This window comes from Microcoleus sp. B3-D7, from assembly GCF_036705305.1.
Taxonomy (GTDB): Bacteria; Cyanobacteriota; Cyanobacteriia; order Cyanobacteriales; family Microcoleaceae; genus Microcoleus.
Window position 1 is genome coordinate 1 of the sequence record NZ_JAUBUE010000051.1, and the last position, 44,756, is coordinate 44,756.

General features: G+C 47.3%; 38 protein-coding genes. 16 read left to right on the forward strand and 22 right to left on the reverse strand.

The window, feature by feature from the left end:
• A partial coding sequence (locus tag QUB25_RS24975; protein ID WP_333187295.1) for a transposase occupies positions 1-748 on the forward strand: 748 nt, incomplete at its 5' end.
• Positions 749-1,058: 310 nt separating this feature from the next.
• Here QUB25_RS24975 and QUB25_RS24980 read toward each other — a convergent pair.
• Positions 1,059-3,014, reverse strand: a complete 1,956-nt coding sequence (locus tag QUB25_RS24980; protein WP_333187298.1) for a CHASE2 domain-containing protein — start codon at positions 3,012-3,014, stop codon at positions 1,059-1,061.
• Positions 3,014-3,685: a response regulator transcription factor gene (locus QUB25_RS24985; protein WP_333043098.1), complete on the reverse strand. Its 672-nt coding sequence runs from the start codon at positions 3,683-3,685 to the stop codon at positions 3,014-3,016. Before QUB25_RS24985 ends, QUB25_RS24980 begins: the two co-directional genes overlap by 1 nt.
• A 299-nt stretch (positions 3,686-3,984) precedes the next feature.
• On the opposite strand from QUB25_RS24985, the gene QUB25_RS24990 reads away from it, so the two are divergent.
• The gene (locus QUB25_RS24990) at positions 3,985-4,803 is read left to right on the forward strand and encodes a methyltransferase domain-containing protein (protein ID WP_333187301.1); all 819 of its coding nucleotides are present in this window, start codon (positions 3,985-3,987) and stop codon (positions 4,801-4,803) included.
• A 597-nt stretch (positions 4,804-5,400) separates the two neighbouring features.
• Here QUB25_RS24990 and QUB25_RS24995 read toward each other — a convergent pair.
• The 6 genes from QUB25_RS24995 to QUB25_RS25020 form a co-directional block, all read right to left on the reverse strand.
• Positions 5,401-6,000, reverse strand: a complete 600-nt coding sequence (locus tag QUB25_RS24995; protein WP_333187304.1) for a Uma2 family endonuclease — start codon at positions 5,998-6,000, stop codon at positions 5,401-5,403.
• A gap of 79 nt (positions 6,001-6,079) precedes the next feature.
• On the reverse strand, positions 6,080-8,320 hold the full coding sequence (locus QUB25_RS25000) for a phosphoketolase (protein WP_333187306.1): 2,241 nt from the start codon (positions 8,318-8,320) through the stop codon (positions 6,080-6,082).
• Between the two features lie 210 nt (positions 8,321-8,530).
• Positions 8,531-9,754: a COP23 domain-containing protein gene (locus QUB25_RS25005; protein WP_333187309.1), complete on the reverse strand. Its 1,224-nt coding sequence runs from the start codon at positions 9,752-9,754 to the stop codon at positions 8,531-8,533.
• Positions 9,751-9,963 carry a hypothetical protein gene (locus QUB25_RS25010; protein WP_333187312.1) on the reverse strand — a complete coding sequence of 71 codons (213 nt, stop codon included), beginning with the start codon at positions 9,961-9,963 and terminating at the stop codon, positions 9,751-9,753. The genes QUB25_RS25005 and QUB25_RS25010 overlap by 4 nt, the downstream gene beginning before the upstream one ends.
• Before the next feature lie 27 nt (positions 9,964-9,990).
• The gene (locus QUB25_RS25015; RefSeq protein ID WP_333187314.1) at positions 9,991-10,242 is read right to left on the reverse strand and encodes a hypothetical protein; all 252 of its coding nucleotides are present in this window, start codon (positions 10,240-10,242) and stop codon (positions 9,991-9,993) included.
• A 133-nt stretch (positions 10,243-10,375) separates the two neighbouring features.
• Entirely contained in the window at positions 10,376-10,984 is a 609-nt protein-coding gene (locus QUB25_RS25020; protein ID WP_333060545.1) for a COP23 domain-containing protein, read from the reverse strand.
• 680 nt (positions 10,985-11,664) lie between these two features.
• Here QUB25_RS25020 and QUB25_RS25025 point away from each other — a divergent pair.
• Positions 11,665-12,270, forward strand: coding sequence for a hypothetical protein (locus QUB25_RS25025; protein WP_333187317.1), 606 nt, complete (start codon positions 11,665-11,667; stop codon positions 12,268-12,270).
• A gap of 138 nt (positions 12,271-12,408) precedes the next feature.
• Positions 12,409-13,785 (forward strand): cytochrome P450, encoded by a 1,377-nt coding sequence (locus QUB25_RS25030; protein ID WP_333187319.1) that lies wholly within the window; start codon positions 12,409-12,411, stop codon positions 13,783-13,785.
• Positions 13,786-14,323: 538 nt separating this feature from the next.
• On the opposite strand, the gene QUB25_RS25035 is transcribed toward QUB25_RS25030, so the two are convergent.
• Entirely contained in the window at positions 14,324-14,611 is a 288-nt protein-coding gene (locus QUB25_RS25035; RefSeq protein ID WP_333041628.1) for a hypothetical protein, read from the reverse strand.
• Between the two features lie 494 nt (positions 14,612-15,105).
• Between QUB25_RS25035 and QUB25_RS25040 the strand changes: the two genes are divergently transcribed.
• The 3 genes from QUB25_RS25040 to QUB25_RS25050 all read left to right on the forward strand — a co-directional run bounded on the left by QUB25_RS25040 (position 15,106) and on the right by QUB25_RS25050 (position 17,568).
• Complete coding sequence (locus QUB25_RS25040; RefSeq protein ID WP_172188039.1) at positions 15,106-15,366, forward strand: MoaD/ThiS family protein; 261 nt, start codon at positions 15,106-15,108, stop codon at positions 15,364-15,366.
• Positions 15,367-15,855: 489 nt separating this feature from the next.
• The gene (thrC, locus tag QUB25_RS25045) at positions 15,856-17,154 is read left to right on the forward strand and encodes a threonine synthase (RefSeq protein ID WP_333187323.1); all 1,299 of its coding nucleotides are present in this window, start codon (positions 15,856-15,858) and stop codon (positions 17,152-17,154) included.
• A 138-nt stretch (positions 17,155-17,292) separates the two neighbouring features.
• Entirely contained in the window at positions 17,293-17,568 is a 276-nt protein-coding gene (locus QUB25_RS25050) for a MoaD/ThiS family protein (protein WP_006632924.1), read from the forward strand.
• Between the two features lie 226 nt (positions 17,569-17,794).
• On the opposite strand, the gene QUB25_RS25055 is transcribed toward QUB25_RS25050, so the two are convergent.
• The 3 genes from QUB25_RS25055 to QUB25_RS25065 all read right to left on the reverse strand — a co-directional run bounded on the left by QUB25_RS25055 (position 17,795) and on the right by QUB25_RS25065 (position 22,041).
• Positions 17,795-19,699 (reverse strand): ribonuclease J, encoded by a 1,905-nt coding sequence (locus QUB25_RS25055; RefSeq protein WP_333187326.1) that lies wholly within the window; start codon positions 19,697-19,699, stop codon positions 17,795-17,797.
• 267 nt (positions 19,700-19,966) lie between these two features.
• Positions 19,967-20,890, reverse strand: a complete 924-nt coding sequence (dapA, locus tag QUB25_RS25060; protein ID WP_333187328.1) for a 4-hydroxy-tetrahydrodipicolinate synthase — start codon at positions 20,888-20,890, stop codon at positions 19,967-19,969.
• Between the two features lie 107 nt (positions 20,891-20,997).
• Positions 20,998-22,041 carry an aspartate-semialdehyde dehydrogenase gene (locus QUB25_RS25065; protein ID WP_333060538.1) on the reverse strand — a complete coding sequence of 348 codons (1,044 nt, stop codon included), beginning with the start codon at positions 22,039-22,041 and terminating at the stop codon, positions 20,998-21,000.
• 118 nt (positions 22,042-22,159) lie between these two features.
• On the opposite strand from QUB25_RS25065, the gene QUB25_RS25070 reads away from it, so the two are divergent.
• The 4 genes from QUB25_RS25070 to clpX all read left to right on the forward strand — a co-directional run bounded on the left by QUB25_RS25070 (position 22,160) and on the right by clpX (position 26,409).
• Positions 22,160-22,345 carry a hypothetical protein gene (locus QUB25_RS25070; RefSeq protein ID WP_333060537.1) on the forward strand — a complete coding sequence of 62 codons (186 nt, stop codon included), beginning with the start codon at positions 22,160-22,162 and terminating at the stop codon, positions 22,343-22,345.
• A 257-nt stretch (positions 22,346-22,602) separates the two neighbouring features.
• Positions 22,603-24,018: a trigger factor gene (gene tig / locus QUB25_RS25075; protein WP_333060536.1), complete on the forward strand. Its 1,416-nt coding sequence runs from the start codon at positions 22,603-22,605 to the stop codon at positions 24,016-24,018.
• Between the two features lie 348 nt (positions 24,019-24,366).
• Positions 24,367-25,056, forward strand: a complete 690-nt coding sequence (gene clpP, locus QUB25_RS25080; RefSeq protein ID WP_015179195.1) for an ATP-dependent Clp endopeptidase proteolytic subunit ClpP — start codon at positions 24,367-24,369, stop codon at positions 25,054-25,056.
• A gap of 9 nt (positions 25,057-25,065) precedes the next feature.
• Positions 25,066-26,409: an ATP-dependent protease ATP-binding subunit ClpX gene (gene clpX, locus QUB25_RS25085; RefSeq protein ID WP_333060535.1), complete on the forward strand. Its 1,344-nt coding sequence runs from the start codon at positions 25,066-25,068 to the stop codon at positions 26,407-26,409.
• A 138-nt stretch (positions 26,410-26,547) separates the two neighbouring features.
• Here the strand turns inward: clpX and QUB25_RS25090 are convergent, their stop codons facing one another.
• The gene (locus QUB25_RS25090; RefSeq protein WP_333060534.1) at positions 26,548-28,605 is read right to left on the reverse strand and encodes a DNA polymerase III subunit gamma/tau; all 2,058 of its coding nucleotides are present in this window, start codon (positions 28,603-28,605) and stop codon (positions 26,548-26,550) included.
• Entirely contained in the window at positions 28,602-28,913 is a 312-nt protein-coding gene (locus QUB25_RS25095) for a hypothetical protein (RefSeq protein WP_333187333.1), read from the reverse strand. Before QUB25_RS25095 ends, QUB25_RS25090 begins: the two co-directional genes overlap by 4 nt.
• A 229-nt stretch (positions 28,914-29,142) precedes the next feature.
• Between QUB25_RS25095 and QUB25_RS25100 the strand changes: the two genes are divergently transcribed.
• A complete protein-coding gene (locus QUB25_RS25100; RefSeq protein ID WP_333060533.1) occupies positions 29,143-30,054 on the forward strand; it encodes a hypothetical protein in 912 nt (303 codons plus the stop codon).
• A gap of 17 nt (positions 30,055-30,071) precedes the next feature.
• Here the strand turns inward: QUB25_RS25100 and QUB25_RS25105 are convergent, their stop codons facing one another.
• The 4 genes from QUB25_RS25105 to QUB25_RS25120 form a co-directional block, all read right to left on the reverse strand.
• Positions 30,072-30,794, reverse strand: coding sequence for a DevA family ABC transporter ATP-binding protein (locus tag QUB25_RS25105; RefSeq protein ID WP_333187336.1), 723 nt, complete (start codon positions 30,792-30,794; stop codon positions 30,072-30,074).
• A 91-nt stretch (positions 30,795-30,885) separates the two neighbouring features.
• Positions 30,886-32,046, reverse strand: coding sequence for an ABC transporter permease DevC (gene devC, locus QUB25_RS25110; protein WP_333187339.1), 1,161 nt, complete (start codon positions 32,044-32,046; stop codon positions 30,886-30,888).
• 140 nt (positions 32,047-32,186) lie between these two features.
• The gene (locus tag QUB25_RS25115) at positions 32,187-33,830 is read right to left on the reverse strand and encodes an HlyD family efflux transporter periplasmic adaptor subunit (protein ID WP_333187342.1); all 1,644 of its coding nucleotides are present in this window, start codon (positions 33,828-33,830) and stop codon (positions 32,187-32,189) included.
• Positions 33,831-33,901: 71 nt separating this feature from the next.
• Positions 33,902-34,639 (reverse strand): phycocyanobilin:ferredoxin oxidoreductase, encoded by a 738-nt coding sequence (locus tag QUB25_RS25120; protein ID WP_333187344.1) that lies wholly within the window; start codon positions 34,637-34,639, stop codon positions 33,902-33,904.
• Positions 34,640-34,767: 128 nt separating this feature from the next.
• Between QUB25_RS25120 and tatA the strand changes: the two genes are divergently transcribed.
• Positions 34,768-34,959, forward strand: coding sequence for a twin-arginine translocase TatA/TatE family subunit (gene tatA, locus QUB25_RS25125; RefSeq protein WP_006632937.1), 192 nt, complete (start codon positions 34,768-34,770; stop codon positions 34,957-34,959).
• Between the two features lie 61 nt (positions 34,960-35,020).
• Here tatA and panB read toward each other — a convergent pair whose 3' ends face one another.
• The 4 genes from panB to QUB25_RS25145 all read right to left on the reverse strand — a co-directional run bounded on the left by panB (position 35,021) and on the right by QUB25_RS25145 (position 41,426).
• The gene (gene panB, locus QUB25_RS25130; protein ID WP_333187346.1) at positions 35,021-35,797 is read right to left on the reverse strand and encodes a 3-methyl-2-oxobutanoate hydroxymethyltransferase; all 777 of its coding nucleotides are present in this window, start codon (positions 35,795-35,797) and stop codon (positions 35,021-35,023) included.
• A 284-nt stretch (positions 35,798-36,081) separates the two neighbouring features.
• Positions 36,082-37,881, reverse strand: coding sequence for a tetratricopeptide repeat protein (locus QUB25_RS25135; protein WP_333187349.1), 1,800 nt, complete (start codon positions 37,879-37,881; stop codon positions 36,082-36,084).
• Positions 37,882-38,141: 260 nt separating this feature from the next.
• Positions 38,142-39,431 (reverse strand): ATP-binding protein, encoded by a 1,290-nt coding sequence (locus QUB25_RS25140; RefSeq protein ID WP_333187352.1) that lies wholly within the window; start codon positions 39,429-39,431, stop codon positions 38,142-38,144.
• Positions 39,432-39,668: 237 nt separating this feature from the next.
• Complete coding sequence (locus QUB25_RS25145) at positions 39,669-41,426, reverse strand: serine/threonine-protein kinase (protein ID WP_333187354.1); 1,758 nt, start codon at positions 41,424-41,426, stop codon at positions 39,669-39,671.
• Between the two features lie 629 nt (positions 41,427-42,055).
• On the opposite strand from QUB25_RS25145, the gene QUB25_RS25150 reads away from it, so the two are divergent.
• The 3 genes from QUB25_RS25150 to QUB25_RS25160 all read left to right on the forward strand — a co-directional run bounded on the left by QUB25_RS25150 (position 42,056) and on the right by QUB25_RS25160 (position 44,414).
• The gene (locus QUB25_RS25150) at positions 42,056-43,486 is read left to right on the forward strand and encodes a form I ribulose bisphosphate carboxylase large subunit (protein WP_190660564.1); all 1,431 of its coding nucleotides are present in this window, start codon (positions 42,056-42,058) and stop codon (positions 43,484-43,486) included.
• A 136-nt stretch (positions 43,487-43,622) separates the two neighbouring features.
• The gene (gene rcbX / locus QUB25_RS25155; RefSeq protein ID WP_333054738.1) at positions 43,623-44,033 is read left to right on the forward strand and encodes a RuBisCO chaperone RbcX; all 411 of its coding nucleotides are present in this window, start codon (positions 43,623-43,625) and stop codon (positions 44,031-44,033) included.
• Between the two features lie 45 nt (positions 44,034-44,078).
• Entirely contained in the window at positions 44,079-44,414 is a 336-nt protein-coding gene (locus tag QUB25_RS25160; RefSeq protein WP_333041670.1) for a ribulose bisphosphate carboxylase small subunit, read from the forward strand.
• The last annotated feature ends 342 nt before the right edge of the window (positions 44,415-44,756 follow it).

Genomic DNA, 44,756 nt, shown 5'->3' on the forward strand with positions numbered 1-44,756 from the left:
GCTCTACCATAGGACTGGCAATGCTTTTGGGGTGTGTCACTCCTTATACTACCACGAGAGTGACAAAAGAGGGTTAAAACAAGAGTTACAACTCTATGATATCTATCAAGGACAAATTGCTAACTGCGATGTCGAGATCGATCGATATTTAGCCAGCTTTGCCGAACGAGAACACAATCCCCCACCAGCTCCTCCCAAACGCGGTAACAGAAAGCCCAGAGGTCATGAGCCCAATTTTAACTTACGCAACCATTTGTATCGGATTAGTGGAGTAGATTTTACCCAAATTCCTGGTTTTGATGCCCTCACAGTACAAACCCTGCTCTCGGAAGTCGGATTAGATGCTACTCGTTTTCCCACCGTTAAACACTTTTGTTCCTGGTTAGGGTTGTGTCCAGGTTCGAGGATTACCGGCGGTAAAGTCAAAAGTTCTCATACTCGTTCAGTCGTGAATCGAGCAGCCAATGCCTTCCGTTTGGCTGCTCAATCTTTATCTCGCTCTCAATCAGCTTTAGGAGCTTTTTATCGTCGGCTGCGCGCTAGATTGGGGGGCCCTGGGGCTAATACCGCCGCTGCCCATAAGCTAGCCCGCATCTTTTATCATCTTTGGAGTACAAAAACCGCTTATGCCGATGCAGGTGCTGACTATTACGAACAGAAATATCGACAACGGATTGTCTCTAAGCTGGAGAAAACTGCGGAGTCTTTTGGGTTTGAGCTAGTTGCTAAAACTCCGCAGTTAGATTGAGTTTCTTAGGAGGACTTTCGCTCTGAGACAGGGAATTCATTCCCTGGCGGACTGCCGGGTGGGCGGGAGGACTGGGTGGACTGACAGCTTAAGTTGACACGCTTTGGGCATTGCCCTATCCAGAGTTGCCGTGTTGTCGATCGTTATATCTGAGCTCTTGGACCATTCTCAAGAACGGGCAAGATGCCCGTTCCACAAAGAGTGAATTTCTTGTGGAACGGGCATCCTGCCCGTTCATAAATGCCTTATTGAAAATGGTGCAATATCTCATCTCAATTAGCTCCGATTTGACAAGGGTGAACCCAACCAATCACCAGAACCACCGCCGTTTTGCTGGCCAGGTTAACTCGCAGACTGTCCCCTTCGGTTGATTCGGGTAGCGCCGAAATGCTCCGCCTAACTGTTTGGCTAAGTTCTTTGCAAGCTGGGTTCCTAATCCTGAAGGTTGAAGTTTAGGGTTTGGATCTTCGGTTATTTCCCTGTCTCGATCGATTTCAGCCAAGCTAAGCGTTTCTGACGGAGACTGTTTCCCCCTACCATTATCCGCCACCCGAATCACCTGCAGATCGCCTTCTTGAGTGCAAATTACAGTCAAGCGAGTGGCTTCGATCGCGTGTTTGCCGACATTGCAGAGCGCTTCTTCCAGAAAGCGGCAGAGTGCTCGCTTGTGTTCCAACCGCAGATGCGAGGTGTTCAAGGGATCGAACTGCACTATTTTGAATTTGATCGTTTTGAGGTAGGGCAATTCTTGTTCGAGCGTGTTGGAATAGACTTTGTAGAGCAATTCATGCAATGGAGCCTGCAGGGCCAATTCGATCGCACTCCCCATGCGGAGATGCGGTTCATCCGCGATCGCGTCTCGTTGCACAGAGCCGTAAACTGCCCGCAATTCTTGATTCAAGCGTTGCAACTCCGGTAGAAATAACGGCGGTGCGGCTTGTTCTTGAGCACTTCTCAAAATTCCAACCAATGTTTGTAACGGGCCGCTATGAATTGCATTAAAGGTCTGCTCGATCGCAAACTGACGTTCCTCCAACCGCAGTCGGAGTTCCTGTTCGTGGCGATAAAATAACGCTGCCATCAAGCCAGCCCCATTCAACACCAGCACCAACAACACAGGCACGATCGGCACCCACCATCCCAAAAGAATCAGCCAGTAACAGAGCGCGATCGAGCTGGCACTGGCGACTAACAGCCCCAACAAAATTTTCCAGGGCGATCGCAAAAACCGCCCCAAACTTATCCCCAAAAGTCCCCATCCCACAATCCAGAGATATTCCCATGCGTCTGCCCAAACCCGAAGCAACGATCGGCGATCGAGCACCGCACTAACGATCTGGCTAGTGGCGTGCGCCTGGATTTCGACTCCGTAAATCCGTCCCGGATTGATGCCCACGATCGCACCTGAACTTGCCAAATCCTTCGCGCTAAAAGACATCATCCCAATCAGCACAATCCTGCCTCGAATCCAATCCGGGTTGACCTGTCCCGATTTGATTTGCGAGAGAGAAAGCACGCGAAACGGCATTGTCCCGCTGCGAACATTGAGTAAAATCTGGTTGCCGCCAGCATCCGCCCCCACATATCCGCCAGAGTTTGACTGCACTCTGGTTAATTCAATGCTGCCAAAGCGCTTCGCGTCTGGGTCGCGTATTCCATTACCAAACTCAATTCCTCGGGCTGCTAAATAGCGTTCTGCCAGCCGGATCGCCAACGAAAAACGGTATTCCTGCTGGGAGTTGTGAGCGCCCAACAAACTTCGGCGCTGGTAGCCATCCGCATCGAGAACGGCATCTGCAAAGCCAACCTGTTCCGATGGCAGCGCGGGCGGAGGTGCCACGGTAAAGCCACTGCGATCGGGCAGCGCAATCTCCACTCCGATCGTATTCTTGCTGCTGCGAAACACCGATGTTAGTTCAGCATTACCCGGCTCAACCGGAATATCGCGTACAATATCCAGCCCGATCGCGATCGGTTGATACGTCTGCAAAGATTTGATAAGTTCGGCAATTTCACGATCGGGAATCGGATAAGTTCTGGCGCGTTGAATATCTGCCTCGGTGATGCCCACGATCGCAATCCGGTCATCCATTGGCTCAGGGGGACGCAGCAGCAGAAATCGATCGAACGTCACCAACTCCAAAAACTGAAGCGAACCGGTCAATCGAGCCATCATCACAGCGACAATCACCATCACCCCTGGAAGCGCTCCTCGTCCCCAAGTCGTGAGGCCCGCTTTCACTGCTTGCCATCGATCGCGCTTCACTAATCAATCAATCCTTGTTCCCTAGCTCGCACTTCCGTTTGAATCCGCAGATTCTTATCATCATCAGGATACACCTCTAGCACATCTCGAATCTTAGTCCAGTAATGCTGCACTGTGCGTTCAGAAACATTCATCCGTTTGGCGATCGCAGTATCCTGTAAGCTCTCTTGAAAAGCAAATTGCAACACCTGCATCCAGGCGGGTTTGAGTTGCAGCCCGTTGCGGATCTCTCTGGGTGTATAAATCCGCTCGTGCAGCGCCCAATCAACCATTGCCAGCAAGTCTTTCATCGGCTGGCTCTTATCGACAACTGTGAAGCCTCCCATGTGATTGTCGATCGACGGTTTCAGCCAAACTAAAGTCCGAACATGGGCACTCTGCACCACAATATTCAGACTCGGATACTGCTCCATCAACGTTTTGAGGAGTTGAAGCCCTGAATTCGCTTGAGCTGTTTCGCCGCTCGTCTCTGGCATCACCAGATCCACAATCACCAAATCCGGGGTCGTCTGCGCTATTTGCTGAAGGGCTGCCTGAGCAGTCGGAGCCGTCAGAATGTCTGCCTCTGGATATTCTTGCTTCAGAATGTTAAGCGTGCCACCTAACACCATCGCATGGTCATCCACAACTAAAAATGTTCGTTTCTCCGGTTGAGGTAAAGTCTGGGGCATAATTTATTCGTTGCCACACAACATCGTCAGTTTAGGTAATCCGTCCACCCATTTTAGATTGGGAGTTTACGATTTTCGATTTGTGACCTAGTTGAAACTAGGGGTTTTAAACCGCTGAAATTCTCATTCAAAATCCCAAATCTAAAATTGTCTCTGTCATCTTCTTACAATAGAGGAATTACCTGGCTCCCGTCCTGCATCTGTCCGCCAACTGGCGTTGTGGATGTCCGCAACGAGAATTGCGCTAAAGCGCAGTTCTATTATAATCTAGGTGTCGCAGCAGGAAAAAGGATGATTTTATGGTAGCAGAAGGTTCGTATCAAGCCAGCACGTACAATCTGGAACTTGACGCAGAAATCCAGCGGCTAAAAGGTCAAGTTCTTCTCAGTTGGGAAAAGGATGCGCGCAATTTAACTTGGTTCGGTTTAGCTGACGGGATGAATGTTTTGGAAGCGGGTAGCGGGCCGGGATTTTTCACTGAAAAACTGTTAGAATTGCTGCCAAACAGTGCCGTAACAGCGGTAGAACTTGACCCGGTACTGCACGAAAAAGCAGTAGCATATTTGCAGGACAAAGGGGGCGATCGAGTAAATCGCATTCAAGCATCGGTGGCGGATACTGGTTTGGATGATAACACGTTTGACTTTGCGATCGCCCGTTTGCTGTTCGTTCACCTCCCAGAGCCCGTCGCAGCAGCTAGAGAAATATTCCGCATCTTGAAGCCAGGGGGAAAACTGGTGATTATTGATAGCGACGCGGATTTGTTTTGGCTGACAAATCCACCTTGGTCAGTCGAGATTGTCAGGGAGAAATTCAAGCAGGTAATGGCATCGCGGGGCGGTAATTTATGCGTCGGGCGTAATCTGTGTCGCATTCTCAAAGAAGCTGGGTTTGGTAGCGTTGATTTAGAAGCGGTTGTCAGCCACAGCGATTTAATTGGAATTGAAGCGTTTGAACCTTTGCTGGACTCCGGGCCCATTTTGCAAATGGTCAAACAAGGGTTGATTTCCGAGTCGGAAATAGAAAGCTATCTGGTTTCGCGGGATGAGTTTGTAGCTGCAGGCGATCGCTCGATGATGAGTTTTTGGTTGATGGCGTGCGGGGAAAAAAACGAATAAAATTAAGACAATTTTTTTTACCAAACATTGATGTTCTGCCGCCGCAAAACCTCTATCACGCTCGCTAAATGTTGACCTAACAAAGCCAACTTATCTTACAGTAAAACACGAAAAATTTCCGAATAAATTCTCCCCTCACAATTAGGTTAAAGCTGCACGTATAACTCTAGAATCGTATCATATCAAATCCGGTAGCATCGTGGGGCTTCAAATCTAGTCAACAGTCAAAAATCACGAACGGTGCAACCGGATTTGAGATAGTTCATCTGCGTTTATCTGTGTTTATCTGCCCTCATCTGCGGTTTTCAAAAGAGAATTTCTTAACCGCAGATGACAAGGGATTGACGCTAATTCACGCAGAAGTCGAGAAGAGAAATAGGAATAATTCCGATTCTAAAAGATTTCATATAAAAGCTATAAATTTTCATATTTTTGAGCTTAGTAACTTTACACCTACCAGTCTAACAAATCCTTGGAGCCGATCGCGCAAAGGTTTTTTGTGAGAGCCAATGGTTGTCTGTAACATTTTAGCTTAACCAATTAAGCCGTTAGCGAAGCCCTTCTAGACGATCGCACTTTTCACCAACTCCTCAGCATTCAACCCACTTGCCTAACCCCATTAAGAAACTCTGTCCTTGCTTCAATCCTTGAAGGAATTAAAACGCAACGCACCAGCAATTCTAAATCTAATTCCGGCAGCAACTCACTTCTTGAAACTTGCTCATAATTATCCTCCCGCAACCCATACACAGCCAACTGATTATTTTCCCAAAACCAGACTTCAGGAATGCGAAGTCGCAGATACTTAGCGAGTTTATTTGTACTCCCGCTAGTAATGGTTACTTCGACTGCGAGATCGGGATGCTCTTTTCTTGAACCTATATAATAAGACTCGTCTGGTTCAAATGATACATCTCTTCCCCGGTTTCTGCGAGTTGCACTTCCTACAGGAATATATTCAATTCCCATTTCACAAAAGTAGAGTTGTAGCAAAAAATTAAGAATACAACTGATTGTCTCATGTGCTTCACCCAGTGTCGTAAACTCGATCCACCCATCAAGATAAGTTATCCGCAAACCCGAAGAGTCTGCCATCAAAGATTCGATCGCCTCCAATTGCTCCCAACTATAATAACCAGGGAGAATCAATCGCTGTTCGGCAAGCGTACTTATTTCTTCTAAAATTTTTCCTGTCATAGGTATTACCATCCTATTTTAAATATTACTAGCCCCTACCCAGTACAAACCAGGCAGGGGCATTCACTCACATTCTAACTTAATGAACTAGCTCGATCGCCCTTTTAGTCAACGCCTCAGCAGTCAATCCATTAAACGCCATTAATTGACCAGCACTAGCAGTAGTTTCCCCCCGCTTCCAAGCGAAAGTATCCCGCTTGCAATTGCTGCGGAGCATCACTGGTTCCAACATCCCAGAAGCACCGCCTGTCACGCCAATCAAGGCATCTCCGCCAAACAATTCAGCAAATTTCTCATCGCTCAAAAAGCCGCCGTCAGCTTCCGAACAAGTATCCCAAGCAACATCGCTAGCACGATACAAACGCCGGGGATTCACAATAGAAACAATCCGCACTCCAATCCCTTCTGTTTCCAAAAATGCCGCCGCTTCAAACACTGGCATTAACGTCATGTCGCCGACAACTGCAAACACAACTTTTTTGCTCCCCCCTTGATTCTGGGAAGCTTGCGGGGAATCGACTTCGTGCAGCACTATTGCACCGTCTTGCAAAGCTTGGCGAGTCTGTTCAAAAGTAGTGCGAATTGGCAGCGGCGACTTGCTTGCAGTAATCACAACTCCCTTATTTTTAGCAGTCAAAGCCCACTCATAACAAGCTTGAATGCTGTTAGCATCCGGTGGAAACAAAGGAAACACATTTCCGTTCCGCATCATCGCCGCAAAATAAGCCTCAATTTCCGGCCGCTGGTGCGTCCAACCGTTGCGGCCTTGTTCCAATGCACCCGCTGTAAATAAGGTGACAGTTGCCGGAGTTGGACGGCGCAATTCTGCCATTGCTTGGGTTACAGTTTGCCAAATTGGTAAACCGTTGATGGCAAAAGATTCGTAGGAACACCACAAACTCCGCGCTCCGAATAGCGATAAGCCTACGGCTAAACCGGCGCAAGCATCTTCGCTCAAAGGTTCGTAAACTTGACCGTTTGGCGATTGATTGTACAGGTCATCTGTCGTCGGGTGAATAATTTTGAGAGCTTGGTTGATATTGGCAATTGCCGATGCTTCATTGCCGTCTGCATTAGTGACAAGAAAATTACGATCGCGCTCGCCAACTTTCCCTACCAAAACCCCCATTGCTGTTGTCGAAATCTTCGGTTCTCCCCCAACTGCAAATTCTTCTAAAGGCAATTCGCCTAAATCGGCTAGGGGCCATGTAAACTCAGTAACAACTGTTTTCGCCGCCGGCCCGCCGCCCGCACGCTCGCTATTTGTCCGTACCAACTCCCAAGCAGCAGCAGGCAAAGCGCGCTCTTTTAAAGCACTGATAATGTGCGGAGCATCCAGCGTATCTTTCGGATAAAGGTTGTGAGATTTTGCTCCGCGCGCGTGGACTCCGGCACCTTTCAACTGTTTGATAATAAACACAGTTAATTTGCCGCCGAGAGCAGATTTTGCCGCTTTGTCAACTCCTTGTAAAACAGCTTTGGTAAATGCCATGCGCTGTTCGAGCGAAAAAGCAGTGCTGTCAACATAATCTTCCGGTTGATTTTTATCGTCAAATTCCTTAGCATCAACTAAGATAACTTCTTCAAAACCGTTACCTTGCCAATAAGCAATCATTTCAGCATTAGTTTTAGTCGAAACCATGCTGTGATGTTCCTGAGAATATCCGTTCCAAACCAACACAGGCAAAAAGTTCGTAACGCTGGGATAAGCAGTGTGGAAATGCGCCATGCTGCTCATCGGATAGGGTTCGCCCATGCCGCCGTCGCCTATTGTGAAAGCAAAGAGTTTTTCGCGGTGTAAAAGCGCTCCAGCCATTGCGAAATGCTGCCCTTGTCCGAGGGGTCCCGCCGGTGCTAAAAGGCCGGGAATGAAACCGGAAAGATGTCCTAACAAACCGTCTTTTTCTCGGAATTTATCGCGCATTTGCTGCACGTTAACAATTCCCATATCCTCCAAAGATCGATCGAGAAACATCGCACTGTAAAATCCCGGTGCGTGATGGCCGACTTCGGTGACAATGTTCTTGTGTCCGAGCATCACCAAAGCGGCATAAGCCTCAGCTTGGCTAGCAAAACCCCCCGGATGTCCCGATGCCTTGCTCGCGGTAACTTGCAGCGTCAGGTAGCGCAGGGCGTCGGCTCCCAGCATCGTTTGAAAGACGGCGACGGGATCGGCAGGATCGGCGATCGACTTGCTCCCCTCGGCGATCGCAGGTCCTTTCCCATAAGTCTCAAAACCAGGGAGTGTTTCCGAAAAATATTGAATGCCTTCGCAAAAAGCGGGCGTTGTTGACGTTGCCTGCGGGGTAGTTGCTGTCATGCTTGATACCTAAAAAATTTGAATTCGATTAATGTAAGAGTAATTTTATAGCTTCCGTGTTCCAAAAAATCATGAGTTCTATTATGTCAGTGATAAATAAGTAAAATATCTCAATTTTTAAGCTAATAAGTAGTTATTTGAGAACCCCGACTTTTTGCATAAGTCGGGGTTCTGTGTTTACCCATTACTAATCCATCTCAAATCTCAAATCTAAAATTGTTCCAGCCGTTCCCGGACATCGATATACAGCACAGTACCGCTTTCTGAAAGAGAAGGCACAGCCTTTTGATTCCCCAGCCAAACAAAAAAACTGCTAAGTGCAGGAGTCGGATCTTGATCGCGGCGCAGCGTGTAGATCAAACCTTCGCAAGGCCCATTAACGCGGCTAGTCGTGCAAATCGCTTTCTGGTTATTTACAATACCCACCGTGACATAATTTAGCTGTTTATTGCGGTTATAATTTTCAAGGCGCTGAGTGACTTGTTGGCAGCGAGTTAGAGGATCGTAGCCAGAACTAGAAAAGAAATTAGAATTCCAGCGAATCCAAGGCTCCCTGAACCCTTGCGGGTTTTGATACACAGTCACCGGCTCGCCCGTCGAGGTATCGCAGACAAATCCTCCATAACCCCGATTCGGTTGGTTTTGACCAGAGGCGGTGCTGATAGAAAGATTGCTGAGAATATCAAAGCCGTTATGCTTATTTTGTGATAGCAACTCCCTAAAAGCATCGATCGGGATTGCCGCGTTCAACCCCGTTTTTATCTCCTCAATCTGACCGTTCCATGGACTCCTAATTGTGCCAACAGTATCCCCCTGGCCGTGAATTCCTACCACCCTGCCATCAGCATCAAATACAGGCCCGCCGCTCATCCCGCGCCTGGTTACAGCTTGGTAGCGCAGACGATACCCCGATGAGGCGCTGCCCAAGCGAGAAGAGATGATACCAGCAGTAAACTCAAGTTTTCGTTCAAATCCCGAAATTGGCAGCGGATAGCCAGAAACGTAAATAGCAGAGCCGACAACAGCACGTTCTGACTCGCCCATTGGTGCTACAGAATACTGTTCTCGGCTCTGAAACTGTATCAAAGCCAAGTCTATATCCCGGTCATTTTTCGGGAGTCGCTGTATTCTAATCGCAGCATAGTCCTTCTCCAAATGAGTGCGAATGCTGTATTTTTGAGCGAGGCTTGCCACCACATGATTAGCTGTCAGAACCGTGTAAATATTGCCCTGTTTGGCAATAATTACTCCCGATCCACTAGCAAAAAAACCCAGCGTATTGTTGACTTCCACAGTTGTCAAAGTCGCTAGCTGGGCAATTTCTTCTGCTGTTTTGGCACAGGCAGCATATTGTTGGCTGACAACCGCCGTCACTGTTAATGCACCTGTCAAGATGATTGTCAGCGCGTCAAACCGCAAACTCCACACATTCATCGATAACTCCCTAGATGAAACGAGGCAAACTGCAAATATATACTAATCGGAATTACCCAACTGGATTTAACCATTTTCTCCAATAATTCCGCTGTTGGTTCACTTCCATCTTCAAAAGCATAGACGCCAAAATTTGGCTCTCGATACTTGCCCCTACCGTTAATCTTAACCAAGAAACCTTTGGCATTAAAAATCGGGCCGCCACTCATACCGATTTTAACCTCATTTGTATAGCCCTATATAACCTTGAGGCAAAGATTTGGGTAGCAGCACCGAAAAGAAGCCCGCGTCACGACCAAAGCCCCAACCTCAGCAGCCGCAGGAAAGCCGACTGCCAACACTGGCTCAGACACCGCTCCTGGCTCAATGCTGAATGGTGCTACGTTATACTCGCTCGCGCTGCGAAACTCAACGATCGCCAGATAGCTATTGCCCAGCCGCCTCCGAACTCCTAGCAGTGGGTGGAGGAAACCGTCGTCGGTGACCATTTTCCGATCGCCACAACGTGCCAGTTAGTCAGCACCGTATAGGTTTAGCCCTGCTACTGGGACGGTCGTCCCAGAACCAGAAGATATTCCCGTCGGGATGCGTACCGCTGTTTGACGCGCCAACTTTTCGACCTCAATCCTTGGAATTAGTGATGGGATGGAAAATTTGCCAATCTTTAAGGCTGTCCGAACGGTGGGGAAAAGGGGGCAGTTGCGCCTCATCGGCAGTGTTTTCCCCTAGCTTTTCGCTGACATCAATGTAAGGAATTTTACTGGTTTCATCAAAAGACGGCATCCCGACATATCCTTGGCGCCAAGCCAACAAATTATACAAAGAGCCGATCGGGTCTTGGCCGGGTCTGAGGGTATAAATCAAATTTTGACACAGCCCATTGACTTGATTCGCCGTGCAGATGACGTTCTGGCCGTTCATCTGACCTGCAGTAATGTACTTAAGCATTCGTCGGCGGCGATAGGTTTCTAGGCGTTGACTCACTAATTGACACCGAGTTGCCGGATCGTACCCAGAACCGGAGAAATAATCGGAAGTCCACTCAATCCAAGGCTCTACAGCACCTTGAGCGTTTTGGTACACCGTCACCGGTGCACCGGTCGAGGTACTGCACCAAAATCCACTTTCCCCCTCTGCTCGCCGACCGTAACTCGGTTGAGAAGCAACCGTCAGGCCGGTGAGGGCGATCGCTGTTGCCACCAAAACTTTTGTCAATAATTGCTGTTTCATGATTTTTTCACTGTGTTTTATGAGATTCGGCACAAAAATCACCGAATGCTGCGATAACACCCTTGACACGCCTGTTCGTTACAGATCCGCGGACTGGGGAATTATGTGATTCGCGACTTGACCAGAAACCAGTTTTTTTTACGAAAACACTTCGTTGCAGCCCTTATGCCTGGTTAAAAAACCCGGTTTTTTTGCTCTTGATGCGTAAGTTTTGATATTGTTCGCGATTTGCACGTTCCCTCTAACCGCGATTTCGGCGCTGTTAAAAAAGCGCTCCGAAGCCGACCTTAAAATGCGCGCGCAAGTCGGAATTCTGTCCTCATTACTACTAATCAAACTCAGGCTTTTACCAACCGGAAAGAGGCTTTTCACCTCAGAGCTTGGAAGGGATCGAGTTGCAACGGTACATCACACCACTGACAAGGTATTTGATATCACTTACGAGCTGGGTCGCGAGCTTGATCTGCTGAGACAGGTATCCTGCTGGGTTACACCCATGAGGGGTAAAACCCCTCTTACCTGATCTAACACTAAAACCCAGGTATTAACAAGAACTCTTAACTTGTTTTCATCTCCGTACTGCGGGAAATACTTCTAAGTGAGTGTAATCAGGGTCTAAGTGCTTTCTACCACCAAAATTCACCCTCCATACACTGACGTTTAGTAGAGTATTAAAAACTATGAACCCTATCTGCAAACAGTTAGGATATTTAGGCGTTTGGTTAATTTTGATAGGCGGTAGCAGTTGTTCTAGCTCAGATGCAGCTACCTCAACCGAAAACCAGAGGCAACTCTCAGCAAGCGCCCCTCAGTTCCAACACCTACAGCTAACGGGAAATCAAATTGAGGCTCGATCGAGCCAATTAACGCAGCCTTCTAACTCTGTTGCCTCAGTTTTAGGCAGTGCTGCCCTCTCAGAAAATACTGCCACCGTTACGGTTTATAAGGTAGATAATTTGTGTCAAACTCTGAAGCCGGAAACAGTTACAGGCCCAGAGAACCAGTTAATGTCGTCGGCGCTTAATGAAGTGTTAAAGCAGCAGATTTTCGATAGTCTTGGTTTGGCTGGTTATCGCCTCAAGATCGATCGCGACCTCGGAATAGCTACCGTGGATCTGCGAGCATCCGGAAATTCGCGGCAGAAATTGCAAAATTTGTCGAGTTGTCAGATGTTAGGTTTGTTCGGGGGCGTGCGCCAAACTTTAACCAGTTATGCTCCTTGGCAAATCAAAACTGTGCGTTTTACAGAGCTTGGAGAGGACATTTTGAACACGGTTAAAGAATAAGCTATTAAAATTATTGGAGATGGGACTGACGCACTTCTCCCCTTAAAAAAAACGGTTGGGAGGGATTGAATAAACCTTCAAACCCTTTGAGGTTTTTTGATGCTGCTAAGTCCTGTGACCAAAACCCCGGTAATTCCTATGACACTACCTGACGGCCCCAAAAGCCCCCGCTTCGTGCAGCTAATTCAATGGATTGGCGATCCGCTGACATACCTGGATCTATGTGCCAAAAAGTACGGGGAGATTTTCACGACTCGATGGAGCAACCTCAAACCATTCGTGATGATCCACAACCCGCAAGCCATCCAGGAAATGTTCAACAGCAAAGCTTTTGACGCTCCAGGCGAGATCAACGGTATTCTTAAACCCTTGCTGGGAGAACAATCCATGATTGTACTCTCTGGAGAAAAGCACAAACGCGATCGGCAATTATTAATGCCACCTTTTCATGGGGAACGGATGCGGAATTACGGCCAACTAATTTGCGATATCTCTGCTGATGTCGCTAGCAAGTGGTCGGTCGATCGACCTTTTGTGGCCCGCAGCGCCATGCAGGAAGTCACCATGCGGGTAATCTTGCAGGCTGTCTTCGGTCTGGATGACGGGCCACGGTTGCAGCAACTTTCCCCGCTGCTGGCTGCGATTATCGATACGATCGGCTCTCCTTTTCGATCGAGTATGCTGTTTCTAGGCTGGATGCAGCAAGATTGGGGGCCCTGGAGTCCTTGGGGACGGATGAAACAGCAGCAGCGGAAAATTAACGAACTGATGGACGGCGAAATTGCAGAACGCAGACTGCAACCTGATGCCAACCGCACCGACATTCTCAGCTTAATGATGGCCGCGCGCGACGAAAACGGGCAACCAATGACCAATGAAGAATTGCGGGACGAGTTGATGACGCTGCTGTTTGCAGGCCACGAAACCACAGCAACTGCCCTAGCTTGGGCATTTTACTGGATTCACAGTTTGCCCTCAGTGCGCCAAAAGCTGCTGCAAGAATTGGACAGTTTGGGGGAAAATATCGACCCGATGGAGGTTTCCCGCTTGCCTTATCTGAGTGCAGTTTGTCAGGAGACGCTGCGAATTTACCCGGTGGGAATGCTGACGTTTCCGCGAGTGGTACGATCGCCCGTGGAACTGATGGGACATCTACTCGAACCGGGTACGGTTGTTTTCGGCTCGATTTATTTGACCCACAGACGGGAGGATTTGTATCCAGAACCGCTGCAATTTAAACCGGAACGGTTTTTGGAGAGGCAATTCTCGCCTTACGAGTATTTGCCCTTTGGAGGCGGCAGCCGCCGCTGTATCGGCTTGGCGCTGGCGCAGTTGGAGATGAAACTCGTGCTGGCAACCATTTTGCGGGATTTCGACCTAGTATTGGTCGAGAAAAAGCCCGTACAGGCCAAACGCCGAGGGGTGACTTTAGGGCCTGCAGGCGGCGTGCGGATGGCTCTGCTGGGGCGGCGGATGCCACGGCAGAAGCCTGAACCTGTTCTGAGTGGGGTTTAAAATCGCAGCGGTGGCAGCGGGCGATCGAACTTTCAGCTTTGAGTGCAAACAATTTAGGGAGAATGTGCGATCGTCGGCAAATGCCACCATTTTTTGTAGCACCCGCTACAGATAAATAGCTATAATCCTTAACCTGTAAGCCTCCCCCTCTCAATTTTCAAATTCTCAGTCTAAAATGATAGGAACCTTGCAAACCCAGCCTGAAAGCAAAAGTGGGTGATTGCAATAGTCCTCTTGATATCTCAAAAGCCTCCCTGCCATACTTTAAAAACATATGCATACCCTGTTATTCAGCAAGGTCGGAAGCGTGTTGGCATTGCCAGCAATCTTCCGGCCTCTTTATTTTTTGGGCTACTTCAGGCATGGGGTACAAGATGCAGAAGGCAAGGCAAAAATATAAATTCTCCCCCTGTCCCCATCTGCCCCTCTCCCCAATCTAGAGCTTCTGCCTCTAATTCCAATAGAATCCGACAGCAAGTTTAAGGAATCACTAAGGAATAATTAATAACTTGTTAAATCAGCTCCTTTTGCCCTTCTCTCAATCTTCTGTTTTCAGAAATTCCGATACCGAGACAGACTTCGGGAGACTATCCAGATCTTGAATTTCGCTTTCGTGGGCAAAAAACTCGACTTCTTTGTCGTCAATCTGAATCTGATAGCTAGCGGTAGCTGTCACAACCCGTCGCTTTTTTTTGTCTTCTATTAAAACCCAACACACGACAGGTCTTACCCATCTCTCAACGTGCTGGCTTTGCTTCGTACTCCCAAAGGCATACCAGCCTTTAGCTTCAATAATTTGAAGCACTTTAAAATCGTTATGTGCCATATATTTCTATCGCGTTAACTTCAGTATTCTTCTTAGATAGAACGGCTAGCTTGCTAAGCAGGGCAAAGGTTTGACAATCCCAAGCCGCACTAGATAACCTGATTTTTAGTCAGGAGAAGCGGGTTGGCAGGGTCTGGTCTGCGTTGTTGCCTGCTAAATGTAGTGCGAGCTTTTTGTACTCTCCCACAATTACCGTAAAGTATCTATACCGCATCCTCAAAAATTATTCTCGCATTAGCCTCAACAGCAGCCAACTAGACCTTAGCTAGCTGCATCTAAGTGGATGCCAACAGCTTCTAACGCCTGGTTGGTGAGAGCGATCGGCATACAATCTTGTTAAGAGTTTTTGCTGCAATCAACTATCATCTTTACCCGATGGGGTAAAAATTAACTAGAGGTTGTCGCTTTCAATTCTAAGCCTCGGCGCGCCTAATTCCTAATTAATTGTATGGTGTAGTTGATAATTGCCAAACCGTCGATCGCACTAAACTACCGTGTCTGACTCTTCGATTACCATCACCGTTAAACTGTTCGCCGCCTTCGGTGAAGCCTACGGCGTTTCGGAACTTACATTAGAACTTCCTCCCGAAACCCCAGTCTCTCAAGTGCTCGAAAGCTCGATCGCCCAATATCCTCAATTAGAACAGTGGCGCGATCGCACCCGCTTCGGCCTCAACCTGGAATTCGTCTCCCCCGACACCATCCTCCAAGACGGCGACGAAGTTGTACTCATCCCCCCCGTCAGCGGCGGGTAGGCTAAGTTGGTTAATCTGAAATGTTGCACCATTCTCAATAAGCTTTTTATGAACAGGCTTTTCGGCCTGTTCCACAAGAGATGAATTTTATTGTGGAACAGGCCGAAAAGCCTGTTCTTGAGAATGGTGCAACATCTCAGTTAATCAAAAATTCGAGGTTTTGTAGTTGTGTTCGATCGCACGACTGCCCAATTGTTCGCCCAAAAAAGATTTATTAAGTTTTGTAACAATTCCGTCGGCAAATCATCCTTGAGCTCGATCGGGTTCGCGTGCGGGCCTGACAATCTGGATTCCCCGCCCGAGCCTGAAAACAAGTCAAATCCTTGTGGGGTGGGCGTCCCACCCGCCCAAATATCAAAGTTAAATACACCACTGTTTAAATAAAAAATCAATCCCGACTAAAAAAATCGGGTATGGTTGACGCACTAATTTGAGCGTGGTATTCTGCGAAAAGAATTAACAAACATCGCAAAACTAGAGAGTTGAGCTATGACCCAGGCGACCAGAACCCAATCCACAGCAGCAACCTTCACAGCCCTTAAATGTAAAGAATGCGGTGAAGAGTACGAACTCCAAGCCAAGCACGTCTGCGATTGCTGTTTTGGCCCGCTTGAAGTCAAGTACGACTACGACGCCATCCGCCGCAGCGTCACTCGCCAAACCATCCAAGCCGGCCCCAACTCGATCTGGCGCTACCGCGCATTTTTACCAGTCGCTACAGATAACGTCATCGATGTCGGCACCGGCATGACTCCTCTATTAAAATCCCACCGCTTGGCGCGCCGCCTCGGTCTAAAAAATCTTTATATTAAAAACGATGCCGTCAATATGCCCACTCTCAGCTTTAAAGACAGAGTGGTGTCAGTCGCCCTCAGCAGAGCGAGAGAATTGGGTTTCACAACGGTATCCTGTGCCAGCACCGGCAATTTAGCTAACTCTACGGCTGCGATCGCCGCCCACGCCGGACTCGACTGCGTAGTCTTCATCCCCTCAGACTTAGAAGCAGGCAAAGTCCTCGGCACTCTGATTTACAATCCAACTGTCATGGCAGTTCACGGCAACTACGACCAAGTTAACCGTCTCTGTTGCGAAGTCGCCAATACACATGGCTGGGGATTTGTCAATATCAACTTGCGTCCCTACTATTCCGAAGGCTCAAAAACCCTCGGTTACGAAGTTGCCGAACAACTAGGCTGGCAATTGCCCGATCACATCGTCGCTCCCCTCGCCTCCGGCTCTTTGTTCACAAAAATTTACAAAGGCTTTAATGAATTCATCGAAGTCGGTTTAGTTGATGAAAAGAAAGTACGGTTCAGCGGTGCCCAAGCTGACGGCTGTTCCCCCATCGCCCAAGCATTCCGCGAAAACCGTGATTTCGTGAAACCGGTGAAACCGAATACAATTGCTAAGTCGATCGCGATCGGCAATCCAGCCGACGGTATGTACGCCTTGGAAATCGCCCGCAAAACAGGCGGCAACATTGAATCCGTCAGCGACACCGAAATCATAGAAGGCATGAAACTGCTAGCAGAAACCGAAGGCATCTTCACAGAAACTGCAGGTGGCACGACAATCGCAGTCTTGAAGAAACTCGTAGAAGCAGGTAAAATCAATCCCGATGAAACCACCGTCGCTTACATCACCGGCAACGGTTTGAAAACGCAAGAAGCAGTTCAAGGCTACATCGGCGAACCCATCACCCTGGAACCGAAACTAGAAGCGTTCGAGCGCGCCCTAGAACGCGCCCGCACGCTCGAACGCTTAGAATGGCAACAAGTTTCGGTTTAACAACAGCTATTAGTCAGTAGTAGGTAGTCATTAGTCATTGGTTGTTAAGCTGTTGACTGATGATTACGGACTGATTACTGATGACTAATAACTGAGGACTAATAACTAATAAATGACTACTGACTAAGGACTAAAAAAATGACCGTCAAAGTTTTAATTCCCACTCCCCTGCAAAAATTTACCAACAATCAAGCCACCATCGAATGCGCCGGCGATAACATTTCCGAACTAATTGAATCGCTGGAAACAAATTGTCCCGGCATCAAAAAAAGCCTGTGCGACGAAAAGGGAGAACCCCGCAGATTTCTCAACTTCTACGTCAACAGTGAAGACATACGCTTTTTGGATGGCTCAAAAACTGCTCTCCAAGATGGCGATGAAGTCAGCATTGTTCCAGCAGTTGCTGGTGGCTGATTTTGCAACCGCAGATGGTGGTAGATAAACGCCAATGAACGCAGATAGAATTAATTACTATCTGCGTTCATTGGCGTTTATCTGCGGTTAAAAACTATTCCCTCACTTAGTGAGGAAATCTATTTATGAAATCAAATCTAGGCTTGTAGTTGCGCTTGGGCATCCAAGCGCAACTACAAACCTAAAACTTATTTCTTTGTTCGCAGTACGTCCGAGAATTATCGCCCTAAGAAGCTGCCCTTGCAGCAGTCCGGGGACGGCGCCGGCCCGTCACCTGATTGGCAGGAGATGGCGATGATGGCGATGATGGCGATGATGGCGATGATGGCGATGATGGCGATGATGGCGATGATGGCGATGATAATAGCTTAGGTGCTTCCAGGGAACCCGGAGATACTGGTGCTTTTTCTGATCGCACGGCTTCTTCTGGAATTTGCATCAGGAATACCAGCAGCGGATTGCTTTGAAGTTCCCGGCGCATCACTCGCTGAATAGCCTTTTCTATTTGCGTTTGAACTCCTACCCAGTCAACATCAACTTGTGAGTCAGCAGTGGCGGGTTTGACAAATTCTGACCAGCGATCGCTCAAAACTGTTTCAATGGTTTGAGTGATTAATTTGATCACCTCCGCGCGATCGGCTGATGTCACTACACCTTTCAAGTGGACTTCTGGTTTTGCAACTAATTTGCCTTCCCAATTCAAAGCCGCCGCTACAGTTACAACGCCATCTCCAGCCAACTGCTGACGTTCCTTGAGGACGCTGGCTTTGACAACGCCCGATCGAGAAGCATCTACCAATTCAATTCCTGAAGGCACTTGACCAGCGACTCGCATTGAATTTTCAGTTAATTCTACGACATCGCCGTTATCAATAACCACCATATTGCTAGCGGGAATGCCCATGCTTTGAGCCGTCTTGGAGTGCTGGATCAGCATCCGGTGTTCCCCGTGTACTGGCAAGAAGAACTTGGGACGAGTCATGTTAATCATTAACTTTTGGTCTTCTTGACAGCCGTGGCCGGAAACGTGAATGCCTTTGTCGCGGCCGTAAACCACGTGTGCTCCCAGCATCATCAGTTTATCGATCGTGTTTACCACTGCGATCGTATTTCCCGGAATCGGATTAGCTGAGAAAATGACTGTATCGCCCTTTCTGATTTTCAGTTCGTGATGTTCGCCGTTAGCAATGCGAGTCATCGCCGCCATCGGTTCGCCCTGGGAACCTGTAGTTAAAATCAGTACCTTATCTTCAGCCAAATTGCGGATTTCTTTCAGCGGTTTGAAAATACTATCTTCGCATTTGATGTAGCCGAGATTGCGGCAGTGAGCGATGACGTTAAGCATCGACCGGCCAACCACTCCGACATACCGATTGTTTTTCTTAGCCAAGTCCAAAACAATTTGCAATCGGTGTACCGACGAAGCAAAAGTCGTCAGCATTACCCGTCCGGGTGCTTGAGCGATAATTCTGTCTAAATTCGGCGCCACAGAACTTTCCGAAGCGGTAAAACCGGGAACTTCCGAGTTAGTAGAATCGCTGATCAAGCACAGCACGCCTTTCTCACCGTACTCCGCTAGCTTTTGCAAATCAAAATGCTCGCCGTCTACAGGAGTGTGGTCAATTTTAAAGTCGCCGGTGTGGATCACAATTCCGACGGGAGTGTGAATTGCCACAGTAAAACTGTCGGCCATCGAGTGAGTGTTGCGGATGTATTCGACTAAGAAATTCTTGCCAATTCTTACAGTATCCCTGGGTCGAACCGTTCTCAATTCAGTGCGGTGAGACACTCCCGCTTCTTCCAATTTTCCGGCTAGCAAAGCCATCGCCAAACGGGGGCCGTAAATGACCGGAATTTCAAATTGTTTGAGGTGGTAAGGAATTCCCCCGATGTGGTCTTCGTGACCGTGAGTCACGATCATACCTTTAATTTTGTGGCTGTTTTCCCGCAGGTAAGTCATGTCTGGGAGGACAATATTTACCCCGTGCATTCCATCTGTCGGGAACGCTAAACCGGCATCTAAAAGAATGATTTCGTCGCCGTACTCGAACACACAAGTGTTTTTACCGATTTCGTGCAGCCCGCCGAGGGGAATTACTTTTAGAGCAGATGCAGTTGTATTTTTGATCATGCGTATCCTTTGTTAGTTATTTTTGTTATTGGTCTGTGGTCTGTGGTCTGTCGTCTTTCGTCTTTTGTCTACTGTTCGTTGGTAGGGCGATATTTTTCCAAATATTTATGGAAAACTCCCTGGCGGGTTTTACTATCCCGTACAGTCAGTTGTCTTTGGCCTTCATTCTTCTATCTTCAGTCTTTAATCCTGGACTGTTAGCTACTTACTAACACTTAATTACTAATGACTGATGACTAAGAACTAATGACTGATAACAACCAATATTCAGTTGTCTGAAAACTCGTTCTCGCTCGTCTTGCTAGCTGATACTGCTGCTAGCTGACTCAGTACGTCCTTTAACTTTTGAGTTACCTCAACGGGCGGATCGCACAGGGGCGGACGGGTGGAGCCTACATCCCAGCCTTGAAGTTTGAGAGCTGTCTTGACGGGAATGGGATTTGTAGTGAGAAAAAGAGCTTTAAACAGGTCAAAAAGTTGCAAGTGAATCTGGGTAGCGACTTGAACTTGACCCGCCTCGAAAGCTTTGATCATCTGTTGCAGTTGCTCTCCTACCAGATGGCTGGCTACGCTAACTACACCAGATCCTCCTACCGCCAACATTGGCAAAGTTAGGGAATCATCTCCAGAATAGATGGCAAATTCAGGGGATGTCAAGCACCGAATTTGACTTGCTTGATCCAAGTTGCCACTTGCTTCTTTTACGGCCACTATGTTGGGGATTTCTGCCAATCGAGCCACCGTCTCCGGCAACATATTCTGACCAGTGCGACCGGGGATGTTATATAACATTATAGGCAATTCTGGAGCAGATTGCGCGATCGCCCGAAAATGATTGTATAAACCTTCTTGCGGGGGTTTGTTGTAATAAGGAACCACCTGCAAACAGCCGTCTAACCCGAGTTTAGCTGCTTTTTGGGTAGCTGCGACTGCTTCTGAAGTAGAATTCGATCCGGCTCCTGCGATTACTAACGCCTTACCGACCACCGCCTTTTGTACCACCTGAAATAATTCGTACTCTTCATCCCAGGTCATAGTGGGAGACTCGCCTGTAGTGCCGCACACTACCAAGCTATCTGTACCGCGATCGGCTAAATGAACTGCCAATTGTTCTGCTACCGCATAGTTAACGCTGCCGTCTTCCTTAAACGGCGTAATCATTGCAGTCAGAACCCGTCCAAACTTTACCACACTTTCTCCGATTTTAGACTGTTGATTTTTGATTTTAAATTTTTGATTTCAGATGAAAGGTTTATCTAAAATCCCCAATTTGAATTTCCCAATTGCCAGGGTTCCCCCTAATTAGAAGCCGCCGCCACTTGGGTTCGCAACAAATTTTTTTCTACCAGCAACTCAGCTATCTGCACCGCATTTAAAGCCGCCCCTTTGCGGATTTGATCGCCCGACAGCCACATCTCCAACCCGCAGGGGTGAGAAATATCTTGACGAATCCTGCCCACTAACACCTCATCCTTACCGCTGGCTTCTGCGGGCATCGGGAAATAATTAGCTTGCCAGTCTTCTACCAGCTTAACCCCGCTTGCCTGCTTTAAGATTTCCCGGGCCTCGCTCGCGCTAAAAGGCTCTGCAAACTCTAGATTAATCGCTTCCGAATGAGCCCGTAGTACGGGAACCCGCACACAAGTTGCCGTAATTTTAATCTCGTCCGTACCAAATATCTTCCGAGTTTCGTTTACCATTTTCATCTCTTCTTCACAATACCCCAAATCATTAATCGGGGTGTTGTGCGGAAACAAATTAAATGCTAAGGGGTAGGGAAATATATCTGTTTTGGGCGTTTCACCCTCCAAAATTGCTCTTGCTTGAGCTTTCATTTCCTCCATTGCCCTTGCCCCCGCCCCGCTGGCAGACTGGTAAGTCGCTACAACGATGCGCTGTATCGGCCTAACTTTGTGAAGTGGCCAAACGGCAACTGCCATCAAAATAGTCGTGCAGTTGGGATTAGCAATTATACCTCGGTGAGATGCTGCTGCTTGGGGATTGACTTCGGGAACCACTAGCGGTACCGTCGCATCCATGCGGAAAGCGCTAGAATTGTCAATTACCACTGCCCCGGCTGCCACCGCTTGCGGAGCCCATAACTTAGAAGTAGAGCCGCCGGCAGAGGCGAGTACCAAATCTACATTATCAAACGATCGCGCCGAAACTGCTTCGACCGGCAGCATCTCGCCGCCAAAAGGCAAAGTTGTGCCTGCTGAACGTTCCGAAGCCAGCAGCTTCAAGTTAGAAATCGGAAAACTCCGGCTGTGCAATAGTTCTAGCAACTCGGCACCGACTGCGCCGGTAGCTCCTAAAATGGCAACTCGATAGGATTGAGACAAATTAGTTTCCTCCAAAAAATAAAGCCTAAACGATCGAAATCAAAAATTTAAATAACTGCAATTCTCAATATCAAACTTAATTAATGTTATGCGATATCAGGAGCATGAGAGGATAGCAATGGTGCAGTTAAGCGAAAAAGGCGATCGAACTTCCCGATCGATCCGTGCGATCGTACCCAGTGCCAGTTTAGCATCTTTTGCCAATCGCCCACGCCCAATCCGCATCCGGTTAAGTTTTGCGATATATCTGCATTTTCGCAGGCGCATCCATTTCTTAACTAGCCGCAGAGGCCGGCAAGATTGACATCACAGGGCGATATGTGCTATGGTGCATCGGCAATTAGTGGACTTAACCTCCACATTCCTAGCAGCAAAAGCTAGTATCCTCAAACCAAAACTATTTGGCAAGAGCCAAAAAAGTAGCCGGCAATGACTTACAGTCTCATCCGGTAAAGGTGTTGTAGTTGTGCCGTTACGAGTCAAAGCGTACAAAATTAAAATGCAGGCAAAGTCAGATTTGTATGTATTTTATTACACTATTGTTAAATATCAAAAAAGCCGATGAAAGTAACCCAGGAAAAACTTCCAGCTAGCCAAATTGGTCTGGAAATCGAAGTACCGTCAGAAAAGTCAAAACAAGCTTACGAGCAAGTAATTAAACAATTTGCTCGCGAGGTTAATATTCCTGGGTTCCGCAAAGGCAAAGTTCCCCGTCAAGTTTTGCTACAGCGCCTAGGCCAGACTCGCTTGAAAGCGACGGCTTTGGAAAATTTGATTAATGATTCCCTGCAAAAAGCCCTAGAACAAGAAAAAATTGCGGCAATTGGCAGTTTTGAACTTCGCACCGAGTTTGAAGAATTACTAGAGAAGTTCGATCCAGAACAGCCTCTGATTTTTTCGGCGAAGGTTGACGTACAACCCGAAGTGAAAATGGGTCAGTACACAGGTTTGCAGCTTCAAGCAGAAGAAGCTAAGTATGATGAGGCTCAGGTAGATGAGGTATTGGCAAAATATCGATCGGACAAAGCTGCTTTAATCCCCGTAGAAGGCCGGCCGGCTCAGTTGGGAGACATGGCTTTGGTTGATTTCTCCGGTAGATTTGCGGAAGCACCAGAAGGCGAAACTCCCGCAGAAATTCCCGGCGGTCAAGCAGAAGATTTTCAAGTAGAATTATCGGAAAATCAGTTTGTACCGGGCTTTATCCAAGGCATGATCGGGATGAATCCAGGAGAAACTAGAGAAGTTTCCGTGCAGTTCCCAGATGAGTATAGCAGTGAAGAACTAGCAGGAAAACCCGCAGTCTTTACGATTACTCTCAAAGAACTTAAGGAAAAAGAATTGCCGGAGTTGGACGACGACTTCGCCCAAGAAGTCAGCGAGTTTGAAACTTTAGCAGAACTGCGCGAATCGCTCGAAACTCGGTTTAAAGCAGACCAAGAAAACAAGACATCAGCTAATAAGGAAAAAGCTATATCAGCAGCCCTCGCGCAGCTAATAGACGTGGAAATCCCAGAAACAATGGTCGATCGCGAAATCGATTATTTGTTGAATCAACAAGCCGTCCAATTGAAAAATTACGGCATAGATATCAACCAACTGTTTACCGAAGAAAATATGGGCCCGATGCGGGAACGCTCGCGCCCGGAAGCAATCGATCGCCTCAAGCAGAATTTAGCTCTGGCAGAAGTAGCCAAGCTGGAATCCTTATCTGTTGAACCAGCAGAAGTAGCAGCAGAAGTAGCAAAAATCAGAAAGCAGTTTCCCAAAGGAGATTTTGACCCCCAAAGGTTGCAGGAATTTGTAGCAGAAGACTTGCTCAAACAAAAAACCCTGAAATGGTTGGAAGAAAAAGGGACAATCGAACTCGTACCTGAAGGGTCTCTGACTCCCGCAGCAGAAGAATCAGAAGAATCAGACGCTGAAGATTCAGCAGAAGCAGCCACGAGCGTTGAAGTGGAAGTCGTAGGCGAAGAATAAAACTTAATGTGTTCAAATGTCTTAATTGGGCGCATTAAATCAACCGCGATTTTAACGGCGCACCCGATCCTTAACTACAAGCTCCGGGTGCGCCCGATCCTTACTAAAATCTCGGGGTGTCCGCTAGAATCAGCCATGATTTACCAGTAAGTATTTTAACTCATTCACCCCGCGAGCCTCGCGAGTCACTCCAGCTTGGCGCCCAGCGCAGAAAGCACTTTCAAAACTCAAAACTACCCCATTCCCCCGATATCCGTTTAGAAGAGGCATAATAGTTAAAAGCTGGCGGCTTAATTTAAAGCTTTCATCAGCAGCAGCAAATTGTCTAGAATCCTTGACTGGTGTCTTATGGTTGTATCTCAATCTTCCAATTACCTAATTACAAGCTATAACGATTTTGATGTCAGTTCCAGCCCCAGCAATGTAGTGCCGATGGTACTAGAACAGTCGGGGATGGGCGAGCGGGCCTTTGACATTTACTCGCGCTTGCTGCGGGAGCGAATTGTGTTTTTAGGAACTCCCGTAACCGACGAAGTTGCTGACTCAATAGTGGCTCAGCTATTGTATCTAGATGCCGAAGACCCAGAAAAAGATGTCCAAATGTACATAAATTCCCCCGGCGGCTCGGTGACGGCCGGCATGGCAATTTATGACACAATGCAGCAAATCCGCCCGGATGTGGTGACGATTTGTTACGGTTTGGCAGCCAGTATGGGCGCATTTCTGCTGACAGCAGGAGCCCACGGTAAGCGGATGTCTCTTCCGAGTTCCCGGATTATGATCCACCAGCCGCTTGGAGGCGCTCAAGGTCAAGCAGTTGATATTGAGATTCAAGCCAAAGAAATCCTTTATCATAAGCGTAAGCTGAATCAACTGCTAGCGCACCACACAGGTCAACCGATCGAGAAATTAGAGGCTGATACAGAGCGCGACTTTTTTATGTCAGCCGAGGAAGCCAAAAATTACGGTTTGGTCGATCGAGTTATCGCTAAAGAAAACCTTCCGGCGGCGGGAGAGAATGTCACTGCACTGAATTAAGAGGCTGTTATGTCTAAGTACGACTCCCATCTAAAATGTTCGTTTTGTGGCAAGTCTCAAGAGCAAGTACGCAAGTTGATCGCAGGGCCCGGGGTGTATATCTGCGACGAATGCGTAGACTTGTGCAATGAAATTTTAGATGAGGAGTTGTTTGATTCGAGTGCAGTGCCTGCTGCTGCGGTGGCTCCGAAGCAGGAAACGACGCCAAAGCGCCGCGGTACCTCGGGCAAAAGTATGTCCCTGAGCCAAATTCCCAAGCCGAGGGAAATTAAAAATTACCTCGACGAAAACGCGATCGGGCAAAATGAGGCGAAAAAAGTGCTATCGGTGGCTGTTTACAACCACTACAAGCGCCTGAGCTTTATCCATGCCAAAAATAGTGGCAAGCACCCGCCGGAAGAAGTAGAACTGCAAAAATCGAATATTTTGTTAATCGGACCGACGGGCTGCGGAAAAACTCTGCTGGCTCAGACGTTGGCGGATATGCTGGACGTACCGTTTGCGGTGGCTGACGCGACGACGCTGACGGAAGCAGGCTATGTCGGGGAAGATGTGGAAAATATTTTGCTGCGGCTGCTGCAAGTGGCAGATATGGACGTGGAAGAGGCGCAGCGCGGAATTATTTATATTGATGAAATTGACAAAATAGCCCGCAAAAGCGAAAATCCTTCGATTACGCGGGATGTGTCGGGTGAAGGCGTGCAGCAGGCGCTGCTGAAAATGCTTGAGGGCACGATCGCCAATGTACCTCCCCAAGGCGGCCGCAAGCATCCCTACCAAGACTGCATCCAAATTGATACTAGCAATATCATGTTTATCTGCGGCGGTGCTTTTGTCGGTCTGGAGAAAGTAATAGAGCAGAGAACTGGCAAAAAGTCAATGGGTTTTATTCAGCCCGGAGAAGCTCAGCCGAAGGAAAAGCGGGCTGCTGATGTACTCAAGCAACTGGAACCGGATGATTTGGTGAAGTTTGGGATGATTCCTGAGTTTATCGGGCGGGTGCCAGTGGCGGCGGTGTTGGAACCGCTGGATGAGGAAACGCTGATGGCGATTTTGACTGAGCCCCGAAATGCTTTGGTTAAGCAGTATCAAAAGCTGCTGAAGATGGATAATGTGCAGTTGGACTTTAAGCCGGAGGCAATTCGGGCGATCGCCCAGGAAGCATACCGCCGCAAAACTGGAGCGCGGGCGCTGCGCGGAATTGTCGAAGAATTGATGTTGGATGTGATGTACGAGTTGCCGTCGCGCAAGGATGTTGCCCGGTGTACGATTACTAAGGAAATGGTCGAGAAGCGATCGACCGCCGAGCTGTTGGTACTTCCGTCTTCGCTGCCCAAGCCAGAGTCAGCTTAAAAGTAGATATTCACAATCACTAGGTGACTCTAATTAAACCTAAAACTTTTAGGGTATTAAGAAACCTGGAAGGGCGGCCACTCTTAGCAGCGCCCCTACTACAAAAACCGGGTTTCTCGGTTTTTTTTAGCGCTCTACTTACCAATCTATAAAATCATCCTCACCTAACTCAGAAGATAACTCGGGAAAATCCGGTTCAGATTCCAATCTAAAAGTTTCCGACTCCCAAATCTCCAAGTCATCCGACAAATCGACTACTTCCCCGTCAAACATACCAGCCAATTGCCTAGCCGTATTCGCGACATCTTGAGCATCAGCACGCACCGCTATAGCCTGAGCGTTAAAGTCATTTTGAGAGTCTGTAGAGCCGTTTGTGGGCGATCGCGATTCGGAAATTGCCGGCACATTAACGGCGGTATTTTCAGGCGCTGGCTGGTGTTTTTGTTCTTCTGGGCCATTCCCCAAAAAATCATCTGTAATCTCAGCATCCGCCGACTTCTGCACCTGTTGGCCCGCATCACTCACAGGATGAGAATTCCTGGCATTTTCCCCAACACGTCCGTTAGAAGTTGGCAAATCCTTAGCGCGAGAACTATTAGTTTCAGCGGGATTTGTCAAGCCCACTTTTACTGTTACTCGACGGTTAAAAATTTGCAAAAAAGCTTCTTCAATATTAGCTACTTTGTCTTTAACCATATTGAGCAACGGCTGCGAACTAATCTTAACATGAGCCGTATTATTGCTAAAAATTACTAGCTGTCCATGTTGGCGAAGCAGCGATTGAGTTCCATGCGGCCGCACGCGGTCAAGTACCTGTTCCCACACTCGATTTAAATCGATTTCATCGGCTGAATTAGTCGGTAAATAATTTGTTTGATTCGTTTCAGCAGTTGGTACAGGTGCGGGAATTGGTGCAGGAGGTGGGCTTTCTGTTCTATTAGCCACAGGCGGCGAAGTCGGTGGAGGATTTTGAGGTTTGGCAGCCGGAGGCGGTTCGATATTAGATGTCTGGCTCCCCCCCTTAGCAAGGGGGGGCTGGGGGGGGTGAATTTGTGATGGAGCAACATTTTTCGCTGGTTCGGCTGTTTTTTGCTGCTGAGTTTTAATTGCTGAGGGCAACAATCCCAATAGCGTTACTTCCAGCCACAAACGTGGCTGAGTAGTGTTTTTAATTTGCACTTCGTGGGTTTGCAAATGTTTCTGACCTGCCAAAATCAACTCCGCATCCCAACTGCGGGCAAAATCCCCCAGTTTTTCCCAAGTGGCCGATGTTAAAGCTACTAAATCTGACCGCTTTGGTGCAGCTTTGGCTATTAACAAATCTCGGTAAAAGCTCGCGAGACTTTGCAGCACGATTAGCGGTTCCCGACCGCGATCCATGAGGTGGCGGGTCATGTCTATTAGTGCGGTAGCGTTATCTGTATCAATAGCTTGCAGCAAATCCATTAAGTCATTTTCTGGGACTGCACCGACTAAATCCCAAACTTTTTCTACTGTTACTTCACCCTGAAATAAGCTTAGTTGATCGAGCAAACTTTCGGCATCTCGCAGACCTCCTTGGGCGATTTGAGCGACCATTTGTACTGCATCGCTGGCAATATTGATATTTTCTAATTTGGCAATTTTGTGCAAATGAGCAATCATTGCATCGAGAGGAATGCGGCGGAAGTCGAACTTTTGGCAACGAGAAATAATAGTTGGTAATACTCTTTGTGGGTCGGTTGTGGCGAGGACGAATACAACGCGATCTGGCGGTTCTTCTAGGGTTTTTAATAAGGCATTAAATGCCTGGGTACTGAGCATATGAACTTCGTCGATTACATATACTTTATAGCGGCACTGTACGGGAGCAAATTGAGCTCGTTCGATCAAATCCCGAATGTTATCTACTCCGGTGTTGCTGGCGGCGTCAATTTCGATGACATCTAGTGTCGAACCTCGGGCAATTTCTTGGCAAACGTTGCATTTGCCGCAGGGTGTGGGTGTGGGGGCAACCGTAGAAATACAGTTGAGGGATTTGGCGAAAATTCTCGCACTAGAGGTTTTACCGGTGCCTCTGGGGCCGGTGAATAGATATGCTGGTGCTATACGCTCTTGTAGGATGGCGCTGGTGAGGGTTTGGGCGATCGCCTCTTGACCGACTAATTCGGCAAATGTCTGAGGGCGATATTTGTGGTGCAGGGGTTCGTAGGTCACGATCGAATATGGGTGGTATTAGCTGTAATCTTAGCTAAGGAGACGTTGTTCGATCGCACCACAGCTCGACTTTCACAGCAAGCCGCCCGGTGGGCTGGCACGGCGGGAGTCAGCCAACAGTAGGAATTATCACTCTCCAACGTCCGCCCCTCGATCGTCCGGGCGATCGGCTGTTCTGCTTGATGTTTTCCGCTGCTCGCTCCCAGAGTTACTATTAATTTATGTGTATTTCTTTTTATTTTTCTAGAAACGGAGACCGCCGAACAAACATTTTTTTTAGCGATATTGGTATAATATATTACAGACAATTCACCATTTCTATTTGCCAGTGCCAGCGCGGGATTTTCCGATATTTCGGGAAGCTGCTTGCAGTTAAAGATAAAGTATTAATTAGAGGGTGCGTGCTCCAGTTGCAGAAATCCAGTTGTACCAAGATGATGGTGGAATGATGTCAATGTTGGTTGATCCAGTTGCACTACCAGCTCTACTCTGGAGTCCTGTAGAAATATAGCGTCAAATTTTACCCTTTAAAAGCCCATGTCAACCCAAATAATCCTTGTAGAACCAAGGTTGGCAGTAGCCTCTCCCAAACCTAAACAGGCTAAACCCGGAGATCCGTCCTCAGACCAACTCTTAATGGGAGGGTCGGGATTACTGTTGTTATTGCTTATCGGTTTAGCGGTGTTTACCAAGCTAAAACTCGACGATTTGAGTAAAAAGCTCAAATTTGAGGAGTTTAGAAATCGAGAACTCCAGAAAAAATATAAAATGGCTCTGGAAACCATGTTAAAGATGGAAAAGAATCCCGACCTTATCCACTCGCGAGACTTTAATTTAGACTACCTGAGAATGCGGATGGCGGAAGAGGTCTTTCACTTTGCCATTGTGAACCAGATCAAGGTAAAAGTTAAAGAAAAAATTAGTATTGCCCTGCGTCCGACTCAGGGGGCAGTGGGAGATAAAAATGGGAATGCGGGCAGCGGCCGGCAAGTGGATTCGATGTTTGATATCGAATACGAAACTGGCGATCCGGCAATAAAAATAGAAAAACGCGTGCTGTTTCGGATTCAAATTAAGTTGATGAAACTGCCGACTCAGGCAACATCAGCGACAATTAATCAAATTATTGACTGTTTGGAAACTTATCTGAGTCCTTCAGACGATCACGACAGTTGGCAGCCAACAATTCAAGGTCGCATCGTTCATATTGAGTGGGATCAAAAAGCCAAGCCGACGCCGATGTTGGTGCTGGAACAGTCAAATGAAGGAGTGAATGTTACCTTTAGGACTACTAGAACGCCTGCCGGCAGACCTGCAAATGCCAATGATAGCCAATTGGCCGGATCTAAGGGTCAAAAAAGTGGCAAAAGTAGTTCTAAAAGTCCAGCAAAAAGTGGGACAAAAAGTCCTGCTAAGGTAGGAGGAAAGCGTCCCGTTTCTCGGAAATAAGTGTAGGTGGATTAATATTATTTTCCCGAAAGAACGCCGGTTGCCGCCGTTGTTGAGGTATCTTGTGCGAGGTAGCCGTCTTCCATGTGAATAATGCGATCGGCTATATCTAAAATGCGGTTGTCGTGGGTGACAAGCAAAATAGTGCAGTGCTGTTCTTTGGCCAAACCTCGCATAATTTCTACCACATCTCGACCTGATTTACTGTCTAGTGCTGCTGTGGGTTCGTCTGCTAATACTAATTTCGGCTGGCTGACTAATGCGCGGGCGATCGCAACTCTTTGTTTCTGTCCGCCAGAAAGACTGTCCGGGTAATAATCTATTCTTTCTCCCAAGCCTACAGCTTCCAGCATTCCCTCTATTTTATCATTAGTTTCTTGGCGAGAAAGATGGCTGTGCAGTTCTAAAGACATTTGCACGTTTTGCCTAGCTGTCAAGCATTTGAGCAAATTGTGACCTTGGAAAATATAGCCGATGTCGCGGCGGATTTTAACTAATTTATTTTTCGCGGTTCCCCGCAATTCTTGGCCAAGAATTTTAAGACTACCTTCTTGGATCGATCGCAAAGCTCCAATCAAGGTTAACAATGTTGTTTTACCAGACCCCGAAGGCCCAGTCATCAGCACGATTTCGCCCGGATAAATTTCGAGGTTGATGTCAAATAATGTCTGTTTGCGAAGTTGTCCTTCGCCGAAGGAATGATTGAGATTTTTAATTGAGACTACTGGTAAAGTATTCATGGGTAATTTGTACTTGGTAATTGGTAATTGGTAATTCCTTCTTCCTTCTTCCTTCTTCCTTCTTCCTTCTTCCTTCTTCCTTCTTCCTTCGTTAAAAAATATCCGCCGGGTCAGCCGCCTGCAACTTCCTAACTGCGATCGCCCCCGATACAGAACACATGATCGTTGTCATTGTAAACACAGTTACAACTTTTCCCAAAGTCATGTACATCGGTAAACTCGTAGCAGTTCTAGCTAAACCGTATAGCCCCACAGAAATCCCAAGTCCTGGCAGATAACCAAGGATTGCCAAAATTAAAGCCTCTTGAAAAACCACACTCAAAAAGTAACCGTCTTTATATCCCATCGCCTTTAACGTAGCGTATTCTGGCAAATGGTCATTAACATCAGTATAGAGAATTTGATAGACAATCACGATTCCAACGATAAACCCCATTGACGCGCCGAGAGTAAAAATAAATCCGATCGCCGTGCTTTCTTCCCAATATTTTCTCTCAAAAGCTACGAACTCTTCTTTAGAAGCAATTGTCACGTCTTGCGGTAAAGTTGCCCTCATTTTTGCAATCATCGCCTTGACATCCGTTCCCGGCTGCAAGTGAACAATTCCGACATCAATTAAGCCTCTAGTTCTTCTACTGTGAAAAATCCGCAGAAAATTCAAATCGCTAGTAATAAGATTGCCATCAGCACCGAAAGATGCTCCTAAAGTAAATAACCCCTCTACAGTAACGCGGCGGTTATCTATTTCAGTTTCCACAGGCTTTCCCTGGTTGAAATATTCTGCTACTGGCCCAAACTCCGGGCGGGAAGCTCGATCGAATAAAACGACATCTGAAATTTGGATTTTGTCCAAATTATTTTTGACTTCCGGCAGCTCAAAGATGGGACGAGTGGGGTCAAAACCGATTACCATCAGTTGGCGGGTATTGTTTTTGTCTGGTTCGGGGTTTTTCCACAAACCAAAGCCTAGATATACCGGGCTGATTCCGGTAACGCCATTAAAACTTAAAGCTTGATACAAACGCCGTTGGGGAAAACTTTTCATGGCTATTAAAGCCGTTGATTGGGTGCTGGTGATAAAAATATCCCCTTTTAATTGCGAGTGAAAACTGGTGGAACTTTCAAATAGCGCGTCTCTAAATCCAAACTGGATAAACATCAGCAAGTCGGCAAATCCAATGCCGGCTAGCGCGATTACTAAACGCATTTTTTCGCGGGTTAACTGTGCCCAAGCTAGCGGTATTTTTGCCATACAATCAAGGAAGAAGGAATAAGGAAGGAGGAAGAGGGAAGAAGGAAGAGGGAATAAGGAAGGAGGAAGAGGGAAGAACGAGTAATGAGTAACAAGCTCGATCGCTCCTCTGACAAATTACCAATTACCAATTACCCATTTTAGATGTCTATTTTAACTTCAACCTGTAAGTTTGTGAACGATGCAACTTTCTTGCTCGATTCCGGATCGAGGCGAATTCTTACTTCGATAACTCTCGCGTCGGTGTCGGCTGCGGGGTCTGTATTGAGGACATCTTTTTTGCCGATTTGTTTGCCGATGCGAGCGACTGTTCCTTCCAAAGTGCCTGCAAATACGGGGCTGGTGACTGTTGCGCGCTGGCCGTTTCGCACTTTGGCGATGTCGGTTTCGTAAACTTCTGCTACGGCGTACATTTGATCGGTGCCGCCTAGTTCTACGATGCCCTCTTGAGTGTTGACACCTTCTCCTTGTCGGCTGTGAACTTTGAGGATGTAGCCGGATACGGGTGCTTTGACGTAACTTAAGTTTAAGTCTACTTGAGCTTTTTGTTTGGTGGCGATCGCACTTTCGACGGCGGCTTGGGCGGCTTGCACGTCTTCGGGACGTACTTCGGAAATTTGGTCTAGATTTGCTTTGGCTTGATTGATTTGTTCTTGGCCAGTTTCTGCTTTTTGTTTGAGTATTGCTTCGGCTTGATTGATTTGTTCTCTACCGGTTTCTATCTTTTGATTTAAGGTTGCTCTGGCTTGGTTAATTTCCTGGCTGCCTGTTTCTAACTTGCGTCGGAGATTCGCTCGGGATTGATTGATTTCCTGCTTGCCTGTTTCTACTGTTTGTTTGATTGTTGCTTTCGTTTCGACTATTTGCTCTTGCAGTGTTTGCACTGTTTTTTCTAATACAGCTTGCGCTTCTTTTACTCTCTGGCGAGCCGTCTCTGCTGCTAAGCGTTTGGTGTCGTAGGCGGAAGCAGAAATTGCGCCTGTTTCTGAGAGTTCTTTATTGCGTTGTTCCTCGGCTTCGGCGTTTGTCAATTCGGCTTTTAGCCGATCGACTGTAGCGTTTTGAGAGGCAATTTCGCCGCGCAATTGAGCTTCTAGCCTAGCCAATTTGGATTGCTGCACCTCTGTTTCTCTTTGGAGTTGTGCCTCAAATTTAGCAAGATTAGCTTGTTCGGCTTCGGTTTCTCTTTGGAGTTGTGCCTCGAATTTGGCGACGTTAGCTTGTTCGGCTTCGGTTTCTCTTCGCAGTTGAGCTTCTAAGCGGGCGACATTGGCTGCTTCGGCTTCGGTTTCTCTTTGCACTTGTGCTTCAAACTTGGCAACTTCTGCTTTTTGAGCGCCGACAACGCCTGTTTTTGCGCCTGCTTGAATTTTCGCTAATTCTGCTTGTTTGACTTTGACTTCTTTGTCGGCTTGTTGGAGGATTGCTTGGTGTCGATCGCGCGTATCGAGAACTGCTATGATTTGTCCTTGACTGACTCGATCGCCCTCTTCCACCTGCAACTGTTCAATTCTTGCTCCCTCCGACGCCGAAGGGGCCGACAATTTGATAACTTCCCCCTGGGGAGTCAACCTACCCAAAGCGGTAACGCTGGTGCGGGTGGAGGCGGGAGTTGCAGCAGCCGTTGCAGCCGCTGCCTTTAACTCTTCGGCTTTTCTAATTTGAGATACTTGCCAAAAACCGACTCCTGTGGTAACTACAGTGGCAGCGATCGCTAAACCGATGATTCCTCGTCCTGGGGGTTTTAAAAATGATTTATCCTTGACCGGTGATTCCTTTCCCATGACTTATAAAGTAGGTGATCTCCTGATTAAGTTTTTTTCACCCACTGTGAAGTATTGTAAACCAATTTCAGCTATTTAGGGATATCAAAAAGCACCTCGGTCATGTAATGTTCGGCCCAATCTTGACCGAAAGCTTTTTCGAGTACGCGACGGGTTTTGTCGTTTTGCTGCTGCTGGGTGCAGTAGTAAATTTGAGCGTCTAGAATTTCCGATGCTTCGGCGGCAGAGACTGGTTCGGAAGCGACTGCCTGTTTGCAGTGAATTTCAACGTAGGATTCAACAATATCCAAAAACCGACTGTTTTCTTCGATCGACTCGGGCCGCACAAACAGACAAAATTCTGAGAAAATATCCCCCCATTCGGGAATTTGGCGGGGACAAGAAAATTGATCGATCGGCAATATTGCCAGTTGGGTTCGGTAGGTTTCCGACAAAGTTCGATCGGGATTGAGGGGAGAAAGGTCTGCGATCGCGGCGCTAACTTGGCCTTTGCCTGCTACTATATCCGTACCGAACATCGGCAAAGCATAATTCGGTCTGGGAAACATCACGCAGTGCAGAATGTCAAGCAAGGGCCCGACTTTAGCGAGTTCGAGGTGTATTTTGCGGAACTGGGGCGTTTGATAGCAGCGGTTTTCAATGATCAGTTTTTCTCCTTCCAAGCGGCCTTCTACGTATCCCAACTCAGCGGGCAGGTGGTAGGGTTCGAGGTCGAGATAGCGGTGCCATACTGCTTCCATCCGGTCTGCTAAATCGCGGATGAGATGGTGCTGTTGGTCGCGCAGAGAAGGCTGGGATATTTCTAACATTCTTATTTATCGGGGGATAGCTTAATAAAACTTGATTCTACTGTTGCAAGATGCAGGAAAAAAGGTAGATACTTTAACAATATCAGTAGATTGACTTACGATCGAGCAAGTTTTACAGGAGATTTTGTATGTTTGGTCTGGGATTGCCCGAAATGGGCATTATTGCGGTGGTGGCTATACTAATTTTCGGCCCCAAGAAGATTCCTGAGTTAGGAAATGCTTTGGGCAAAACGCTGCGGAGTTTTAAGGAAGGGGTTGGTCAATCTGAGGATGAAGCTGTTGAGAAGGATAAAGAGGAAGAGGGCCAGCCGAAAGTGTAAATTAGGTTTGTAGTGAGGATTTTAGTCTTCCTTTTTAAGGGCTCAAGCCCTCACTAAGAACCTATTCTGGAAATTTGCCTTCTCTAACTTCGAGGGAATAATCTGTGACAGCTTGGGTAATTGTTTCTCGCAAATTGGCGTAAGCTTTAGCAAAGGGCGGCTGTTTTTCGGAAAGTCCCAACAAATCGGAAGTAACTAAAACTTGACCGTCGCAGTGTGGCCCGGCCCCGATACCAATGGTGGGAATAGTTAATTTTTGGGTAATTTGAGCGGCTAAGGCTGCGGGAATGTGTTCTAAGACGATCGCAAAGGCACCTGCTTCTTGAAGCGCGATCGACTCTGCTAGGATGCGATCGGCTGCTTCGGCCGTTTTTCCTTGTTTTTTGTAGCCGAGTTGGTGTACGGACTGCGGAGTTAAACCGACGTGCCCCATCACCGGAATTCCGGCGGATGTTAGCTGCGAAACTGTGGCAGCCATTGCTGGATATCCACCTTCCAATTTTACAGCTTGAGCGCCAGTTTCTTTCAAAGCTCTCCCGGCCGAGTGCATGGCTTGCTGGGGACTTTCTTGGTAAGTCAAAAACGGCAAATCTACAACAATTAATGCTTGTTTAACTCCACGCCGCACTGCTTTAGCGTGGTGCAGCATTTCATCGAGGGTTATGGGTAGGGTTGTGTCGTAGCCTAAGACTGTCATGGCGAGGGAATCGCCGACTAGGATGATATCTACGCCTGCTCGATCGATGAGTTGGGCGATCGCATAATCATAAGCTGTCAGGGCAACAATTGACCGCCCTTGTTGTTTCCACTGAATTAATTGATGAGTAGTGACTGACATTTTAGTGCAAAAATATAATATTATCTCCTGCTATTACTTATAATATCAAATATAATAAATTATATACAATCAATATTGTAGGGTGTGTGAGGCGCGGCGATTAAGAACTGTCACAAATTGAGCAACTTCATTCAGCGCCTCACGCACCAGCAAAAACTCAATGCAGGCCTGTAATGATGCGCCTTAGCACTAGGTATAAGCTGCGATGGCTCAACTAAATAATCTACAATTTAGGCTGCATATTATACATTTTAACAATATTTATAACGGAGCGATATCTTTATTTATTCCTGAATTTCTGCTAATAACTGTTCCCCGAAAGGATGTTTTTGCAATTGCTCAAATGTCCAATGGCCTTTACTGATTCCTTCCCGCCACAGCCCAACATAATTTTCCCACACAATCTGAATGTTGGGGTGGTTTTCTGGTAATTTGCTGCGAAGAATTTCCACAGCTTGCAAACACAGCGGTTCTGCTTCCGAGTACCTGCCTTGGGAGTGATAAAGTAAAGCTAAATTGTTGAGGCGAGTGGCTAAACTGGGATGGTCTTCTGGGAGCGATCGTCTGTTTATTTCTAATGCTTGTAAATACAGCGGTTCTGCTTCCGAGTCTCGACCTTGGGAACAATAAAGTAAAGCTAAATTATTGAGGCAAGTGGCTAAACTGGGATGGTCTTCTGGGAGCGAACGCCTGACTATTTCTACTGCTTGCAAACACAGCGGTTCTGCTTCCGAGTACCTGCCTTGGAATTTATAAAGTAAAGCTAAATTGTTGAGTTTAGTGGCTAAATTGGGATGGTCTTCTGGGAGCGAGCGCCTGTTTATTTCTAATGCTTGCAAATACAGCATTTCTGCTTCCGAGTACCTGCCCTGGGATTCATAAATTCCGGCTAAATTGTTGAGGTTACTGGCTAAACTGGGATGGTCTTCTGGGAGCAAGCGCCTGACTATTTGTAATGCTTGCAAATACAGCGTTTCGGCTTCCGAGTACCTTCCTTGGGAACTATAAAGTCCGGCTAAACTGTTGAGGTTACTGGCTAAACTGGGAGGGTCTTCTGGGAGCGAGCGCCTGTGTATTTTTAATACTTGCAAATACAGCATTTCTGCTTCCGAGTACCTTCCTTGGGAATAATAAAGATCCGCTAAATTCTTGAGGTGAATGGCTAAACGGGGATGGTCTTCTGGGAGCGAGCGCCTATCTATTTCTAATGCTTGCAAAAACAGCGGTTCCGCTTCCGAGTACCTTCCTTGGGATTTATAAAGTCCGGCGAGGTAATTTAAACTACTTGATAATGCCGCTTCCACATCTAATCCTTGTTGAAGGGCGATCGCCTTTTTAAAACAGTCTATCGCCAATTCATACTCATCCTGAAAATTTTCGCACTCTCCCGACTCTATCCTTCTGTTGTAAATCTTCCCCATACTGGCATAAAGACTTGCCAAACTGGGGTCTTCGAGTCCTTTTTTCTGTTCGGTTCGCGCGATTAAATCCTGCAAATCTTCCAGCGGAATCAAACTCGGCGGTTCGCGATCGTCCTCTTCAACTAGGGATCGAAACGGTTCAAATTCAGTTTTGGTAATAGCCGCAGTTTTTTTCGTATCAAAGCGAAACACACCTTTCCGCCAACTCCAAAAATCAGGAGACTCATTACTAATCAGAATTTCAATTTGTCGCGTCACCCACAAGACAATCGAAAACGGAAACTCCCGCAATGCTTCCCGCGTCCATTGCAAATAGCCGAAAAACACTTCCTGTTCCGATCGACTTTCGCCAAATTGTTTAAAAAACCGCAGTTTCTCCACACCCGTCACGGTGATCACGGCTTTTCCCCGCTGCTGCAAATATGCTTCTTGTTCGACTAAATTGGCGATCGCCGATCGCAAACTCGGTTCACCCCTCGCCAATTCTACGCGATAGCGGCGGATATCCGGTTCGAGTTCTGCTTCATAATCCGAAATCAGGCGATCGCGACAGTCGCTATCATCGCAAACAGCGATTAGCAAGTTGAGAATATCTTTACCCGCTTCAATTGACACGAGTAAATCTTCATAATTATCTTGGTTTTGACTGTTGAGATTCGACATAATTAATTGTCATTGATATCGAAGTCTCGATCCCCCTAAATCCCCCTTAATAAGGGGGACTTTGAGAACACTCTTGTCCCCCCCTTAATAAGGGGGACTTTGAGAACACTCTTGTCCCCCCCTTCTTAAGGGGGGTTAGGGGGGATCGACTTTGGACTCAGACATTACCTTAGTCTCCCTTTGCTGGGACGAAAGTTTGAGCGATCGCGTTGCTAGCGGTTTCAACCGCCGAGTTTAATTGTTGAGTATAAAAGAAATTATTAACGCGGAAAATCATCTCGCTGCTTTAACAATTCTAGCACGATCGGGTGAATGTCGTACCACAAAACAGCATTGCGATATTCCAAAACATATAACCCATGCAGCAAGTCCAAAAAGCCTTGTGCTTTCGGGTCAGCAGGTTTAAAATCTCTGTAAGTTGCCATCAACATCTCATAATCAGTTGTTCCTAAACGGGTATCAAAATCGATCCGCAATTTATTAATCGCTTCCTCAAACACCTCAGCATTAATTTTAATCGCAGCTTCTGGATTCCGTCGCACCAACCGCAAACAAATGCGACAGCATTCGTTAGCAATTCTAATCAATTCTCGCAATACTCCACCGCTGTAGGCGACAACGCGATCCAGGGTTTCCGGTTCGATCAATTCACTTCCCAAGCGTTTAGCTAAAATCTCTTTCAATCTCGCCGCCGGTTCCGCCATTGCAACAGCATCAGCATTCCGGCTTTCCCCGCGTTTAAACAGCTTTGTGACTGGCATGAACACGATTTGATCGTTAGTTTCCGTTTCCACGGTAGCGGCCAAAGAGACATCTCGCAGCGCCGAAATAGGAGTTGTTAAAATCATCCTAAAATTCGGCAAAAATAGGGCTTTGATATGTTCTTGATAAACTTGGCGAACGACACCTAAATCCAACTTATCCAGGTCATCAATCACTACAATTACGTCTTTTTTGGCACCTTCTCGAACTACGGCAGCAATCTCGTTAATTGTCGCCACCAAATCCGAAACTTTGCGAATAAATTCTTGTTTTATTTCTTCACGAATCGTCGCATCAGCTTTTAACTTCCCTGTAATCATCTTAAACAAGTTAAAACCGACAGATCCGCTTGCGCCCAATTCGTCAATTTTTGTTTTAGTTTTAGTGGCAAACCAGTTATAAAATGATTCTTTAATTGATTGTTTGATGGGAATTTCCAGTTTTTCTGCAGCATCCATCAACTGAACTGCGATCGCAAACAAGATATTGATATGATTGACATCCGACATTTCGATCAAGTCGGAAATCGAGAAAAAGACTGTAAAATAGCGATCGTCCATCTGGCGGCAAAATTCCGCCAACAGTGTAGATTTACCGCAACCGCGATGTCCGCTAAAAATAATTTTACCGCTACCGGAAGGGTCATCTTCGACTAATTGCTCTAATTGTTCGAGCACTTCCGTCCCGTATTCTACTCGGAAGTTCTCGACTTCTTTCGGAGTTATCAGCGGCGATAACTCCATATTTGCATACGCTGTCCGAAAGGATTCTAATAATATTTTTGACATGGCACTCTGAGGCTATTATTTAATGTTCTTCATGATTATAAGCTTTCTACCATCTTAATTGTAGATTTTGGGCCGGATGTGGGGCACACCCCACAATAGTTTTTAAAGCCGGAGAGCTCCCCTAGCCTCCCTTAACAAAAGGGGGACAACATTACTCAAAGTTGGTCTTTTTAAGGAAGTAAAATTTAGGGGTAGCTGAATTTGAGGTGAAATGTTTAATATTTAATTAGTTAATTCCTACCGCCATCCCAACCACCTGAGCACGGGCACAACTAAATAATGACTTACTCCCAAACAAAGCCCGATCGCACTTCCCAACAAACCAAAGAACACAATTGAACCCCAAACTTGCAGCCAGCCGAAGGTAACGTTAGACAGTGACAAAATCCCAAAGAAACTCCCCGGAAAAATGTTCCAAGCATTCAGCAACAGAAACATTCCCGTAGAGAAAACAGCCACTACCAAAGCGTGAACTAATTGATGGCTCCGCAAACCCATTCCCACAGTCAAAGAGGCGATCGCAAAAGCTCCCAAAATAACCCCCTGCACACCGCTAGAAGCTGTTGCTTCCATCCAGCACAAACCAGCCAACAAATAACCCTGAGCTCCCATCAATCCAGACAGCCAATACTGTTTTTGCTGGCGAAAACTCCCCGCATCAGTCAAACCGATCGCAGTTCCGAACCCCGCAAACCCAAACAGCAGCACTTCCGGCCCGACAGCGAAAGTCATGTTAGGCATTAATTGCTGCAAACCTTCATTCAGAAAACTGGCAATTTCCGGGCCTAGAGGCGAAGCATAACCCAAAACCAAACCGCCGATCGCCCCGGCAGTTCCACCAACGCCACCGAGCACCATTTCCCAGCCCGTATCCAGAGAAGCTACCACGATTTGGGCGATCGCGCCGAACACAACACCAGTCAGGCTGACAGTTTTTTGCGCCCCCGCCACCACTACTTGCCGGCAGAATTCTACAATAGCTTGGCCGATTGGGGCGATCGCGATTTTGCCCTTACTCCTAGCATAAATCTCCTGCAAACGCGCCCGAACATCGCCAGCCGTCGCCGGACGCTGCTGCACGTTCGATCGCACCATATCGTCCAACAAATTCGCCAAAGCCGGACTCACAGATACAATGTGGCGCCACCGCAACTCCCCCGTCATCGGATCTTCAATTTCCGCCGGATACTTCCCCGTCAGCAAGTGAATGCAAGTCCGCCCCAGGGCATAAAAATCCGTCGCCGGCACCACACCGCCGCCAACAATTTGTTCCGGCGGACTGTACCCGGGCGAAATCAACCGCGTCGAACTCCGAGAATCTTTCCCCACGGATTCGACACCGCCCATCTGTTTAACTCCCCCAAAGTCGATCGTCACCAATTGCAATCCGCCCAAACCCTTGCTTAGCAAAACTTGGGGCGATTCCGGGTCTCGCAGCATCAAATTTGAGGGTTTAATGTCGCGGTGAATAATCTGACACCTGTGCAACTCCTCTAAAATTTCCACAGCTTGACTCAGCCAACTAAACACCCATTCCTGCGGACATCCCTGAGGGTGCTCGTCGAGAACCTCTTCTAAAGTTTTGCCGTGAATCTTTTCCATTACCAAACAAGGCAGCCGCTTCGCCGCAGGATTTCCCTCGCCACCTGCAAAATTTTGCGTTTGGACGTGAAAATAACCGTCTGGATCGACTCTAGGGACGCCCGGGTGCCGCAAAAGTGCCAAAACCCAAGCTTCTTGCTCGAACAGTTTCAGCGCTTTCGCGGAAGTTTCGAGCAACACTTTCAGGACGCGCTCGGTTTGAGTTTCTGTGTCCCAGACTGTGAAAATTGCTGCAAAGCCCCCGGAACCGAGGCTTTCTAGAGGCAGGTAGCGATTTTTTAGTCGCAGCGGAGCCCCGCAACTATGACAAAAATTGTTGCCCCAAGTCTGAGGGTAGGGCCTTGGGCAATCTGGATTGATGCAGTGAACGGCTTTTGAAGGGGGGTGAGGCACAACCAGAGTAAAAATGGGGCTAAATATCCATACTAGACTTACGCGCAGCTAACGCAGAAACCCGGTTTTCAGCGAGGTTAAATGGCTGTAACGGCGGATTTGGTTTGAGAAACGAGCTTACTCTTGCTGCACAAGTCCTGTCCATATTATGTGGTATGCTGTCGATTTTTGAGTTGACGGTCTGGAAGTCGCGGGATTTTAGATTTTAGATTTTGGATTTTGGATTTTAGATTGCATACAGGATTGCTGTTGAGATCGATCTCAACTGCCATCCACAACTTTAGGTATTTCTAACTACTTAGCCCAGACCCATTACCCCTTACTAATTCTGATTTTTAAGTATTAAATTCTTTACATAAACCGTATTGATTCGCTGTTCGGCTCGCTGCACCATATCTTCCGCTCAAGCGAAATTCCTCCCTGCTCTGCGATCCCCAGCCTTTCCTCCTGCATCCTTCGCCGCTGGCTTTTCATAAGATATGTTACAAATATTTGCCTAATGTAAAGCAAAATAAATAATACTTATGATGATTAAAAGAATATTAAAATTTGAGAACGCCACTTTATTGATATATTTTTAACAGCCTGCGATCGGGCAAAAAAATTAAGCGAATACTAGGAAGCGAGATATGGCTTACGCGCAAACCCAAACTCAATCAAAGGCTGGGTATAAAGCCGGAGTTCAAGACTATAAACTAACGTATTACACGCCGGACTACACCCCAAAGGATACAGATGTTTTGGCGGCTTTCCGGGTAACACCGCAGCCGGGAGTACCCCCTGAAGAAGCAGGCGCTGCTGTGGCTGCTGAATCTTCCACAGGTACATGGACAACTGTGTGGACTGACCTCCTGACCGACCTCGACCGCTACAAAGGTCGCTGCTACGACATCGAGCCAGTTCCCGGTGAAGACAACCAGTACATCTGCTTCATTGCTTATCCTTTGGATTTGTTTGAAGAAGGTTCCGTCACCAACTTGCTGACCTCTTTGGTCGGTAACGTGTTCGGTTTCAAAGCTCTGCGCGCTCTGCGGTTGGAAGACTTGCGGATTCCCATTGCTTACCTGAAAACCTTCCAAGGCCCTCCTCACGGTATTACCGTTGAGCGGGACAAATTGAACAAGTACGGCCGTCCTTTGCTGGGTTGTACAATTAAGCCCAAATTGGGTCTGTCTGCTAAGAACTACGGCCGTGCCGTTTACGAAGTTCTGCGCGGCGGTTTGGACTTCACCAAAGACGACGAAAACATCAACTCGCAACCGTTCATGCGCTGGCGCGATCGCTTCCTGTTCGTTCAAGAAGCTATTGAAAAAGCTCAAGCAGAAACCGGCGAAGTCAAGGGTCACTACCTCAACGTAACAGCCCCCACCTGCGAAGAAATGATGGAGCGGGCTGAGTTCGCTAAGGAAATCAAAACCCCCATCATCATGCACGACTACCTGACCGGTGGTTTCACTGCTAACACCACCTTGGCTAAATGGTGCCGCCGCAATGGTATTTTGCTGCACATCCACCGCGCCATGCACGCAGTTATCGACCGTCAGAAAAACCACGGTATCCACTTCCGCGTGCTTGCCAAGTGCTTGCGGATGTCCGGCGGCGACCACCTGCACTCCGGTACAGTTGTGGGCAAACTCGAAGGCGAAAAAGGCATCACGATGGGCTTCGTAGACTTGATGCGCGAAGACCACATTGAAGAAGACCGCAGCCGCGGTATTTACTTCACCCAAGATTGGGCCTCCATGCCTGGTGTCATGCCGGTTGCTTCTGGTGGTATCCACATCTGGCACATGCCGGCTTTGGTGGAAATCTTCGGCGACGACTCCTGCTTGCAGTTCGGCGGCGGCACCTTGGGCCACCCTTGGGGTAATGCACCTGGTGCAACTGCTAACCGCGTTGCTTTGGAAGCTTGCGTCCAAGCTCGTAACGAAGGCCGCAACTTGATGCGCGAAGGCGGCGACGTGATCCGCGAAGCTTGCAAATGGTCTCCTGAACTGGCTGTTGCTTGCGAACTCTGGAAAGAAATCAAGTTTGAGTTCGAGGCAATGGATACCCTTTAAGGATTTTTGGTTGGAGATTTTAGGTTTTAGGTCGCAAACTTGCTAGGAAGTCTTTATCTTTGAAGAAGATTTACAAGTAAGTTTGCATCCAAAATCTAAAATCCAAAATCTAAAATTTGAGGGGGCTGGGGTCAAAATGGATCTCAAACAAGTTGCGAAAGACACCGCTAAGGTGCTGGCAAGTTACCTAACCTATCAATCCGTGCGGATGGTGGTCGCTCAGTTGAGCGAAACCAATCCTCCTCTGGCAATCTGGTTGAATGATTTTTCTACTAAGGGCAAAATCCAAGATGGAGAAGCTTACATTCAAGAGTTGCTTTTGGAAAATCAAGATTTAGGATTTAGGATCATGACTGTGCGAGAGTATCTGGCTCACGATGTGACGGAATTTTTGCCAGAAATGGTTTGTACTGGCATTCAACAGGCGAATATGGAACACAGACGCCAGCATTTAGAGCGAACTACGCAACTTAATTGGTCTGTTTCTAGCAGTAATCCTGAAACATCAATAGATTCTGAACCGAATCTGGATAATTTGTCGAGTTAATCGATCGACAAGTGCGATCGAACACACACCTTAGAGATACAAAAAATGAAGACTTTACCTAAAGAGCGTCGTTACGAAACTCTGTCCTATTTGCCCCCGCTGACAGACGCGCAAATTGCCAAGCAACTCCAGTACATCCTGGATCAAGGCTACATTCCCGGCGTAGAATTCAACGAAACCTCTGCCGCTGAAATGCGCTATTGGACTCTGTGGAAGCTGCCTTTGTTTGGTGCTCGCAGCGTCCAAGAAATCATGACAGAAGTTCAAGCTTGCCGTCAAGATAATCCTGGTTGCTACATCCGCGTCATGGGTTTTGACAACGTGAAGCAGTGCCAAGTGCTGAGCTTCATCGTCCACAAGCCTAACACCAGAGGCTACTAAAAAGTATTGGCTGGCTAATCTAACTTTTAGGTTAACAGTCATTGCAGATTGGAGGCGGGGAATTTTCTCTGCCTCTTTTTTTATAGTTTGCAAATAGCTTTTAACACTTGCAGCAACAAAACTGAAGAGTCGGACTCCATCAGGTTTAGCAAAGGCATTAGTTGATAGGTTGGGTTATTGCCCCCCTGAATATTGACGAACTGATAGTGCATTCCGTTTGTTGTCAAGCCCCAGATTGTATCCTGATATTTTAAATTTTGATAAGCAATACTCCGGACAGTTTTTAAGCAGCCAAAGTACCATAAGACAAGACTGAAGGAAGGTTAGGGTGATTTAAAATCA

Coding starts and splice junctions, on each gene's coding strand:
- rcbX (WP_333054738.1), top strand. CDS start 43,623: ATGGATCTCAAACAAGTTGCGAAAGACACCGCTAAGGTGCTGGCAAGT.
- QUB25_RS25025 (WP_333187317.1), top strand. CDS start 11,665: ATGAACCCTATCTGCAAACAGTTAGGATATTTAGGCGTTTGGTTAATT.
- QUB25_RS25140 (WP_333187352.1), bottom strand. CDS start 39,431: ATGTCAAAAATATTATTAGAATCCTTTCGGACAGCGTATGCAAATATG.
- QUB25_RS25070 (WP_333060537.1), top strand. CDS start 22,160: ATGGTGCAGTTAAGCGAAAAAGGCGATCGAACTTCCCGATCGATCCGT.
- QUB25_RS24985 (WP_333043098.1), bottom strand. CDS start 3,685: ATGCCCCAGACTTTACCTCAACCGGAGAAACGAACATTTTTAGTTGTG.
- QUB25_RS25030 (WP_333187319.1), top strand. CDS start 12,409: ATGACACTACCTGACGGCCCCAAAAGCCCCCGCTTCGTGCAGCTAATT.
- QUB25_RS25055 (WP_333187326.1), bottom strand. CDS start 19,699: ATGATCAAAAATACAACTGCATCTGCTCTAAAAGTAATTCCCCTCGGC.
- QUB25_RS25050 (WP_006632924.1), top strand. CDS start 17,293: ATGACCGTCAAAGTTTTAATTCCCACTCCCCTGCAAAAATTTACCAAC.
- QUB25_RS25020 (WP_333060545.1), bottom strand. CDS start 10,984: ATGAAACAGCAATTATTGACAAAAGTTTTGGTGGCAACAGCGATCGCC.
- clpX (WP_333060535.1), top strand. CDS start 25,066: ATGTCTAAGTACGACTCCCATCTAAAATGTTCGTTTTGTGGCAAGTCT.
- tatA (WP_006632937.1), top strand. CDS start 34,768: ATGTTTGGTCTGGGATTGCCCGAAATGGGCATTATTGCGGTGGTGGCT.
- QUB25_RS25100 (WP_333060533.1), top strand. CDS start 29,143: ATGTCAACCCAAATAATCCTTGTAGAACCAAGGTTGGCAGTAGCCTCT.
- QUB25_RS25115 (WP_333187342.1), bottom strand. CDS start 33,830: ATGGGAAAGGAATCACCGGTCAAGGATAAATCATTTTTAAAACCCCCA.
- QUB25_RS25150 (WP_190660564.1), top strand. CDS start 42,056: ATGGCTTACGCGCAAACCCAAACTCAATCAAAGGCTGGGTATAAAGCC.
- QUB25_RS24990 (WP_333187301.1), top strand. CDS start 3,985: ATGGTAGCAGAAGGTTCGTATCAAGCCAGCACGTACAATCTGGAACTT.
- clpP (WP_015179195.1), top strand. CDS start 24,367: ATGGTTGTATCTCAATCTTCCAATTACCTAATTACAAGCTATAACGAT.
- QUB25_RS24995 (WP_333187304.1), bottom strand. CDS start 6,000: ATGACAGGAAAAATTTTAGAAGAAATAAGTACGCTTGCCGAACAGCGA.
- QUB25_RS25005 (WP_333187309.1), bottom strand. CDS start 9,754: ATGAATGTGTGGAGTTTGCGGTTTGACGCGCTGACAATCATCTTGACA.
- QUB25_RS25010 (WP_333187312.1), bottom strand. CDS start 9,963: ATGAGTGGCGGCCCGATTTTTAATGCCAAAGGTTTCTTGGTTAAGATT.
- QUB25_RS25015 (WP_333187314.1), bottom strand. CDS start 10,242: ATGGTCACCGACGACGGTTTCCTCCACCCACTGCTAGGAGTTCGGAGG.
- QUB25_RS25135 (WP_333187349.1), bottom strand. CDS start 37,881: ATGTCGAATCTCAACAGTCAAAACCAAGATAATTATGAAGATTTACTC.
- QUB25_RS25120 (WP_333187344.1), bottom strand. CDS start 34,639: ATGTTAGAAATATCCCAGCCTTCTCTGCGCGACCAACAGCACCATCTC.
- panB (WP_333187346.1), bottom strand. CDS start 35,797: ATGTCAGTCACTACTCATCAATTAATTCAGTGGAAACAACAAGGGCGG.
- devC (WP_333187339.1), bottom strand. CDS start 32,046: ATGGCAAAAATACCGCTAGCTTGGGCACAGTTAACCCGCGAAAAAATG.
- thrC (WP_333187323.1), top strand. CDS start 15,856: ATGACCCAGGCGACCAGAACCCAATCCACAGCAGCAACCTTCACAGCC.
- QUB25_RS25160 (WP_333041670.1), top strand. CDS start 44,079: ATGAAGACTTTACCTAAAGAGCGTCGTTACGAAACTCTGTCCTATTTG.
- tig (WP_333060536.1), top strand. CDS start 22,603: ATGAAAGTAACCCAGGAAAAACTTCCAGCTAGCCAAATTGGTCTGGAA.
- QUB25_RS25035 (WP_333041628.1), bottom strand. CDS start 14,611: ATGGCACATAACGATTTTAAAGTGCTTCAAATTATTGAAGCTAAAGGC.
- QUB25_RS25105 (WP_333187336.1), bottom strand. CDS start 30,794: ATGAATACTTTACCAGTAGTCTCAATTAAAAATCTCAATCATTCCTTC.
- QUB25_RS25000 (WP_333187306.1), bottom strand. CDS start 8,320: ATGACAGCAACTACCCCGCAGGCAACGTCAACAACGCCCGCTTTTTGC.